The sequence below is a fragment of the Sabulicella flocculans genome (genome assembly GCF_045449635.1).
In the GTDB taxonomy this organism is placed as follows: Bacteria; Pseudomonadota; Alphaproteobacteria; order Acetobacterales; family Acetobacteraceae; genus Roseococcus.
This window is the reverse complement of the sequence record NZ_JBJJBR010000001.1, coordinates 1-51,196: the sequence shown is the minus strand read 5'-3', so window position 1 is coordinate 51,196 and position 51,196 is coordinate 1. Positions and strand designations below refer to the sequence as shown.

The following is a 51,196-nucleotide window of genomic DNA, read 5'->3' as shown; positions in this document are numbered from 1 at the left end:
CCTGGGCCCGGCCTGGGACGCCCTGGCCGGGCGGGTGGAGCGCGCGCCGCTGCTGCCGCACCCGCAGATGCTGGCGCTGTATGCCCGGGTGGACATCAACCTGGCGCCGCTGGAGCACGGGCTGCGCTTCTGCGAGGCCAAGAGCGAGCTGAAGGTGTTCGAGGCCGCGCTGTTCGGCGTGCCCTCCATCGCCAGCCCCACCGCCCCCTACGCCGCCGCCATCACCCATGGCGAGGACGGCATGCTGGCCGCCGATGCCCCGGCCTGGGCGGCGGCGCTGGACGCGCTGGCCGCCGACGCCGCGCTGCGCGCCCGGCTGGGCGCCGCCGCCCGCGCCCGCGCCCTGCGCCAGTTCGGCGAGGACGCGGCCGCCGCCGCCTGGCTGGCGGCGCGCGAACTGTGGGAGGCCACCCCCGCCGCGCCGCTGTCCCTCCTGCTGGCCCTGCCGGCGGCGGAGGAACCGGCGGCCGAGGCGCTGGCCCTGGGCGAGGAGCTGGCGCTGCTGGGCCACCGCGTCGCCCTGCTGGCGCCGCCGCCGGAGGGGTTGCGCGCCGCCCTGCCGGTGGCCCCGCGGCCGGAGGCGATGGACGCGGCCATCCTGCTGGGCACCGACGCCGCCAGCCTGGAAGCGCTGGACCCGCTGGCCCGCCTGACCGGCGCCACCCTGGCCCAGCTGGCGCAGGAGGACGAGGCCGCCCGCCACCCGCTGGGCGCCGCGCGGCTGCGGGCGGAGGCGGCGCAGGTCCGCCCGCTGCCCCGGCTGGCGCGCGGCGCCGCCCTGGCCGCGCGGCTGGGTGCCCCCCGCTTCGACCCGGCGCCCGACCGCGCCCGCTTCCGCCCGCGCGGCGAGACGCACCGCGCCCGCACCCTGGTGGCCTTCCGCACCGGCCCGGACGACCCGCTGCGCTGCCACGCGCTCGGCCTCGCCGCGCTGGCGCAGTTGCAGGCGCGGATGCCGGGGCTGGAGATCGCCGTCGCCGGCCTGGAGGACGAGCAGGAGGAGGGCGACCGCGCCCCCCTGCCCCCCGGCCTGCGCGAGGCGCGCGGCTGGCAGGACCCGGTGGCGCGCGCCCGCCTGTACAGCGCCGCCCGCGTCGGGCTGTGCTTCGCCCCCGGCGGCGACGATGCGGCGCTGCTGGAGATGGCCTGCTGCGGCCTGCCGGTGGTGCAGGCGCGCGGCGGACTGGCCGGCGAGGGGCTTTCCCTGCTGGCCGAGCCGGCGCCCGAGGCGCTGGCCGCCGCGCTGGCCCGGCTGCTGGAGGACGACGCCGCCTGGGCGGCCGCGGCGGCGGCCCAGGCGGCGGCGCTGGACGCCCTGCCCGGCCCGGCCGGGCAGGCGCGCCAGGTGGAGCGCTGGCTGCGGGGCCTCAGCCCTCCATCATGATGCCGGTCAGCGTCGCCATCTCGCGCCAGCGGGCGATCTCCTCCCGCTGGAAGGCGGCGAAGCGGGCGGGGGGCAGCGGGGCGGGGTTCAGCCCGGACTGCGCGAGGCGCGGCGCCATGCCCTCGCCCTCCAGCGCGCCCAGGAAGGCGGCGGACAGGCGCTCCACCCGCGCCGGGTCGGTGCCGGCGGGGGCGAACAGGCCGAACCAGGCGTCCACCGCCATGAAGGGCATGCCGGCCTCGGCCGCCGTGGGCAGGTTCGGGAAATCCGCCAGCCGCGCCGGGGCGCCGATGGACAGCGCCCGCAGCCGCCCCTCGCGCACCAGCGCCACCACGCCGGGCCAGGTGGAGACGTAGAAGTCCACCACGCCGGCCACCGTGTCCTGCGTGGCCGGCCCGCCGCCGCGATACGGCACGTGGGTGGCATCCATGCCGGTGCGCCGCGCGAAGGTCTCGGCGATGACGTGCGAGGCGCTGCCGGCCTGGGAGGAGGCGTAGGTGACGCGCCGCCCGCCCTGCCCCATCGCCGCCAGCCCCGCCATGTCGCGCGCCGGGGAGTTCGCCGGCACCACGGTGGCGTGGTGCACCGTGGCCAGCCGCGCCACCGGGGCGAAGCTGTCGGCCACGTGATAGGGCAGGTTGCGCGCCATCCACTGGTTGGAGGCGTGGGTCTGGTTGTGCCCCAGCACCACCGTGTTGCCGTCGGGGGCGGAGCGCGCGGCGTTCTCGGTGCCGATGATGCCGCCGGCGCCGCCGCGGTTGTCCACCACCACCGCCTGGCCCAGCGCCGCGCCCGCGCGCTCCGTCAGCAGGCGGGCGAGGATGTCGGTGGAGCCGCCGGGCGGCGCGGGCACCACCAGGCGCAGCGGCGCGCCCTGGGCGCGGGCCACGGCCGGGGCGGCGAGCAGGGCGGCGAGGGCGGCGCGGCGATGCATGGTGGTTTCCTCCTGTGGGGTTGGGGCCTGATTAGCGGCCCTGCGCGGATCGTGCCAACATGGCGGCGCGGCAGCGTGGGGAAGGCGGCATGGGAATCGGACGGGACGGCGCGCAGGACCAGGTGGACGAGTGGCTGGCCCGCATCGCGCCCGGCCAGTCCGTGGTGGACATCGGCGGCATCGGCGAGTTCTCCACCAACGAGCGCTGCAGCTGGGCCCGGCGCAACGGCGCCACGCGGGTCGCCATGGCCGACCTGGAGCCCTTCGCGCACCCGCTGTGGCAGCACTGGCGCACGGAAACGGCCCGCCTGGGCGTGACGGGCGTGGAGGAGTTCGAGCAGGTCAACCTGGACGACCCCGCGCTGCCGGAGCTGATCGGCCAGTGGGACGTCGTGCATTCCACGGGCATCCTGTACCACGTGCCCAACCCGGTCCACACGCTGCTGAACCTGCGGCGCACGGTGAAGCGCTGGCTGATCGTCAACACGGTCGTGCTGCCGCCGGTGATCGAGAACCGCGCCGGCCGGCTGCGCCTGCCCGACTGCGCCGTGGCGCTGTTCGCCGCCCTGCGCGGCCAGGAGCGCGCGGTGATCGGCGAGCACTACCGCGCCCGCTTCGGCATGGACATCGAGGCCCTGGCCCCCACCCGGCAGGAGGGTGCGGTGATGCCCTACATGCGCGAGGGCGCCCCCTCCTATTATCCCTACTGGTGGATCTTCACCGCCCACGCCTTCGAGGCGCTGCTGGAAACCCTGGAGATGAAGGTGCGCGAGCGCTGGACCTGGGAGGAGCACGCGCACTTCGTGCTGCTGGAGAAGGCCTGAGGGCCGTCCTCAGCCCTCCAGCGCCTCGCCCAGCTCCAGCCACTCGGATTCCAGCACCTCGACCTCGCGGGTGATGGCGGCGCGCCGGGCGGTGGCGCGGGCGATCAGGTCGGGCTTCTGGCGCTCGTACAGGCGCGGGTCGGACAGCGCGCCGTCGATCACCTTCGCCTCCTCCGACAGCCGGGCCATCTGCGCCTCCACCGCCTTCAGGCGCTGGCGCAGCGGGGCCTGGGCGGCGCGGGACTCCGCGCGCTGGCGGCGCTCGTCCGGCCGGGGGGCGGCCTCGGCGGCGGGGCGGGCGGAGGCGCGGGCGCGCTCGGCCAGGTGCTGGCGGTAGTCGTCCAGGTCGCCCTCGAAGGGCTGCACCGTGCCGTCGGCCACCAGCCACAGCCGGTCCGCCACCAGCCCGACCAGATGCGGGTCGTGGCTGATGAGGACCACGGCGCCCGGATAGTCCGCCAGGGCCTTCACCAGCGCGTCGCGCGCGTCGATGTCCAGGTGGTTGGTCGGCTCGTCGAGGATGAGCAGGTGCGGCGCCTCGCGCGTGGTCAGCGCCAGCAGCAGCCGCGCCTTCTCGCCGCCCGACAGGCCGCGCACGGCGGTGTCCGCGCGGTCGGCGTCCAGGCCGAAGCGCGCCAGCTGGGCGCGGCACTGCGTCTCGGTGGCCCGCGGCAGCGCGGCCTGCATGTGGGTCAGCGGCGTGCCGGCGGGGTCCAGGTCGTCCTCCTGGTGCTGGGCGAAGTAGCCTACGCGCAGGCGGCGGTCGCGGTGCAGCTCGCCCGCCAGCGGGGCCAGCCGGCCGGCCAGCAGCTTGGCCAGGGTGGACTTGCCGTTGCCGTTGGCGCCCAGCAGGGCGATGCGGTCCTCCTGGTCCAGCCGCAGCTCGAGCCCGCGCAGCACCACGCGCTCGCCATAGCCGGCGCTGCCGCGGCGCAGGGTCAGCATGGGCGGCGGCAGGGCCTCGGGCTCGGGGAAGGCGAAGCGGGTGGGCGCGTCCTCCACCAGGGATTCCACCGGCGGCAGGCGCTCCAGCGCCTTCAGGCGGCTCTGCGCCTGCCGGGCCTTGGTGGCCTGGGCGCGGAAGCGGTCCACGAAGGCCTGCATGTGGGCGCGCTGGGCGGCGATGCGGGCGTTCTGCGCCGCCTGCTGGGCCTGGCGCTCGGCGCGCACCCGCACGAAGGCCTCGAAGTTGCCGGGGTAGAGGGTGATGCGCCGCCCGTCGAGGTGGGCGATGGAATCCACGCAGCGGTCCAGCATGCCGCGGTCGTGGCTGACCACCAGGATGGCGCCGGCGAAGCGCTGCATCCAGCCTTCCAGCCACATCGCCGCCTCGAGGTCGAGGTGGTTGGTCGGCTCGTCCAGCAGCAGCAGCTCCGGCTCCAGGAACAGCGCGCGCGCCAGCGAGACGCGCATGCGCCAGCCGCCGGAGAACTCGCGCGAGGGCCGCGCCTGGGCGGCGGCGTCGAAGCCCAGGCCGGAAAGGACCGTGGCGGCGCGGGCGGGGGCGCTGTCGGCGCGGATGTCGCGCAGGCGGTCGTGGATGGCGGCGATGCGCGCGGGGTCGGGGGCGGCCTCCAGCTCGGCCAGCAGGGCAGCGCGCTCCTCGTCCGCCGCCAGCACGATGTCCAGCAGGGACAGGTCGCCCGCCGGGGCCTCCTGCGCCACGTGGCCCAGCCGGGCGCGGGCGGCCAGGCGGATCTCGCCGCCATCCAGCCCCTGCTGGCCCAGGATGGCGCGCAGCAGGGTGGACTTGCCGGCGCCGTTGCGCCCGACGAGCCCGACCTTGCGCCCGTCATCCACCTGCAGGGAGGCGCCCTCCAGCAGGGGGCGCCCCATCATGCGCAGGGTGACGTCGCGGATGGCAAGCACGGTCATGGCCGGGCGCTTCTACAGGCCCGGCCGCGCGCGGTCAGCCCTCGGGCGGCGCTTCCGGCGGCGGGTCGGGCGCCCATTCGTCGGTGATCAGCGCCTGCTGCTCGCTCACCTCGCGCAGCTCCTCCGGGCTGGGCGGGCGGGGGATGTAGCCCTCCTTGGGCTTGGGGTCGGGCGTCATGGGCGGAAAACGGGCGCGCGGCGGCCAGGGTTGCGCGCCGCGGCCGGGCAAGGCAGATGGCGGCGCAGCATCCCAACCGAGGAACCCCCCATGGCCATCGAACGCACCTTCAGCATCATCAAGCCCGACGCCACCCGCCGCAACCTGACCGGCGCCGTCAACGCCGTGTTCGAGAAAAACGGCCTGCGCGTGGTGGCGCAGAAGCGCATCCGGATGACGCAGCAGCAGGCCGAGACCTTCTACGGCGTCCATAAGGAGCGCCCCTTCTTCAAGGACCTGGTGTCCTTCATGACCTCCGGCCCCGTGGTCGTGCAGGTGCTGGAGGGCGAGGACGCCGTGGCGCGCAACCGCGAGCTGATGGGCGCCACCAACCCGGCCAACGCCGCCGAGGGCACCATCCGCAAGCTGTTCGCCGAGAGCATCGAGGCCAACAGCGTCCACGGCTCCGACAGCGCGGAGAACGCGGCCATCGAGATCGCCTACTTCTTCGCCGGCTCCGAGATCGTCGGCTGAGGCGACGTCACGGCCCCGCGCGCAGCAGCGCGGGGCCGTGGCGCTTCAGCCAGGCGGTCGCCGCCGCGCGGTGCGGCGTGCGGGATTCGCACAGCGCCCAGAAGCGCTCGGAGTGGTTCATCTCCCGCAGGTGGGCCACCTCGTGCGCCACCACGTAGTCCAGCACCCAGGGGGGCGCCATCACCAGGCGCCAGGTGAAGCTCAGCGTGCGGTCCGGCGCGCAGGAGCCCCAGCGGGTGCGCGTGTCCTTCAGCCGGATGGCCTTGGGCCGCACCTCCAGCGCCGCGGCGTGGTGCAGCGCACGCTCCGACAGGCGGCGCAGCGCCTCGGCGCGCAGCAGGCGCTCCACCCGGCGGGGCACCGCCTCGGCCATGCCGCCGACGCGGATCTCGCCCTCCGCGACCTCCGCGCCGCGGCGGGCCGGGTCGTGGCGCACCACGTGCGGCGCGCCGCCCACCGGCACGGCGGCGCCGGGGGCGAAGGCCAGTGCGGGGGCCAGCGCCTCGATCTGCCGCAGCACCCAGGCGGCGTGCTGCTCCAGCAGCTCCACCCCGCGGGCGCGGGCGGCGCGGCGCGGCAGCGTCACCACCGCGGCCCCGGCCACCGGGTCCACCCGCAGGGAAACGCGGCGGGCGCGGGCGGTGCGCCGCCACACCACCGGCACCTCGCGCGCCGGCAGGAGCGGGTCGCGCCGCAGGGGAATCAGCTCCGTCTCGTCCATCCGCGGCACAGATGGCGCGGGGCGGCGGCCCAGGCAATGATCCTCATGCGCGGCGGTGATTGGCGCCCGGGGCGGCGCGGCGCCATGTGGGGGGCATGGAACCCATCGCCCCCGGCACCCGCATCGGCCACGTCCACCTCAAGGTGGCGGACCTCGACCGCGCCCTCGGCTTCTGGCGCGACATCCTCGGCTTCCAGGAGATGCAGCGCTATCCCGGCGCGGTGTTCCTGTCGGCCGGGGGCTACCACCACCACGTCGCGCTCAACACCTGGGAAAGCGAGGGCGGCGGCCCGCCCCCGCCGCACCACACCGGGCTGTTCCACGCCGCCATCCTGTACCCGGACCGCGCCGCCCTGGCCGACGCCCTGCGCCGGCTGATGCGCGCCGGCTGGCCGCTGGACGGCGCCAGCGACCACGGCGTCAGCGAGGCGCTGTACCTGCGCGACCCCGACGGCAACGGGGTGGAGCTGTACCGCGACCGCCCGCGCGAGGAATGGCCGCGCGACGCCGCCGGCAAGCTGGCCATGCACACCCGCCGGCTGGACCTGCAGGGCCTGCTGTCAGACTGAGCCATCCGGCCAGCAGGGCGGCGAGCGAAGGGGGATGGGGCGCGGGTGCGGCGTCGCCATCCACCCCTGGAGCAGCAGGTCCGGCCAGGGCGTCAGGTAGTGGCTCCAGTCCGTCACGTCGCGGAACACCGACTGCCGCGCGGCCTCGGGCACGGTGCAGCGCTCGCTGGCCTCCCACGGCTCCTTGGCCACCAGCAGCGAGGCCTCCATCAGCGAGCCCAGCGCCGCCACCACGGCCACGGCGCGCAGCGCGGCGCGCCAGGGGCCGGGGGGCGCCCGCCACAGCGCGGCGATGCCCGCCACCGCCAGCACCGCCAGCGCCGCCTGGGAGCCGCGCGAGGCCGCCTCGTTCCCCGCGCCGAACACGTAGAGCGGCAGCAGGCACAGCAGCACCGCCGCGGCCAGCAGCAGGCGCCCGCGCAGCAGCGCCCAGGCCGGCACCGCCCAGGGCAGCACCTCCACCAGCAGGAACAGCGGCCAGCGCCACCAGCCATCGGCGCGCTCCAGGAACAGCCAGCCATGCGGCACGGCGTTGGAGCCGGCGACGAGGTAGAGGCAGGTGGGCAGGGCGAAGGCCACTGCCAGCCAGTTGACCGGCGACAGCAGCGCCGCCCGGGCGTTGCCCGCCGCCAGCACGGCGAAGCCGCCCAGCACCGCCGCCCCCGCCGCCGCCACCGGCGACCACGCGGCCGCCGCCGCCAGCCCCAGCCCCAGGGCGCGCGCGAAGCCCGGCGTGGCGCCGTGGCGCAGCACCAGCAGCCCGCACAGCCAGGCCGGGATGGCGTGGTTGGGCGCCCACAGCAGCGCGGTGACGTGGCCGGGATACTGGAAGGCGCGGTTCCACCACTCGCCGCCGCGGCCCCAGGCGGCCAGCGCCCCCGCCCCGGCGTTCCAGTCCAGCCAAAGGTTGGGCAGCAGGTCCAGCCCGCCGAACAGGGCGAAGCCCGCCATCAGCACGGCGGACGGCACCCCCAGGGACCGGCCCAGCCCGGCCAGCAGCCCCAGCACCAAGGCCAGCGAGGCGCCGGTCCAGACCCACAGCGCCACCTGCGCGCCTTCCAGGCTGCCGGCCAGGGCGGCGGGCAGGAAGTAGCCCAGCGGCGCCCGCAGCAGGAACAGCGCCTCCTCGTCATAGGCGATGGGCCAGGAGAAGCGCGCGAGGTCGTTCAGCACCGCGTCGCGCACCTGCCAGTCCGCGGTGGCGTAGAGCCAGTGCGCCGCCCCGGTGAAGCCGGCCCAGCCCAGCCCGGCCAGCAGGCACAGCCAGGTGGTGCGCCGCGCCAGCGGCCAGCCCGCCCGCCAGCCGGGCGAGAGCGCCAGCGCCAGCAGCCCCGCCCCCCCGGACAGCGCCGCCGCCCAGGGCTGCGCCCAGCCCAGCAGGAACACCAGCCCGGGCAGCAGCAGCAGCGCGGTGCAGGCCAGGGCCAGCCAGTCGGGCGGGGTGTTGCCGGCCAGGGCGTCCAGGCGGGGCCGGGACGTCCCCGACAGGTCGAAAGGGCTCATCCCGCCGGCCGGGGGTGGCCGCCGATGCGCTCCAGCCCGCCCATCCAGGGCCGCAGCACCTCCGGCACCGCGACGGAGCCGTCGGGCTGCTGGTGCGTCTCCATCACCGCGATCAGCGCGCGGCCGACCGCGACGCCGGAGCCGTTGAGGGTGTGCAGGAACAGGTTCTCCTTGCCGCGGCGGAAGCGCGCCTTCATGCGCCGGGCCTGGAAGGCGCGGGTGTTGGAGCAGGAGGAGATCTCCCGCCACGCCCCCTGCCCCGGCAGCCAGACCTCCAGGTCATAGGTGCGGGCGGCGCCGAAGCCGGTGTCGCCGGCGCACAGCAGCACCCGGCGCCAGCACAGCCCCAGATCGGTCAGCACGCGCTCGGCGCAGCGCGTCATGCGCGCGTGCTCGGCCTCCGACTGCTCGGGGGTGCAGAGGCTGACCATCTCCACCTTGAGGAACTGGTGCTGGCGCAGCATGCCGCGGGTGTCGCGCCCCGCCGCCCCGGCCTCCGAGCGGAAGCAGGGCGTCAGCGCCGCGTAACGGATGGGCTCGGCGGGCTCGGGGATGATCTGGCCGGCCAGCAGGTTGGTCAGCGGCACCTCGGCGGTGGGAATCAGGTAGTGCTCGCCGGTGGTGCGGAACAGGTCCTCCTCGAACTTGGGCAGCTGGTTGGTGCCGAACAGGGCGTCGCGCTTCACCAGCACGGGGGGGCTGACCTCCTGGTAGCCGTGCTCCGCCACGTGCAGGTCCAGCATCCACTGGCCCAGGGCGCGCTCCAGCCGGGCCAGCGCGCCCTTGAGCACGACGAAGCGCGAGCCGGACAGGCGGGCGGCGGCCTCGAAATCCATCAGGCCCAGCGCCTCGCCCAGCTCCCAGTGCTCCTTGGCGCCGGGGATGTCGCGCGGGGCGCCGTGGGTGTGCTCCACGCGGTTGTCGGCTTCGTCGCGCCCGTCCGGCACCTCGGGGTCGAGGATGTTGGGCAGGGAGGCGAGGGCGGCGTCCAGCGCCGCTTCCCCGGCGTCGGCGTTGGCGGCGGCGAGCGCCGCGACCTCGGCCTTCAGGCGCGCGGCCTCCGCGGCGTCGCCCCGCTTCATGGCGGCGCCGATCTCGCGCGACAGGGCGTTTCGGCGGGCCTGGGCGCCCTCGGCGGCGGTGATGGCGGCGCGGCGCTCCTCGTCCAGCGCCAGCAGGGCGGGGGATTGCGGCGGCAGGCCGCGGCGGGCCATGGCGGCGTCGAAGGCGGCCGGGTCGGCGCGCAGGGCGCGGAGGTCATGCATGGGCGGGGCTTCTAAGCCACCGCCCGCCCGCCCGCTACTCCGCGGGGGGCTTGGGCGCCATCCAGCGCGCCGCCAGGATGCTGATCTCGTAGAGGAGGATCAGCGGCACGGCGAGGCCGACCTGGGAGATGATGTCGGGCGGGGTGATGATGGCCGCCACCACGAACATGCCCACGATGGCGTAGCGCCGCCCCTTGCGCAGCGAATCCACGTTCAGGATGCCCACCTTGACCAGCAGCGTCAGCAGCACCGGCATCTGGAAGGCGATGCCGAAGGCCAGGATCATGTGCATCACCAGCGACAGGTACTCGCTGACCTTGGCTTCCAGCTGGATGGGCACGGTGCCCGCCCCGGCCGGCGTCTCGAACGAGATGAAGAAGTGCCAGGCCAGCGGGAAGATGAAGTAGTAGGCCAGCGCCGCCCCGGCCACGAACAGGAAGGGCGAGGCGACGAGGAAGGGCATGATGGCCCGCTTCTCGCTGCGGTACAGGCCGGGGGCGATGAACAGCCAGAGTTGCGTGGCCCACATGGGAAAGGAGAAGAACACCGCCCCGAAGAAGGCCACCTTCAGGTAGGTGAAGAAGGCCTCGTACAGCGCGGTGAAGATCATCCGCCGGTCGCCGCCGCCGTGCTCGAACAGCGCGTTGGCCAGCGGCGCGGCCAGGAAGCCGTAGATGGAGCGCGAGAAGTAGTAGCAGACCGCGAAGGCCAGGGCGAAGGCGCCGATGGACCACAGGAGGCGCGTGCGCAGCTCCATCAGGTGCTCGATCAACGGCATCGGCTTGTCGTTGATCGGGTCGTCGTCCTGCGCGGCGTTGCTCGACACGTCCGGGCCTCAGCTCTTGCTCTGGGCCGCCAGCGCGGGCGGCACCTGGGGTTCGGGGGCCACCTGGGCCACGCCCCCCGGCGGCGCCGGCGTGGCCGGCGGCACGAAGGAGGGGGCCTCGGGCGCCGGGGCGGCGGGCGGCTCCGGCGGCGGGACGTAGGGGGCCATTGTCTGCGGCGGGATCATCGCCGGGGCGTCGGGCGTGTCCTTGGCGGTGGGCGGCGGGGTCCAGGCCGGGGTGGCGGGCGCGGAGGAGAAGGGGTCGGATTCGAAGGTCTTGGACAGGGTGCCGTCCCCGTCCACGTGCTTGGTGATCTCGCCCTTCAGGTCGAAGGAGCGGATCTCGTTGATCGTGCCCTTCACCTCGGCGATCTGGTTGCGCACGTCCTCCAGCTTGGCCTCGCGCACCAGCTCGTCGGCCTGCTGCTGGAAGGAGGCGAACTGCTTCTTCGCCTTCTTGATGAAGTCCGCCACCCCGCGCACCGCCCCGGGCAGGTCCTTGGGCCCGATGACGACGACGGCGACGACGGCGATCAGCGCGATTTCTGACCAGGCAAGGTCGAACATTCCATTCCCGTTCCTGGGGGGCCTGCGGTTCTACCAGCGCGGGGCGGGCGCGCCAATGCGGGCTGATCTAGGGTGGCGGGGCCGGGTTTGCACCGGGGGGGAAGGCGAAGGCGCGGGTGGGGTCCAGCGCCACCGCCACCTTCTCGCCGCGCGCCAGCGCCGCGCCGGGCGGCAGGCGGGCGTGCAGGTGCAGCAGCCCCCCCTCCCCGTCCGCCACCGCGAGGTGGACCAGGGTGGTCGCGCCCAGCATGCGCGAGGCCTCGACCTCCGCCACCACCCCGTCGCCCGCCTCCGGCAGCACGCGCAGCCCCTCGGGGCGCAGCAGCACCTCGCAGGGGGCGCCGTCGGGCAGGCCATGGCCGGGCGCGGGGCCGATGGCGGTCCAGGCCAGCCCGTCGCGCACCCGGCCGGGCAGGCGGTTCACCTCGCCCAGGAAGGTGGCCACGAAGGGGTCGGCCGGGCTGAGGTAGAGCTCCTCCGGCGTGCCGAGCTGCACCACGCGGCCCTGGCGCATCAGGGCGATGCGGTCGGCCATGAACATCGCCTCCTCCGCGTCGTGGGTGACGATCAGCGCCGGGATGCCCGCCTGCTGGAGGACGTGCAGCGTGTCGTCGCGCACCTTCTCCCGCAGGCGCGCGTCCAGCGAGGCGAAGGCCTCGTCCAGCAGCAGCACGGCCGGGCGCGGCGCCAGCGCCCGGGCCAGGGCCACGCGCTGCTGCTGCCCGCCCGAGAGCTGGTGCGGCCAGGATTCCGCGTGCGCCTCCAGCCCCACCCGGGCCAGCGCCTCGGCCACCCGCCAGCCGCGGTCGCCGCGCGGCACGCGGTTCAGGCCGAAGGCCACGTTCTCGCCCACCGTCAGGTGGGGGAACAGGGCGTAGTCCTGGAACACGAAGCCGACGTTGCGCCCCTCGGGCGGCACGGCGCGGCCGGGCTCGGCCAGGCGGCGGCCGTCCAGCTCGATGGCGCCGTGCTGCAGGGTTTCCAGCCCGGCCACCAGGCGCAGCAGGGTGGTCTTGCCGTCGCCCGAGGGGCCCAGCAGGCACAGGATCTCCCCCGGCGCGACCTCCAGCGAGACGCCGCGCAGCACCTCCTTCGCACCGTAGGCGTGCCGGATGGCGGACAGGCGCAGGCTCATGGGGCCTCGGGCGGCGGGACCAGCTCCAGCACCGCCAGGTCCTGGCTCACCAGGTCCTCCTTGCGGGGCAGCTCGGCCATGGACTTCAGGCCGAACTGGTCCAGGAAGCGCGGGGTGGTGCCCCACAGGGTCGGCCGGCCCGGCGTCTCCTTGCGGCCGCGCGGGCCGACCAGCCCGGCCTCCAGCAGCGAATCCATCGTCGCCTGCGACAGCGCGGCACCGCGGATCTCCTCGATCTCGGCGCGGGTGACCGGCTGGTGGTAGGCGATGATGGCCAGCGCCTCCATCGCCGCGCGCGGCAGGCGGCGCGGCACCTCCACCACGCGGGTGATGGCCGGCGCCAGGTCCAGCGCGGTGCGGAAGGCGAAGCCGCCGGCCACCTCCACCAGTTCCACCGCCGCACCCGCGGTGCGGGCGGCCAGCGCGGTCATCACCGCCGGCGCCTCCACCCCCGCCGGCAGCGCCAGCTGGATGCGCGCGAGCGGGATGGGCTTGTCGGAGGCGAAGACCAGCGCCTCGGCGATGCGCAGGGCATGGAGGAAGTCATGGCTCTCGTCAGGCATGGGCCAACCTCAACCGGATGGGCGCGAAGGGGGCGTCCTGCTCGATCTCCAGCCCGCCGCCGCGCGCCGCCTCCAGCGCCGCCACCAGGGTGGAGGCCAGCGCTGCCTTGCGGTCCAGCGGCGCGTCCAGCCCCTCGGGCAGGAAGGCGGCCAGGGTGCTCCAGGCGGGCCCGGCCTCGCCGATCAGGGATTGCAGGCGGGCCAGCGCCTCCGCCACGCTCCACAGCTTGCGGGGCTTTGGGGTGAAGGGGCGGTGCGCCGCGCCCCGGCGCCGGGCCGCGGCATAGGCGCGCAGCAGGCCGTTGAGGTCGAGCGAGAGGCCCGAGCGGTCCTCCACCCGCAGCGATTCGGGCACGCCGCGGGAGAAGGTTTCCCGGCCCAGCTGGGCGCGGGCGGCCAGCCAGCGCGCGGCCTCGCGCATGCGGGACAGCTCCTCCAGCCGGTCGGTGAGGCGCTGGGCGGCCAGCAGGGGGTCCTCCTCCTCCGGGCCGCGCTCCTCCTCCGGCAGCAGCAGGCGGGACTTCAGCCAGGCCAGCCAGGCGGCCATCACCAGCCATTCGGCCTGGAGCTCCAGCCGCACCCGCCGCGCGCCTTCCACCACCTGCAGGAACTGGTCCACCAGCGCCAGGACGTTGATGGCGCGCAGGTCCAGCTTCTGGCCGCGCGCGAGGTCCAGCAGGGCGTCCAGCGGCCCCTCGTAGGATTCCAGGCGCAGCAGCAGGGATTCGCTCACGGTGCCGCGTGCCCCGCCGCGCGCAGCACCAGGGTGAAGGCCGGGCGCACCACCGCGTCCAGGAACCAGTCCATCGGCTGGAAGGCGGGCAGCAGCAGCGGTAGCCCGAACAGCACGCCCAGCACCAGGAACAGGCCCGCGCGCTCCAGCCGGGCCACCGCCAGGGCCAACGGCATCGGCAGGATGCCGACCAGGATGCGCCCGCCATCCAGCGGCGGCACGGGGATCAGGTTGAACAGGCCCAGCACCAGGTTGGCCAGGATGGACAGGCCCAGGAAGCGCAGCAGCCACTCGCTGCCCACCCAGCCCGCCGCGTGGGCCAGCAGCGCCGCCAGCAGGGCGAGCGCGAAGTTGGTCGCCGGCCCGGCCATGGCCACCCACATCATGCCCGTCTTGGGGTCGCGCAGGTTGCGGATGTCCACCGGCACCGGCTTGGCCCAGCCGAACATCGCGTCCACCCGCCCGGTGGCCAGCAGCTGCGAGACCAGCAGCAGCCCCGGCACCAGCACCGTCCCCACCGGGTCCACGTGGCGCAGCGGGTTGAGCGACAGCCGGCCCAGCAGCGCCGCCGTGGGGTCGCCCAGCGCGCGGGCGGCGTAGCCGTGCGCGGCCTCGTGCAGGGTGATGGCGATGACGCTGGCCAGCACGGCGGCCGCCAGCTCGGGCAGGAAGTCCCACATCGCCTAGCGATGCGCCGCCGCGCGCGAGGCGTCCAGCCGCCGCCGGGCAGCCGCCGTCACCGGGGCGCTGCCGGCCAGCACGGCAGCGGATTCCGCCAGCACGCCGGAGCAGTGCAGCACCAGGTCGCACCCCGCCGCCAGCGCCTGCCCGGCCAGGGCATGCAGCCCGCCGCGCAGCGCCTTCATTCCCAGGTCGTCCGAAACCAGCAGCCCGCCGAAGCCGATGGCGCCGCGGATGTGCCGCCCGATGACGGCGGGCGACAGGGTGGCCGGCAGCTCCGAATCCAGCGCCGGGTAGAGGATGTGCGCCGTCATCGCCCACAGGTCATCGGCGGCCAGGGCGGCGAAGGGGGCGGCGTCGGCGGAGACGTCGCCCTCCACCACCGGCAGGTCGTGGTGGCTGTCGGTGGTGGCGCGGCCGTGGCCGGGCACGTGCTTGACCACCGGCTGGGCGCCCGCCGCCCGCAGCCCGGCGACGAAGGCGGCGCCCAGCCGCGCCACCTCCGCCGGCTCGGCCGAGAAGGCGCGGTCGCCGATGACGTCGTGCGCGCCGGCCACCCGCAGGTCCAGCAGGGGGGCGCAGACCACGTCCAGCCCCGCCTCCACGCAGGCGGCGCCCAGGGCGCGGGCCGATTCGCGCGCTTCCTCCGCCGGGCGGCCCTCGAAGGCGGCGGGCGGGGGGAAGGCGGGCCAGTGCGGCGGCCGCAGCCGGGCCACGCGCCCGCCTTCCTGGTCCACCAGGATGGGGGCCTCCGCGCCCAGGATGCCGCGGATGCCGGCGGCCAGCGCCCGCAGCTGCGCCGGGTCCTCCACGTTGCGGGCGAACAGGATGACGCCCGCCGGGCGCTCCGCGCGCAGCAGCGCCGCCTCCTCCGCCGTCAGGGCGGGGCCGGACAGGCCGATGACGGCCGCCTTCACGCCGGTGGCCCGCCCGGGCGCGGGGCGCGGCGCCTCACCCCGGGTTCACCACGTTGCAGGCCACCTCGCGCGCGCGCAGCCCCTCGCAGAAGGCGCGGGCGGCAGCGGCGTCGGCGAAGCCGCCGGTGCGCAGGCGCCACAGCGGGGCCTGCCCGTCGGGCCGGTCGAAGCGGGTGATGGCGGGGCTGCGCCCGCCCAGCTCCGGCGCGCGGCGGGACAGGCGCTCCCACTCCTGCCGTGCCGCTTCCTCCGAGCGCAGGGCGCCGAACTGCACCTGCACCCGGCCCTGCGGCGCGGCGGCGGGGCGGGCGGCCTGCTGCGCCGGGGCCGGGATCACCGTCGGGGCCGGGGCCGGGGTGGCGGCCGGGGCCGGCGGCGTGGCGGCGCGCGGCGCCGGGGTGGGCGCGGGCTGCGACTGGGCGCGCAGGATCTCCGGGCGCGGCGCCTCGGGCGCGCCGCCCAGCCGGGCATTGGCGGCATTGTCCTGCTGGCGGGCGGAGCCGCGCTCGAAGATCAGCTCGCCCTGGTTGGGCACCACGGCGCCGCCGGGGCTGTCGGGGCGCACCTTGAAGGGGCGGCCATCGGCCTCGATGAGCGGCACCCCCGTGGGGCCCCAGCGCCCCACCAGCCAGATGATGACGGCCGCCAGCGCAACCGAGGCCAGCAGCCCCCCACCGATGACCAGCAGCTTCGGCGGGATGGACCCCAGCCACGGCTTGGAACGCTCCGGCGGGCGCACCCGCCAGGAGGCAATGACCGCGTCGCTCATGCTTTCCCCCGCAACTCCCCTGCTACTTCAGTTCCTCCACCGGCGTGACCCCCATCACGCCGAGGCCGGACCGGATGACCGTGGCCAGCGCCGCCACCAGGGCCAGCCGGGCGCGCGTGCCCGCCGGGTCGGCCTCCTGGATGAAGCGCAGGGCCGCATCTTCCCTGCCCTTGTTCCACAATAGGTGAAAATCGCCCGCCAAGTCACTCAGGAAGAAGGCGACGCGATGCGGCTCGCGCGCCGCCGCCGCCCCCTCCACCACCCGCGGCCAGGCGGCGATGCGCCGGATCAGCGCCAGTTCCGCCGGGTCGCGCAGGGGCGAGAGGTCGGCCTCCGCCAGCCCCGCCGGCTCGCCCGCCGCGCGCAGCACCGAGCGCGCGCGGGCGTGGGCGTACTGGACGTAGAACACGGGGTTGTCGCGGCTCTGCTGCACCACGAGGTCGAGGTCGAACTCCATCTGCGCGTCGGACTTGCGCGTCAGCATGGTGAAGCGCACCGCGTCCCGGCCCACCTCCTCGATCAGGTCGGCCAGGGTGACGTAGGTGCCGGCGCGCTTGGACATGCGCACCGGCTGGCCGTCCTTCACCACGTGGACGATCTGCGCCAGCACCACTTCCAGCGGCACGCGGCGGTGGCTCAGCGCGGCGACGGCGGCCTGCATGCGGCGCACGTAGCCGCCGTGGTCGGCGCCCCAGACGTGCAGCAGGCTGTCGAAGCCGCGCTCCAGCTTGTGCAGGTGGTTGGCGATGTCGTTGGCGAAGTAGGTGCCGCTGCCGTCGCTCTTGCGCAGGGGCCGGTCCACCTCGTCGCCGAACTCTGTGGCGCGGAACAGGGTCTGCTCGCGCGGCTCCCAGTCCTCCGGCGCCTTGCCCTTGGGGGGCTCCAGCACGCCGCGGTAGATCAGGCCCTGCCCGTCCAGCGCGCGCTCCGCCTCCTCCAGCTTGCCCGCGGCAATCAGCCCGGCCTCGGAGACGAAGACGTCGTGGCGCACGCCGAGGGCGGCGAGGTCGTTGCGGATCTCGGCCATCATGGCGTCCACCGCGAAGCGGCGGATCAGCGCGAGGTTCTCCGGCGTGGGGTCCAGCAGGGCGGGGCCGTGCTCGCGCGCCAGCGCCTCGCCGACGGGGATCAGGTAATGGCCGCCATATTGCAGGGCGGTGCCGAAGCGCGCCTCCACCGCCGCCTTGCGCGCGGCCTCGTCGGCGCCCTGCGGCCAGAGGCCGGGGGCCGGCAGCGCCTCCAGGTAGCGCCAGAAGGCGGCCCAGGCCAGCGCCTGCACCTGCGCCCCGGCGTCGTTGACGTAGTATTCGCGCGTGACGTCGTGCCCGGCCTTGGCCAGCAGCGCGGCCAGGGCGTCGCCCACCACGGCGCCGCGGCAATGGCCCACATGCATGGGCCCGGTCGGGTTGGCGCTCACGTATTCCAGGTTCACCCGGCCCGGCTTGGGGGCGCCGTCGCCGAAGGCCTCGCCGGCGCGCAGCACGGCGGGCACCACGGCGCGCAGGAAGGGCTCGGCCAGACGGATGTTGACGAAGCCGGGGCCGGCCGGGCTGGCCTCCTGCACCTCGGGCAGCGCGGCCAGCGCCTCGGCCAGCTGGGCGGCCAGCTTCGGCGGCGGCAGCCTGGCCGCCTTGCCCACCACCAGGGCGGCGTTGGTGGCCATGTCGCCGTGCGCGGCCTCGCGCGGGGGTTCCACCACCACGCGGGCGAAGGCGTCGGCGGGCAGGTCCGGCAGCAGGCGCTGCAGCGCGGCCACGGTCAGGCCGCGCAGGTGGGCGAAGATGTCGTCGGTCATGGCCGCGGGGGTTTGGAGCGCGCGGCGCGGGCTGTCCAGCCCGTGACGGCCCCCACGCGGGCGCGCGGACCGCCGGCCGGTGCGAACCCTAGCAGCCGCGCCGAGGGAAAGCAGCGGGGCCAGCCTGGGCGCCGCCCCCAATGGCTACCGGGCGGCCCGACCGGCGCCGGGCGCAGGGTGCCGCCCCAGGCAACCATCCTGACGATGGTGGCCCCGGCTTCGTTCGATCACTGGGAAAGACTGGCGTCCCCTACGGGATTCGAACCCGTGTTGCCGCCGTGAGAGGGCGGTGTCCTAGGCCTCTAGACGAAGGGGACGTGGCCTGTGGGCGGCTCTCTAACGCCCGCCGTCCTTCCGCGCAACCCCGGTGGCGGCGGAATGTCGCCCGGTGCGGCACGCGTCGGAGCAGTAGCGCACATTCTCCCAGTCCCGCGCCCATTTCTTCCGCCAGGCGAAGGGCCGGCCGCAGGCCTGGCAGGTCTTCTCCGGCAGGTGGGGCTTGCGGTGGGCCATCAGCGCGTCGGCACCGCCCCGCCCGGCCGCAGCTCACCCACCGGGCGGCCGGTGCGCGCATCCACCAGCACCACCCACTCGCCGGCCGGGCCGCGCACATGCACCGCGAAGCGCTCGCCCGCGCCCGAGACGGACACGATCTGCGCCCCCGCCGGCAGGTCCAGCGCCACCCGCGGCGCCATCTCGCCGCCGCGCCCGCCGCCGGCCCGCTGGACGAGCAGCACCACAAGGGTCACGGTGCCCGCGACGATCAGCACCCCCATCCCCACCACCAGGACCTTGAGCGCGCGCATCGTGGCCTCCGCCGAAACCCATTCCGTCACCGCCGGCGAATCGGACCGGGGCGAACGCCTCGACCGCTTCCTGGCCACCCGGTTGAACGGCCTGTCGCGCTCGCGCGTCAAGGCGCTGGTCGAGGCCGGACAGGCCAGCCGCGACGGCGCCGAGACGCGCGACCCCTCGGAGGCGGTGCGCCCCGGCGCCACCTACGCGCTGGCGGTGCCCCCGCCCCGCCCCGCCGCGCCGGCCGCGCAGGACATCCCGCTGGACATCCTGTTCGAGGACCGCGACCTCCTCGTGCTCGACAAGCCGGCCGGGCTGGTGGTCCACCCCGCCCCCGGCCACGCCGACGGTACGCTGGTGAACGCCCTGCTGGCCCATGCGGGCGAGGAGCTGGAAGGCATCGGCGGCGAGGCGCGCCCGGGCATCGTCCACCGCCTCGACAAGGACACCTCGGGCATCATGGTGGTGGCCAAGACCCAGGCGGCGCACGAGGCGCTGTCGGCCGCCTTCCTCCATCGCGACCTGGACCGGGAATACCGCGCCCTGGTCTGGGGCCTGCCCCGCCCGGCCGAGGGCGAGGTGGAGGCCGCCATCGGCCGCCACCCCACCGACCGCAAGCGCATGGCCGTGGTGGAACGCGGCGGGGCGCGCCAGGGCAAGCACGCCATCACCCGCTACGCCACGCTGGAGCCGCTGCACGGCGCCGCCGCCCTGGTGCGCTGCAAGCTGCTGACCGGGCGCACCCACCAGATCCGCGTCCACCTGGCCCATCTGGGCCATCCCCTGATCGGCGACCCGGTCTACCTTCGCCGCCTGCCCGCCGCCGCCCGCGCCCTGCCCGAGGCGGCACGGGACGCCGCCCTGGCCTTTCCGCGCCAGGCGCTGCACGCCGCCTCGCTGCGATTTAACCACCCGACGACGAAAACTCTGCTAGAGTTCTCCTCCGAGCCGCCAGCCGATTTCCAGGCCCTGCTCGCTGTCCTGCGCGGGTAATCCGACCAGATTGGTCGGTTTTGGTGGACAAGCCGCGCGACTTCAGTTATGAATCCACGGAAAGTCGTTGCGCATCCGGGTGCCGATCCGAACCCTGGCCGCTGCCACTGCCCCCTTGCGAGACCGGGGTGGATGCAGCCAGGGCGGGCCCGGAGCGTTCCGGCAGCAAAGGGGCCGCAGGCGCCGCCGTCTCGGGGCGTCCCGGCCAGGAAGGAAGGCTCTTTCACGCATGGCGTCCCTGAGCATCCCCATTGCCCCTGAGGGCAACCTCTCCCGCTACCTGCAGGAGATCCGCAAGTTCCCCATGCTCGCCCCCGAGGAGGAGCTGAACCTCGCCAAGCGCTGGCGGGACAACGGGGACGAGCAGGCGGCCCACAAGCTCGTCACCTCCCACCTGCGGCTGGTCGCCAAGATCGCCATGGGCTACCGCGGCTACGGCCTGCCGGTGGGCGAGCTGATCAGCGAGGGCAACGTCGGCATGATGCAGGCGGTGAAGCGGTTCGACCCGGACCGCGGCTTCCGCCTGGCCACCTACGCCATGTGGTGGATCCGCGCCGCCATCCAGGAATACATCCTGCACTCCTGGTCGCTGGTGAAGATGGGCACCACCGCCTCGCAGAAGAAGCTGTTCTTCAACCTGCGCCGGCTGAAGGGCCAGATGGCGGCGCTGGAGGATGGCGACCTGCAGCCCGAGGTGGTGGCCAAGATCGCCAAGACCCTGCAGGTGCCCGAGCAGGACGTGGTGAGCATGAACCGCCGCCTCTCCGCCCCCGACAACAGCCTGAACGCCCCGGTGCGGGCGGACAGCGAGGGCGAGTGGCAGGACTGGCTGGTGGACGAGGGCGAGAGCCAGGAAACCACGCTGGCCGAGAGCGAGGACATGTCCAACCGCAAGGACATGCTCAACGGCGCGCTCAAGACCCTGAACGAGCGCGAGCGCCACATCCTGATCGAGCGGCGCCTGAAGGACGAGCCGACGACGCTGGAGGAGCTGAGCCAGCAGTACAACATCAGCCGCGAGCGCGTGCGCCAGATCGAGGTGCGCGCCTTCGAGAAGCTGCAGAAGTCCATGAAGCAGCAGATCGCCGAGCGGCGCCTGGGCGCCCCGGCCTGACCGCCGCGGAAGACCGGCCGGGCTCAGCCCCGGCCGGGACCGGGCCTCAGCCCCAGAACAGGTAGATGCCGACCAGCACGGCGACGGTCGCGCCGATGGCCCAGGGAATGCTGGCCACGAAGGCGCCGTACATCGCCTTGCGCTCGCCCATGATGTCCTGCGCCGTGACGGGGATGAGCTCGATCTCGGTGGTCTGCTGGGCCATGGCGCGTTCCTTCAATCGCTTCCGGCGTGTGTAGGAAGCCCGGTGATTTCGGGCAAGGGGTTGCACAGCGCCGCCTCCCCCGCGCCGGCGGCCGCCACGGCGCAGCGCCCGTCCTCCAGCCAGGCATGGCCCGCCGCCACCCAGGCCAGGGCCGCGGGGTACAGGCGGTGTTCCTGCGCCAGCACCCGCGCCGCCAGGGTGTCCGCGTCGTCGCCCTCCAGCACCGGCACCGCCGCCTGGGCGATGATCGGCCCCTCATCCACCCCGGGGGTGACGAAGTGCACGGTGCAGCCATGCAGCCGCACCCCGGCGGCCAGGGCGCGGGCGTGGGTGTCCAGCCCCGGGAAGCTGGGCAGCAGCGAGGGGTGGATGTTGACCATCCGTCCCTCCCAGGCGCGGGTGAAGCCCGCCGACAGCACGCGCATGAAGCCGGCCAGCGCCACCAGCCGCACCCCCGCGCCCTCCAGCGCCGCCTGCAGATCCGCCTCGAAGGCGTCGCGGGGGCGGCCCTTGCTGGGCACCACGACGGTGGGCACCCCGGCGGCACGCGCCAGTTCCAGCCCCCCGGCATCGGCGCGGTTGGCCACCACCAGCGCCACGTCGGCCGGGTAGTCCGGCAGGCGCGCCGCCGCCAGCAGGGCCGCCATGTTGGAGCCGCGGCCGGAGATCAGCACGCCGACGCGCGGCTTCATCCCCAGATGCTCCCGGCCATCTCCACCCCGGGCTCGCCTTCCTCCAGCCGGCCGATGCGCCAGGCCTCCTGCCCGGCGGATTGCAGGGCGATGATCGCGGCGGGCACGTCCTCCTCGCGCACCGCCAGCACCATGCCGATGCCGCAGTTGAACACGCGCAGCATCTCCGCCTCCTCCACGCCGCCCGCCTGGGCCAGCCAGCGGAACACCGGCGGCACCGGCCAGGAGCCGCCCTGCACCACCGCGCGCATCCCCTTCGGCAGCACGCGCGGCAGGTTGCCGGGCAGCCCGCCACCGGTGATGTGGGCGGCGGCCTGCACCAGCCCCGCCCGGTGCAGCGCCAGCACCGGCTTCACGTAGAGCCGCGTGGGCGCCAGCAGCGCCTCGGCGAGCGTCTGCCCTTCCGCGAAGGGCGCCGGGGCGTCCAGCGCCGCCCCCGCATGGGCCAGCACGCGCCGCACCAGGGAGAAGCCGTTGGAATGCACGCCGGAGGAGGCGATGCCCACCAGCGCGTCGCCCGCCTGCACCTGCTTCGGCAGCAGGGCGCCGCGCTCCGCCGCGCCGACGGCGAAGCCGGCCAGGTCGTAGTCGCCGCCCCCGTACATGCCGGGCATCTCGGCGGTCTCGCCGCCCACCAGGGCGCAGCCGGATTCGGCGCAGCCGCGGGCGATGCCGGCCACCACGCGGGCGGCCTGCTCCACCTCCAGCTTGCCGGTGGCGAAGTAGTCCAGGAAGAACAGCGGCTCGGCGCCCTGCACCACCAGGTCGTTCACGCACATCGCCACCAGGTCCACGCCGACCGTGTCATGCGCGCCGGCCTCGATGGCCAGGCGCAGCTTGGTGCCCACGCCATCCGTGCTGCTGACCAGCACGGGGTCGGTGAAGCCGGCCGCCTTGAGGTCGAACAGCGCGCCGAAGCCACCCAAGCCCCCCATGGTGCCCGGCCGGTCCGTCGCCTTCGCGTGCGGCTTGATGCGCTCCACCAGGGCGTCGCCGGCCTCGATGTCCACGCCGGCCTCGGCGTAGGTCAGGCCATTCTTGCCGGAACTGGTCAGGGAAGCCTCCGATGCGGTATGGCGTTGGGGGAGGGGAGATGATGGGGAACCCGACGATGACGATTCTCACCCGCCGCGTTGCCCTGCTCGCCTGCCTTCTCCTCGCCGCCTTGTGCCCCCCTGCATGGGGACAGGACAACCCCCTTGTCCAGCGTGGCATCCCCGCCGAGGCGACGGCGGACAACGCCGTGCAGGCGCGCGAGCGCGCCTTCGCCGCCGCCCGCCGCGCCGCCTGGCAGCGCCTGGCCGCGGCCACCGGCTCCACGCAGAACCCCTCCGATTCGCAGCTCGAATCCATGGTCAGCGCCATCATCGTCGAGAGCGAGCGCACCACGCCCACGCGCTATGTCGGGCGGCTGACGGTGCAGTTCGCCTCCGGCACGGCGGGGCTGACGCGCGCGCCGGGCATCGCCGCCCTGCCCGGCCAGGTGCCGCCGCCGTCCCGCGCCGCCGACCCCGCGACGGGTTCGGCGCCCGCCGCCGCGGTCGCCTCCATCGCGGCCACCACCAGCTTCGCCGGCGGCCTAGCGGAATGGCTGGAGCTGCGGCGCCGCCTGCTGGCCAACCCCGCCGTGGCCGGAATGCAGCTGGAGGCCATCTCCATGGACGCCGCGCGCCTGCGCCTGTCGCTCCGCTCCCAGCCCGGCGAGGCGCAGTCCGCCTTGATGGACTCGGGCATCTGGGTGGACGGCGCCGGCCCGGCCTGGCGCGTCGGCCTTGCCGGCGGGCGCTGACCCCCCGCCCGGGCGGCGGCTCGCGCTGCTGCCCAACCTCATCACGCTGGGCCGGCTGGTGCTGGTGCCGGCGACGGTCTGGCTGATGCTGCAGCAGCGGCTGGACCTCGCCTTCCTGTGCTTCCTGCTGGCCGGGCTGTCGGACGCGCTGGACGGCTGGCTGGCGCGGGTGCTGGACGCGCGCTCCCCGCTCGGCGCCATGCTGGACCCGCTGGCCGACAAGGCGCTGCTGGTCTGCGTCTTCGTCACCCTGGCGCTGATGGGGCTGGTGGCGGGCTGGCTTGCGCTGCTGGTGGTGCTGCGCGAGGTGCTGATCCTGGGCGGCATCGGCCTGCTGTGGGCGCGCGGCCAGCGGCCGGAGATCGCGCCGCTGCGCGTCTCCAAGCTCAACACCTTCGCGCAGATCGCCCTGGCGGCGCTGGCGCTGTTCGTGCACGGCTGGGTGCCGGCCCTGGCCTGGGCGCTGGCCCCGGCGCAGGTCCTGGTAGCGGTCACCACCGTGCTCTCGCTGCTGGCCTATGCCCGCGCCGCCGCCAGGGCCACCCGCCGGTGACGGACCCCGCCCCGGGCCGCGGCCGGCCGCAGCCGCGCCACGCCACGCCGCGGCAGCGCGCCCTGCTGCTGGGCGGCGTGGTGGGCGCGCTGCTGCTGTCGCTGTGGCTGTTCAGCGCCATCCTCACCCCCTTCGTGCTGGCGCTGGTGCTGGCCTACTTCCTCGACCCCGTGGCCACGCGCATGGCGCGCATCGGCATCCCGCGCGGGCTGGCGGCCGGGCTGCTGGTGCTGCTGATCCTCGCCGCCGGGCTGCTGGGCGTGCTGCTGCTCTACCCGCTGGTGCTGTCGCAGATCGGCGTGCTGCTGGCCCGCCTGCCCGGCTACATCGCCACCATCGGCGGCAAGCTGCGCGAGTTCCTGCTGACCCTGGAGGAGCAGGCCGGACCGGAGGTGGTGGACGCCCGCCTGCGGGAGCTGATCATCGGCCAGGCCGGGGCGATGGTCTCCTGGCTCGGCACCGCGGCGACGCGGCTGATCGGCGGCGGCTTCGCGCTGTTCAACGTGTTCACCCTGGCCATCGTGACGCCGGTGGTGACCTTCTACCTGCTGCGCGACTGGCCCAGGCTGCTGGCGCGGCTGGAATCCTGGCTGCCCCGCCGCTCCGCCGCCACGCTGCGCCAGCTGGGGCGCGACATGGACCGCGTGATGTCGGCCTGGCTGCGCGGCCAGCTGCTGTGCTGCGTCATCCTCGGCGTGTTCTACGCCGCCGGGCTTTCCGCCATCGGGCTGGAACTGGGGCTGATCGTGGGGCTGATGGCGGGCATCCTGTCCTTCATTCCCTATGTCGGCTCCTTCACCGGCTTCGCCATCGCGGTGCTGCTGGCCATCGGGCAATGGGGCACCGGGGCCGGCATCCTGCTGGTCTGCCTGGTGTTCGTGGTGGGGCAGACGGTGGAGGGGTACGTGATCTACCCCCGCCTGCTGGGCGACCGGGTGGAGCTGCACGCGGTGTGGGTCATCTTCGCGCTGTTCGCCGGGGGCGTCATCTTCGGCTTCCTGGGCGTGCTGCTGGCGGTGCCCATCGCCGCGGCGGTGGGGGTGCTGGCGCGGTTCTTCCTGCGCCGCTACCTGGAAAGCCCCCTCTACCTCGACCCGCCGCGCTGACGCCGCGCGCCCCGCCGATGTCGCAGCTCGCCCTTCCGCTGTTCCGCCCGCCGGCCTTCCGGGCGGAGGAGTTCATCCCCGACGCCTCCAACGCCGCCGCGCTGCGCTGGCTGGAGGAGCCGTCGCGCTGGCCCAATAGCCGGCTGGTGCTGGCCGGCCCGCCCGGCACCGGCAAGACCCACCTGCTGCACGCCGCCGCCCAGCGCCGCGGCTGGGCGCTGGAGGACGCCCGCGCCCTGCGCGGCGTGCCCCGCGCGCCCGCCCGCGGCATCGCGCTGGACGAGGCCGACCTGCCGGGCGAGGAAGCCGCCCTGTTCCACCTGCTGAACGCCTGCCTGGAGGCCGGCGTGCCGGTGCTGATGGCCGCCCCCCACCCGCCGGCGCGGTGGCGCGTGGCGCTGCCCGACCTGCGCTCGCGCCTCGCCGCCGCGGGCCTGGCCGTGCTGGAGGAGCCGTCGGAGGCGCTGCTGGGCGCGCTGTGGGCCAAGCAGCTCAGCGAGCGGCAGCTCCAGCTCGACCCCGCCCTGCTGGCCCAGCTGCGCCGCCGCCTGCCGCGCGACGCCGCCACCGTGGCCGAGGCCGCGGCCCGGCTGGACCGCGCCTCGCTGGCGGCGGGGCGGCTGACGCGCGCCGTCGCCCAGGCCGCCCTGGCGCCGCTGCTGGCCGATGACGCTTCGATGACGGAGGCCGAGGCCCCGCTGCCGGAGGCGCCGCGGCTGCTGTAGGCTCCTGCCCATGTCCCAGGCCGAGCTCGTCCCCTTCCCCGCCGCGATGGCGCCGGACCGCTTCTTCAACCGGGAGCTTTCCTGGCTGGACTTCAACACCCGCGTGCTGGAGGAAGCGGCCAACCCGCAGCACCCGCTGCTGGAGCGGCTGCGCTTCGTCGCCATCTCCGGCTCCAACCTCGACGAGTTCTACTCCGTGCGCGTCGCCGGTCTGGTCGGGCAGGAGCGCGAGGGCGTCACCACCCTCTCGCCCGACGGGCTGACGCCCACCCAGCAGCTCGCCGCCATCCAGGCGCGCGGCGGCACGCTCATCGGCCGGCAGCAGCAGGCCTGGACGACCCTGCGCGCCCTGCTGCGCGAGGCCGGGCTGGCGGCGCTGGAGGCCGACGAGCTGGACGAGCCGGACATCGCCTGGCTGGAGACGCATTTCCAAGAGCGCATCTTCCCCGTGCTCACCCCGCTGGCGGTGGACCCGGCGCACCCCTTCCCCTTCGTGCAGAACCTGGCGATCTGCATGGTGCTGAAGCTGGTGCGCGAGGAGGATGGCGGCACCATGCGCGCGCTGATCCCGCTGCCGCCGCAGGTGGACCGCTTCGTGCGCCTGCCTCCATCCCCCACTGGGCGCGAGGGCGAGCCCACCATCCGCTTCGCCGTGCTGGAGGACGTGGTGGCGCTGAACCTCCATCACCTGTTCCCCGGCTTCATCGTTGCCGAGCGCGGCCTGTTCCGCCTGATCCGCGACACCGACGTGGAGTTCGAGGAGGAGGCGGAGGACCTGGTGCGCTCCTACGAATCCGCGCTGAAGCGCCGGCGCAAGGGCCGCGCCATCCGCCTGGCGGTGGAGGCGCGCATGCCCGCCGACATGGTGGAGTTCGTGGCCGAGGAGCTGGAAACCGACCGCCGCGCCATCTTCACCGTCGACGGGCTGCTGGGCGTGACCGACCTCAAGCAGCTCATCGTGGAGGACCGGCCCGACCTGCTGTTCACCCCCTACACGCCCCGCTTCCCCGAGCGCATCCTGGATTTCGGCGGCGACTGCTTCGCCGCCATCCGCGCCAAGGACATCGTCGTCCACCACCCCTATGAATCCTTCGACGTGGTGGTGCAGTTCCTGCGCCAGGCGGCGCGCGACCCCGCCGTCATCGCCATCAAGCAGACCCTGTACCGCACCAGCCGCGACAGCCCGATCGCCCGCGCGCTGATCGAGGCCGCCGAGGCCGGCAAGAGCGTGACCGCGATGGTGGAGCTGAAGGCCCGCTTCGACGAGGAGCGCAACATCGCCCTGGCGCGCGAGCTGGAGGCGGCGGGGGTGCAGGTGGTCTACGGCTTCGTGGAGCTGAAGACCCATGCCAAGGTCAGCCTGGTGGTGCGCAAGGAGGGCGCGGGCATCCGCGCCTACGCGCATTTCGGCACCGGCAACTACCACCCCATCACCGCGCGCATCTACACCGACCTCAGCTTCTTCACCGCCGACCCGGCGCTGACGCGCGACGCCGCCAAGCTGTTCAACTACATGACCGGCTATGCCCGGCCGGAAGCGATGGAGAAGCTGGCCTTCGCCCCGCTGACCATCCGCCCCACCCTGATGGCCCTGATCGAGCAGGAGGCCGCCTTCGCCCGCCAGGGCAAGCCGGCGGCGATCTGGCTGAAGATGAACTCCCTGGTGGACAACGACCTGATCGACGCGCTCTACCGCGCCTCCCAGGCCGGCGTGCGGGTGGAGTGCATCGTGCGCGGCATCTGCTGCCTGCGCCCGGGCGTGCCGGGTCTGTCGGAGAACATCCGCGTGAAGTCCATCGTCGGCCGCTTCCTGGAGCACTCGCGCATCGCCGTGTTCGGCAACGGGCACCGCCTGCCCTCGCGCCGGGCGCGGGTGTGGATCTCCTCCGCCGACTGGATGGCGCGCAACATGGACTGGCGGGTGGAGACCATGGTGCCGGTGGAGAATCCCACGGTGCACGCCCAGGTGCTGGACCAGATCATGGTGGTGAACCTGCAGGACGCGGCCCAGAGCTGGGAGCTGGACAGCGAGGGCCACTGGGCCCGGCGCGAGCCCGACCCCAACCAGTTCAGCGCCCATGCCTACTTCATGACCAACCCCTCGCTGTCGGGGCGCGGCTCCGCGCTCAACCGGGCGCCGCGCCCGGCGGCGCGCCGCCGGCAGAACCGCATCACCCAGGACTGACGCCCTTGTCCCGCCAACGCTTCGGGGTCGTGGACCTCGGCTCCAACTCCGTGCGCCTCGTGGTCTACGAGGGGCTGGAGCGCAACCCGCACGTCATCTTCAACGAGAAGGCGGTGCTCGGCCTCGGGCGCGGCCTGCACGCCACCGGCCGGCTGAACCCGATGGCGGCGGCCCAGGCGCTGACGGTGCTGCGCCGCTACCACGCCCTGGCCGCCGGCATGGGCGCCACGCCGCTGGAGCTGGTGGCCACCGCCGCCGCGCGCGACGCCGCCAACGGCCCGGATTTCCTCGCCAGCGTGGCCGACGCCATGCCCGGCGTCGCCATCCGCCTGCTGTCGGGCGAGGAGGAGGGCCGGCTCTCGGCCGAGGGGCTGCTGCTGGGCGTGCCGCAGGCCGACGGCGTGCTGGGCGACCTGGGCGGCGGCTCGCTGGAGCTGGTGCGGCTGGAGAAGGGCCGCATCGCCGAGGCGGCGTCGCTGCCCATCGGCACCATCCGCCTGTGCGACCGCGCCGAGGGCGACCTGGCGCGGGCGCGCAGCATCGTGGAGGCGGAGCTGAAGTCGGTGCCCTGGCTGGGCGCGCAGCCGCTGAAGGACCTGTTCCTGGTCGGCGGCACCTTCCGCGCCCTGGCGCGCATGCACATGGCCCAGACCGCCTACCCGCTGCACATCGTCCACCACTACGCCATCCGCCGCGAGGAGGCGCGCGACCTGGCCGGCGTGGTGATGACCACCCCGCGCCGCAGCCTGGAGAAGCTGCCCGAGGCGCCGAGCAAGCGCGCGGGGGACCTGCCCTTCGCCGCCGTGGCGCTGCGCCGCCTGCTGCGCGCCTCCGGCGCCGCGCGCGTGGTGTTCAGCGGCAACGGCCTGCGCGAGGGCTGGTACGCCAACCGCCTGCCGCCCGCCGTGCGCGCGCAGGACCCGCTGCTGGCCGCCGCCGCGGAGCTGGGCCACCGCCTGGGCCGCGACGCCGCCCTGCCCCCTGCCCTGCTGGCCTGGACCGCCCCGCTGGCCGAGCCGGGCGAGGACGCCACCCTGCGCGAGGCCGCCTGCTGGGTGGCCGACACCGGCAGCCGCGACCACCCGGATTACCGCGCCGAGCAATCCCTGCTGCGCCTGCTGCGGCTGCACGGGGTGGGGCTGGACCACCATGCCCGCGCCTTCCTGGGGCTGACGGTGGCGCTGCGCTACGACGCCGAAGGCGCGCTGCCCGGCATGGCGGTGGCGCGCGGCCTGCTCTCGGCCGCCACCATCCGCCGCTGCGAGGTGCTGGGCGCCGCCTTCCGCCTAGCCTTCACCCTGTGCGGCGGCGTGCCCGCGCTGCTGGCGGAAACCGCACTGGAGCGCCGCGGGCGCCATCTGGTGCTGCGCCTGCACGAGGGGGCAGGCGTGTTCTCCGGCGACGCGGTGCAGCGCCGCCTGGAGGCGCTGGCGGCGCCGTTAGGGCTGGAAGGCGCGCTCGAGCCCTACTGAACCTGGATTCGCAGCTGCTGGACCAGCCCGGCCCAGCGCTCGCGCTCCTCGCGCGCCGTGCGGGTCAGCACCTCCGCCCCGCCCGGCCGTGCCTCGGCGCCCAGGGCGAACAGGCGCTGGCGGAACTCGGCGTCCTGCGCCGCCGCGAGGGTGGCGGCGTCCAGCCGGGCCTTCACCTCGGCCGGCAGGCGGGCCGGGCCGAACAGGCCGAACCAGGTGTTGGTCAGCAGCCCGGGCAGCCCGGCCTCCGCCGTGGTGGGCACGCCGGGCACCAGCTCCGTGCGCTCGGCCCAGGTGACGGCCACGGCGCGCACCGCGCCGGATTGCAGGTGCGGCGCGGCGGTGGAAGGGCTGTCGAGCAGCACGTGCACCTCGCCCCGGCGCATCTCGGCATAGACCTGCCCGGTGCCGCGATAGGGCACGTGCTCCATGCCCAGGTCGGCCAGCACGTCCAGCAGGGCGCCGTTCAGGTGCGGCGCGGTGCCGACGCCGGAGGAGCCGTAGTTCACCTGCCCGCGCCGCTGCCGCGCCCAGGCGATGAACTCGCCCAGCGTGGTGGCGGGGATGGTGGAGGAGATCAGCACGATGGAGGGCGTGCCGCAGATCAGCGCCAGCGGGGTGAAGTCGCGCTCGGGGTCGTAGGGCAGGCCGCGCGGGTTCACCGCCGGCTGCACCGAATGGGTGGAGGAGGTGGTGAACAGCAGGGTCAGCCCGTCCGGGGCGGCGCGCGTCACCGCTTCGGCCGCCGGGATGCCGCCGCCGCCGGGGCGGTTCTCGATCACCACCGGCTCGCCCAGCTTGGCCGCCAGCACCGGGGCGTAGAGGCGCGAGATGGAATCGGTCGCCCCGCCCGCCGGGAAGGGCACCACGAGGCGGACCGGGTTGCGGGCGGGCTGCGCCCCCAGCGGCCGGGAGGCGGCTGGCGCGGCGAGGGCGGAGGCGAGGAGGGCGCGACGGAGCATCATGCGGCGCAACATGGCCCGGCGGCGCGCGGCGTCAAACCCCCGCGCGGCGGCGCGTCACGCCGGCGCGAGGAAGGCCAGCGCGGCGGACAGCGTGCCGATGGCCAGCGCCGTGGTCACCAGCACCGCGGCGCCGCTTTCCTCCGCCCCGGTGGCGTAGCGGCGGGCCATCAGGAAGGCGTTGGCGCCGGTGGGCAGGGCGGCCGTCACCACCGCCACCGCGGTGTCCAGCGGCGGCAAGGCCAGCGCGCGGCAGAACCCCCAGACCAGCAGCGGCAGGGCCAGCAGCTTCAGCGCCGCCACCAGCCCGGTGCGCGCCGCCCCGGTGGCGCGGAACGCCGCCAGCGAGCCGCCGAGGCAGAACAGGCTGACCGGCGGCGCCGCCGCCCCCAGCAATTCCAGCGTGCGCCGCAGCGGCCCCGGCACCGGCAGCGCGAGGGAGGACCACACCAGCGCCAGCAGCACAGCCATGACGATGGGGTTGCGCAGCACCCCGCCCAGCGTGGCGCGCAGCAGGCTCCAGGGCCGCGCGCCGGGGTGGGCGGCCACCTCCGCCACCACCGTGGCCGTGCCGAGGATCACCATGGAATGCAGCGCCAGGATGGCCACCAGGATCGCCAGCCCCGCCTGCCCGAAGGCGGCCGCCACCAGGGGGATGCCCATCATCACCGTGTTGCCGAAGGTGGCGTCCAGCGCCAGCGTGCCGGCCCGGGCCAGCCCCAGCCGCGGGCGGGCCAGCAGCAGCGTGGGCAGGTACAGCGCCGCCGCGCCCAGGAAGAAGGCCAGCGCCGCCCCGCCGCCGCCGGCATGCCCCGCGGTGCCCCCGGCGAACAGCAGCGCCGGCGCCGCCAGGTTGAAGGCGAAGGCGTTCAGGCCGCGGAAGCCCGCCGGGTCCACCAGCCCCCGCGCCGCCGCCAGGTAGCCCGCGCCGATCACCAGGAAGACCGGCGCGGCGATGGCCAGCACGGTCCCCAGCGCGGTCATCCCAGCAGGCTGCGCACCAGCGCGGCCAGCCCCGGCTGGCGCGTGCGGTGGGTGCGCGCGGCGTGCAGCACCGCCCGCGCCTCGGCCACGCAGGCGGCGAAGTCGGCGTTCACCAGCACGTGGTCGAACTCGTCCCAGTGCCGCATCTCCTCGCGGGAGGCCTCCATGCGGCGGCGGATCTCCTCCTCCGCCTCGGTGGCGCGGCCGCGCAGGCGGCGCTCCAGCTCGGCCATGGAGGGCGGCAGCAGGAAGATGCCCACCACGTCCTGCGGCATCTTCTCCTTCAGCTGGCGGTGGCCCTGCCACTCGATGTCGAACAGCACGTCCCGCCCGGCGGCCAGCGCCGCTTCCACCGGGGCGCGCGGCGTGCCGTAGGCGCGGTCCAGGAAGCGGGCGTGCTCAAGCAATTCTCCCCGCTCGGCCATGGCCGCGAACTCCTCCGGGCTGCGGAAGAAGTAGTGCACGCCTTCCTGCTCGCCGGGGCGCGGCGGGCGGGTGGTGGCGCTGATGCTCAGCGTCAGCTCCGGCTCGCTTTCCAGCAGCGCGCGGGAGACGCTGGTCTTGCCGCCGCCGGGCGCGGCGGCCAGCACCAGGCAGACGCCGCGGCGCGCCTCACTCGACATTGGCCGCCTGCTCCTTCAGCCGCTCCACCGCCGCCTTCAGCTCCAGCCCCAGCCGCGTCAGCTCCGCGCTCGCGCTCTTGGAGCAGAGGGTGTTCGCCTCGCGTACGAATTCCTGGCACAGGAAGTCCAGCTTGCGCCCCACCTCGCGGCCCTGCGCCAGCAGGGCGCGGGCGGCGGCGACGTGGCTGTCCAGCCGGTCCAGCTCCTCCCGCACGTCGCTGCGCGCGGCCAGCAGCGCGACCTCCTGCGCCAGGCGTTCCTCGGGGATGCGGCTGTCGCCGCCCAGCAGCCGGGCCAGCGATTCGCGCAGCCGCGCCGCCTGGGCCTGGGGCTGCGCGGCGGCCTCGGCGCGGGCGGCGGCGGCCAGGGCGGCGACCTCGTCCAGCAGCCCCTCCAGCACCGCGTGCAGCCGCCCCCCCTCCTCGCGCCGGCTGGCGGCCAGGGCAGCGGCGGCGCGGCGGAAGCCACCCAGCAGGGCGAGGCGGCGGGCCTCCTCCTCGGCCGGGTCGGGCTCGGCGGCCTCGGCGCGCATCACCCCGGGCAGGGCCAGCAGCGCCTCGGCGCGCGGCGGCGGGCTGCCCAGGCGCAGCGCCAGCTCCCGCGCCATCGCCACCGCGCGCTCCAGCGCCTCGGGGTCCGGGCGCAGCACGGGGCGGGTTTCGCGCGCCAGCGCCAGGGCGGCGTGGATGTTGCCGCGCCGCAGCGCCTTGCCCGCCTCCTCGCGCGCGGCGGCCTCCAGCGCCTCCATCCCCGCCGGCGTGCGGAAGCGCAGCGACAGGTCCCGCCCGTTCACCGAGCGCAGCTCCCAGGCCCAGGGGGTGCCGTCGGGCAGGGTGCCGGCTTCGCGCGCGAAGCCCGTCATGCTGGAAAGCGCCATGGGCGCTGTTTCCCGCGCCCGCTCCAGGGAGTCCAGCATGGCCACGCTCATCACCGGCGCCTCATCCGGCCTCGGCGCCGCCCTGGCGCGGGCCTGCGCCGCGCCCGGAGCCGTGCTGCACCTGGGCGGGCGCGATGCGCCGCGCCTGGCTGCGGTGGCCGCCGACTGCCGCGCCCGCGGCGCCCGCGTGACGGAATCGGTGCAGGACGTGACGGATCCCGCCGCCATGGCCGCCTGGGTGCAGGGCTGCGGCGACATCCGCCTGGCCATCTGCAACGCCGGCATCAGCGCCGGCACCGGCACCGCCACCGAGCCGCCGGAACAGGCCCGCGCCGTCTTCGCCACCAACGTGACCGGGGTGCTGAACACCGCCCTGCCCGCCATCGCCGCCATGGCGGAGCAGGCGCCGGGACCGGACGGGCTGCGCGGGCGGGTGGCGGTGGTGGCCTCGCTGGCCGCCTTCGTGGCGCTGCCGGGCGCGCCGGCCTATGGCGCATCCAAGGCGGCGGTGCAGCGCTGGGCCGAGGCGACCGACGCCACCGAGCGCCGCCGCGGCATCCGGCTGCACGCCATCTGCCCCGGCTACGTCCGCACGCCGATGACGGCGCGCAACCCCTTCCCCATGCCCCTGCTGATGGAGCCCGACGACGCGGCGCGCCGCATCCTGCGCGGCATCGGCCAGGGCAGGCTGCGGGTGGCCTTTCCCTGGCCGCTCTACCTCGGGGCGCGCCTGGCCGGGGCGCTGCCGCCGGCCTGGCGCAACCACCTGTTCAGCCGGCTGCCGGCCAAGCCGGCGGGCTGACCGGCCGCCCGTCAGGCCGCGGGGGTCAGCGCCAGGAACAGCGACTGCCCCTCGCGCTGCACCCGCAGCGCCACCGGGCCGCCGGCGCCGCGCAGCGCCTGCACCGCCGCCTCCGGCGAGGCGACGGGCCGGCCCGCCACCTCCAGGATGACGTCGCCCGGCCGCAGCCCGGCCTCCGCGGCGGGCGAGCCGGGGCGCAGCTGCGCCACCACCGCGCCCTCGCCCTTGGGCGACGGCGCCAGGGCCAGCCCCAGCGGGGCGCGCTGGGCGGTGCCCTCGCGCGCCTCGGCGCGGGCATTGACCACACGGGCGTCGGGCATCTCGCCCAGGCGCACCACCACCTCCTGCTCGGCGCCGTTGCGGCGCACGGTCAGGCGGGCGTCCTGCCCGGCCGGGACCTCGGCCACCTGGCGGGCCAGGGCACGCGGGTCGCGCACGCGCTGCCCGCCCACCGCCAGCACCACGTCGCCCGCGCGCAGCCCGCCGCGCGCGGCCGGCGTGCCGGCGCCGACTTCCGCCACCAGGGCGCCCTGCGCGTCGGGCAGGCCCAGCGCGGTGGCCAGCGCCGCGCTCATCGGCTGCGTGGTGACGCCCAGGAAGCCGCGGTCCACCCGGCCCTGCGCCTTCAGCTGCGCCGCGACCTGCTGCACGATGCGCGAGGGGATGGCGAAGCCGATGCCCACCGACCCGCCGGTGGGCGAGTAGATGGCGGTGTTCACCCCCACCACGCTGCCATCCTGCGCGAAGAGCGGCCCGCCCGAGTTGCCGCTGTTGATCGGCGCGTCCACCTGCAGGAAGTCGTCATAGGGGCCCTGGCCGATTTCCCGGCCGCGGGCCGACAGGATGCCGGCGGTCACGGTGGCGTTCAGCCCGAAGGGGCTGCCCACCGCCACCACCCAGTCGCCCACCCGCACCGCGTCGCTGTCGCCGAAGCGCAGGAAGGGCAGCGGCGCGCCGGCCTCCACCTTCAGCAGCGCCAGGTCGGTGCGCGGGTCGGTGCCGAGCAGGCGCGCCGGCAGCTCCCGCCCGTCGGCCAGGGTCACGCGCACCTGCTGGGCGTTGGCCACCACGTGGGCGTTGGTGACCACGTGGCCCTCGGCGTCCATCACGAAGCCGCTGCCCAGGCCGCGCACGGCGCGGGCCGGGCCCATCGGCCCCTCGGCCTGGGCGCGCCCCGTGACCTGGATGGACACCACGGCGGGCTGCACCTGCTGCACCAGGTCGGCGAAGCCGGCCTGGGGCGCCAGGGCGCGGGTGATGGCGGCGGGCGCCTGGGGCTGGGCGTGCAGCCCGCCCTGCCAGAAGGTGGCGAGGCCGCCCAGCGCGGTGCCGGCCAGCAGGGCGGCGGCGAGGCGGGTGGGGGAACGGGTCATCGGAAGCTCCGTGCGGTTGGTTCGCCCCATCCTGCCCGCCCGCGATGGAGGCGCGCGGGAGGCTTCATGTCGAAGCCGTCAGACTTGACGCGGCGGCCCGGCGGGCGAAGTGTGCCGCGCCATGCAGCGCCGCACCCTCCTCGCCCTGCCCCTGCTCGCCAGCCCGGCGCTGGCCCAGGGCTTCACCCGCCCCATCCGCGTCGTCGTCCCCTTCGCCGCCGGCGGCGCGGCGGACAGCGCCACCCGCGCCCTGACGCCCGGCCTGGCGCAGCGCCTGGGCCAGCCGGTGGTGGTGGAGAACCGCACCGGCGCCGGCGGCAGCCTGGGCGGCGGCGAGGTGGCACGCAGCGCACCCGACGGCCACACCCTGCTGATGGATGCCTCCTCGCACCTCGTGAATCCCACGCTGCTGCGCGGCCTGGCCTTCGACTACGCCACCGCCTTCGCCCCCATCTCGCTGGCCGTCACCTTCCCGCAGGTGCTGGCGGTGAAGGCCGACCTGCCGGCGCGCAGCGTGGCGGAGTTCATCGCCCTGGCGCGGCGGCAGGTGCTGAACGTCGGCACCCAGGGCAACGCCACCGCCGGCCACCTGGGGCTGGTGCAGTTCTCCCGCGCCGCCGGCATCGAGGTGACCCACGTGCCCTACCGCGGCGGCGCCGATGCGGCGCGCGACCTGGCGGCCGGCGCGCTGGACGCCTGCTTCATCACCATGCTCTCCGCCGGCCCCATCGTGGACAGCGGCCGCGCGCGGTTCCTGGCCGTCTCCAACGCCGCCCGCGTGCCGCTGCGCCCGGAGGTGCCGACCTTCGCAGAGGCCGGCACGCCGGGCATCGAGCTGTCCGAATGGGCGGCCCTTTTCGCCCCCGCCGCCACCCCCGCGCCATTGCTGGCGCAGATCCACGCCGCGCTCGCCGCCACCCTGGCCGAGCCGGAGGTGCAGGGCCGCCTGGCCCAGCTGGCAGCCGTGCCGGTGGGCAGCGACCCGGCCGCCTTCGCGCGCTTCGTGGCCGAGGGCCGCGCCGCCATGGCTGCGCTGGTGCGCGAGGCGAACATCCGCATTGACTAGGCGCGGCCTGCTGCTGGCCGCCCCGCTGCTGCTGGCGGCGGCACCGCTGCCGGAGGAATTCGCCGCCCTGCCCGGCCAGCCGGTGCTGACCCTGGCGGTTCATCCCGCGGTGGCGGCCCTGCTGCGCCCGGCCTCCGGCGGCCGCCAGCGCCTGCTGAGCGCGGCGCTGCGTGGCGCCGGCCCCGGCGTGGCCTGGGAGGAAGGCTGGCTGTCCGGCCATGCCCATGGCGAGGGCCACGTCTTCCTGGCCTTCCAGCCGCGCACGGAGCGCCTGGCGCTGAGCCTGTGGGACGGCAACCGCCCCTCGCTGTTCATCCCGCCGCGCGCCGCCGCCTGGCCGGAGGCGCTGCGCGCCCCAGTGGAGCGCTTCAACCCGGAGGTGGCGGCGCTGATGCGCTGGGCATGAAAAAGGGCGGCCCCGTCACCGGGAGCCGCCCTGCTTCGCCGGACCCGCGAGGGGTCAGGCCGCTTCCTGCTCCTCGGCCACCTCGGGCTTCGGGCCGCTGTCCTGGCCCTTGGCGGCCACGTCGCGGTCCATCAGCTCGATCACGGCCATGGCGGCCATGTCGCCGTAGCGGTGGCCAGCCTTCAGCACGCGGGTGTAGCCGCCGGCGCGCGCGGCGTAGCGCGGGGCCAGCGTGTCGAACAGCTTGGACACGACCTTCTCGTCGCGCACCTGCGCCATCACCTGCCGGCGGGCGTGCAGGCCGCCGCGCTTGCCCAGGGTGATGATGCGCTCGACATACGGGCGCAGCTCCTTCGCCTTGGGCAGGGTGGTGGTGATCTGCTCGTGCTTCAGCAGGCTGGTCGCCATGTTGCGCAGCATGCTGACCCGGTGGGCGGAGGTGACGCCCAGCTTCCGGCGGGCCATTCCGTGACGCATAGTTCTCTACTCCGATGGGGCCCGCTGGCCCGAGGTGGTCAGAACGGCTCTTCGGCCTTCTTGGCGAGGTCCTCGATGTTCTCGGGCGGCCAGCCGGAGACGGGCATCCCCAGGCTGAGGCCCATGGAGGCGAGGACCTCCTTGATCTCGTTCAGCGACTTGCGGCCGAAGTTCGGCGTGCGGAGCATCTCCTGCTCGGTCTTCTGCACCAGGTCGCCGATGTAGACGATGTTGTCGTTCTTCAGGCAGTTCGCCGAACGGACCGACAGCTCCAGCTCGTCCACCTTGCGCAGCAGGTTGCGGTTGAACGGCAGGTCGTCCTGCACCTCCACCGCCCCGCGCATCTCGCGCGGCTCCTCGAAGGTGATGAAGATGCCCAGGTGGTGCGTCAGGATGCGCGCGGCCAGCGCTACCGCGTCCTCCGGCGCCACGGTGCCGTCCGTCTCGACCTGCATCACCAGCTTGTCGAAGTCGGTGCGCTGGCCCACGCGGGTCGGCTCCACGCGGTAGGCCACCTTGCGCACCGGCGAGAAGATGGCGTCGATCGGGATCAGGCCGATCGGGCTGTCTTCCTTGCGGTTCTCGCTCGCGGGCACGTAGCCGCGGCCACCCTCGACCGTCAGCTCCATGGAGAGCTTGGCGCCCTCGTCCAGCGTGCAGATCAGCAGGTCCGGGTTGGCGATCTCGATGTCGCCGGTCACCTGGATGTCGGCCGCCTTCACCTCGCCGGGGCCGGTCGCCGTCAGCATCAGGCGCTTGGCGCCCTCGCCCTCGTAGCGGATGGCCAGCTGCTTGAGGTTCAGGATGATGTCGGTGACATCCTCCCGCGCGCCGGTCAGCGTGCTGAATTCATGCAGCACGCCGTCGATCTTCACGCCGGTGACGGCGGCACCCTGGAGGGAGGAGAGCAGCACCCGGCGCAGGGCGTTGCCCAGCGTCATGCCGAAGCCGCGCTCCAGCGGCTCCACCACCAGCTCCGCCGCCCGGCCATCCGCGCTGACGGAGTCGACGCGCGGCTTCTCCGGCTTGATCAGGCTTTCCCAGTTGCGTTCGAGCACTCTCGGTGTCCCCCTGGGAAGTTCAGACGCGCCGGCGCTTGCGCGGGCGGCAGCCATTGTGCGGGATGGGCGTCACGTCGCGGATTGCGGTCACGTGGAAGCCCACCGACTGCAGGGCGCGCAGCGCCGACTCGCGGCCCGAGCCAGGGCCCGAGACCTCGACCTCGAGCGTCTCCATCCCGTGGTCGCGCGCCTTCATGCCCGCGTCCTCCGCCGCCACCTGGGCGGCGTAGGGCGTGGACTTGCGCGAGCCCTTGAAGCCCTTGGTGCCCGAGGAGGACCAGGCGATGGCGTTGCCCTGGGCGTCGGTGATGGTGATGATGGTGTTGTTGAAGGTGGACAGGACGTGCGCCACGCCCGAGGAGATGTTCTTCCGCTCCTTCTTCTTGGGGCGGGAGGAGGCGGGGGAGCGGGCCATCTTACTTGGTCACCTTCTTCTTGCCGGCCACCGGCACGGCCTTGCCCTTGCGGGTGCGGGCGTTCGTGTGCGTGCGCTGGCCGCGCACCGGCAGGCCGCGGCGGTGCCGAAGGCCGCGGTAGCAGGCCATGTCCATCAGCCGCTTGATGTTCATTGCCGTCTCGCGGCGCAGGTCGCCCTCGACGCGGTAGTCGCGGTCGATCAGCTCACGCAGCTTCATGATCTCGTCGTCGGTGAGCTGGTTCACGCGGCGCTCGGCCGGGATGCCCACCTTGTCGCAGATCTGCTTCGCGTTCATCGGCCCGATGCCGTAGATGTAGCGCAGCGAGATTTCGACCCGCTTGTTGGGGGGGATGTTCACGCCAGCGATGCGCGCCACGTCTCAGCTCCTCAGGGCCCTGCGGCCCGAAACCCGGGGCCGGAACAGCCGGCCCATCCTCTATGATCCAAAGCCGAACGCGGCCGAAGGCAGCCGCACCCGGCACGCCCCGCCCGCGAGAGGGCGGGACTTACGCCCCGAATCCCCCACCCGTCAAGCGGGCTGAGCCAGAATCCGGTTCAATTCCTCCGTCACCTCCGACATGTCCGCCATGCCGTCCACCGCCCGCAGCTTCCCCTGCGCGGCGTAGTAAGGCAGCAGCGGCGCCGTCTGGGCATGATAGGCCGCCAGCCGCGCGCCCACCGTCTCCGCCTTGTCATCGGCGCGGCGGCTGAACTCGGCGCTGCCGCACACGTCGCAGACGCCCACCTGGCGCGGCGCCTTGAACTCGTCGTGGTAGCCCTCGCCGCAGCGCGCGCAGGTGAAGCGGCCGGAGATGCGCCGCACCAGCGCGGCGTCGTCCACCCGCAGCTCGATCACGTGGTCGAGCCGCAGGCCCTTGTCCTTCAGCATGCCGTCCAGCGCCTCGGCCTGGGGCACGGTGCGCGGGAAGCCATCCAGGATGAAGCCGCGCGCCGCATCGGGCTGGGCCACCCGCGCCGCCAGCATGGCGATGATGATCTGGTCCGGCACCAGGGCGCCGCTTTCCATGATGGCCTTGGCCTGCCGGCCGACCTCGGTGCCGGCCTTGACCTCGGCGCGCAGCATGTCCCCGGTCGAGACCTGCACCAGGCCGAAGCGCTCCTCCAGCCGCTTGGCCTGGGTGCCCTTCCCCGCTCCCGGCGGGCCCAGCAGGATCAGGTTCATCGCTTCGTCTCTCCTCGCATTGCGGCGCGTCAGCGGGGCCGCGGCCCGCGCCCGCCCAGCCGGGCCTTCTTGATGAGGCCCTCGTACTGGTGCGCGAAGAGATGGGACTGGATCTGCGCCACCGTGTCCATCGTCACCGTCACGATGATCAGCAGGGACGTGCCGCCGAAATAGAACGGCACGCCGTAGTTGCTGATCAGGATCTCCGGGATGATGCAGACCAAGCACAGATAGGCCGCGCCCACCACGGTGAGGCGCGTCAGCACCCGGTCGAAGTAGTCGGCGGTGTTCTGGCCAGGCCGGATGCCGGGCACGAAGCCGCCATACTTCTTCAGGTTGTCCGCCGTCTCGGCCGGGTTGAACACCACGGCCGTGTAGAAGAAGGCGAAGAACACGATCAGCGCCATGTAGAGCGCGATGTAGAGCGGCTGCCCATGCGCCAGCAGGTTGGCCATCGTGGTCAGCCAGGTGTCCGCCGTGCGGTCCGCCGAGAAGCCCGAGATGGTGGCCGGCAGCAGCAACAGGGATGAAGCGAAGATCGGCGGGATCACGCCCGCGGTGTTCAGCTTCAGCGGCAGGTGGGTCGCCTCGCCGCCGAACATGCGGTTGCCCACCTGGCGCTTGGGGTATTGCACCGGGATGCGGCGCTGCGCGCGCTCGAAGAACACCACCAGCGCGATGGTCAGCAGGGCGGCCAGCAGGAAGAAGATGATGAAGAAGGTGGACAGGGCGCCGGTCCGGCCCAGCTCCAGCGTGCTGACCAGGGCCGAAGGCAGGTTGGCGACGATGCCCGCGAAGATGATCAGGCTGATGCCGTTGCCCACGCCGCGCGCAGTGATCTGCTCGCCCAACCACATCAGGAACATGGTGCCGCCGACCAGCGTGATCACGCAGGAGACGCGGAAGAACGCCCCCGGGTCCGCCACGGCCGCGCCGGCGGCGCCGCGGATGCCCTCCAGCCCCACGGCGATGCCGTAGGCCTGCACGATGGCGATGACCAGCGTCAGGTAGCGCGTGTACTGGTTCAGCTTCTTGCGGCCTGACTCGCCCTCCTTCTTCAGAGCCTCCCACGACGGGATGGCCGCCGTCATCAGCTGCACGATGATGGAGGCGCTGATGTAGGGCATGATGTTGAGCGCCAGCACGGTCATCCGCCCCAGCGCGCCGCCGGTGAACATGTCGAACATGCCCAGGATGCCGCCGCCGTGCTGGCGCAGCATCTCGCCCATCACCGCCGCGTCCACGCCGGGCACCGGCACGTAGGTGCCGATGCGGTAGACGATCAGCGCGCCGAGGGTGAACCAGATGCGCTTCTTCAGCTCGGTGGCCTTCGCGAGCACCCCGAGATTCATCGAGCCGGCAAGCTGGTCGGTGGCCGAAGCCATAGGCATATCCCCAATTCACGCGAACGGCGCCAGCGGGGAGAATCCGCAGGCGCCGTCGCCTTTAACCTATCGGCGCGCGCCGTGCACGGCGCCCGCGCTCACTCGGAGGCCTGGGCCGCCTCGGCCGGCAGCGTCACGGTGCCGCCCGCAGCCTCGACCGCCGCCTTCGCGGCGGCGGAGGCGCGGGACACGGTGATGCGCACCGCCCGGGTGATCTCGCCGCGCGCCAGCAGGCTGACGCCGCCGACATACTTGGCGCCCGAACGCACCAGACCCGCGGCCACCAGCATCTCCTCGGTGATCTCGCCCTCGGCCGGGATGCGGCCCTCGGTGATCGCCGTGTCCAGCGCGCCGATGTTCAGCGGCGCGTAGGCCACGCGGAAGATGTTCTTGAAGCCGCGCTTGGGCAGGCGCCGGTAGATCGGGAGCTGGCCGCCCTCGAAGCCGTTCAGCGACACGCCGGTGCGGGCCTTCTGGCCCTTCACGCCGCGCCCGCCGGTCTTGCCCTTGCCGGAGCCGATGCCGCGGCCGATGCGCTTGAACTTCGGGCGGGCGCCCTCGTTGTCGCGCAGTTCGTTGAGCTTCATCTCAGTCCACCTTCACCAGGTGCGCGACCTTGCGGATCATCCCGCGCACGGCGGGGGTGTCCTCCAGTTCGCGCGACCGGCCGATCTTGTTCAGGCCCAGGCCCTTCAGCGTGTCCTGCTGGCCGGGCTTGCGCCCAAACCCGCTGGACACCTGGGTGACCTTCACGGTCTTCTTCGTCGCGTCAGACATTCGCAGCCTCCGCGGCCGGCTCGGCGCTGTCCTTGCGCGGCCCGACCAGGTCCGAGACCTTCTTGCCGCGGCGGTTGGCCACCGAGCGCGGGCTGGCCGCGCCGGACAGCGCCGCGAAGGTCGCCTTCACCATGTTGTGCGGGTTGGTCGAGCCGGTGCACTTCGCCACCACGTCGCCCATGCCCAGCGTCTCAAACACGGCACGCATCGGCCCGCCGGCGATGATGCCGGTGCCCGCCGGGGCCGCGCGCAGGATCACGCGGCCGGCGCCGAACTCGCCGACCACGTCGTGGTGCAGGGTCCGGCCCTCGCGCATCGGCACGCGGATCATGCCCTTCTTGGCACGCTCCGTCGCCTTGCGGATGGCCTCCGGCACCTCGCGCGCCTTGCCGGAACCCCAGCCGACGCGCCCCTTCTGGTCGCCCACCACCACCAGGGCGGCGAAGGAGAAGCGACGGCCGCCCTTCACCACCTTGGCCACGCGGTTGATGGTGACCAGCTTGTCCTGGAGCTCATCGCCCTGCTCGCGCTCGGGCTGGTTGCGGTTCTGGTCGCGGTCGCGGCCACGGCCGCGCCCCCGGTTCTCGTTGTTGTCGCCGCCGCTGCGCGGTTCACGTGCCATGCTCGTCGTCCCCCGCGTCAGAAGCTCAGACCGCCCTCACGGGCGGCATCGGCCAGCGCCTTCACGCGGCCATGGTACAGGAACGGCCCGCGGTCGAAGACCACGGCCGTGACGCCCGCGGCCAGCGCGCGCTCGGCCACCGCCTTGCCCACGGCCTCGGCCGCGGCCTTGTCGGCCCCGGTCTTCAGCGCGCCGCGCATGTCCTTCTCCAGCGACGACGCCGCGGCGACCGTGCGGCCGGCCGTGTCGTCGATCACCTGGGCATAGATGTGCCGGCCCGAGCGGAACACGCTCAGCCGCGGGCGACCGGCGCCCTTCTGCTTGATCTGGTAGCGCAGGCGCGCGCGGCGGCGGGCCTGCATGGCGAGCTTGTCGGCCATTACTTCTTCTTCCCCTCCTTCCGGAGGATGACTTCGTTGTCGTACTTGACGCCCTTGCCCTTATAGGGCTCGGGGCCGCGATACGCCCGGATCTCCGCCGCCACCTGGCCGACCTTCTGCTTGTCCAGCCCCTCCACCTTGATGGCGGTGGGCCGCTCGGTCGTGATCTTGATGCCGGCCGGGACCGGATACCGGATCTCGTGCGAGTAGCCGAGGTTCAGCACCAGCTCGCTGCCCTGCACCGCCGCCTTGTAGCCGGTGCCGGTGATCTCCATCGACTTGGAGAAGCCGGTGGACACGCCCTGCACCATGCCCTGCACGAGGGAGCGCGTGGTGCCCCACAGCGTGCGCGAGCGCCGGTCCTCGCCGCGGGGCGAGACCTTCACCTCGTTGCCGGTGATCTCGACGTCCACGGCGTCGGTCAGGTCGAGCGAGAGCTCGCCCAGCTTTCCCTTCGCGGTGAGGGTCCGGCCGGCCAGCGCGACGGTCACGCCGGCGGGGACGGAGACGGGATACTTGCCAACTCGGGACATGCGCTTCCCTCCTGGCTCAGAACACGCGGCAGAGGACTTCGCCGCCAACATTGGCAGCGCGGGCCTCCGCGTCGGACATCACGCCACGCGGCGTGGACAGGATCTGGATGCCGAGGCCGTTGTAGAACTTCGGCAGCTCCTTGATCTTCGAATACACGCGGCGGCCGGGCTTCGAGACGCGGCTGATCTCCTTGATGGCGGGTTCGCCCTCGGAGTACTTCAGCTCGATCTCGATCTGGCTCACGCCGGCGCGCAGCTCCTTCACCTGCCAGGCGCGGATGTAGCCCTCGCGCTTCAGCACCTCGAGCACGTCGGTCTTGAGGCGGGATGCCGGGGCCACGCACCGGGTCTGGCGCGCGCCATGGGCGTTGCGGATGCGGGAGAGCAGGTCACCCAGCGGATCGGACATGGACATGCCGGGGCCTCCTTACCAGCTGGCCTTGACCACGCCGGGGAGCTGGCCCTTGTTGGCCAGGTCCCGCAGCATGTTGCGGCTGAGCTTGAACTTGCGGTAGTTGCCGCGCGGGCGGCCGGTCAGCTCGCAGCGCAGCCGGATGCGCACCTTGGCGCCGTTGCGCGGCATCTGCGCGAGCTTCAGCGTCGCCTCGAAGCGGTCCTCGATCGGCGCCTCGCGGTCCATCACCACCGCCTTCAGGGCGGCGCGCTTGGCGCCGTGCTGCTGGCTCAGCTGGGTGCGGCGCTTGTTCTTCTCGACGGAAGAGGTCTTGGCCATCTGGGGTCAGGTCTCCTGGAACATGCGGGGCGTCCCCGCCCCGCCGTTTTCCGGTTGGTTCAGTTGACGAACGGGAGGTCGAAGCCCTTCAGCAGGGCCTTCGCTTCCTTGTCCGTCTTCGCGGTCGTGACGAACACGATGTCCATGCCCCGGACCTGGTCAACCTTGTCGTAGTTGATCTCCGGGAACACGATCTGCTCCTTCAACCCGAGCGAGTAGTTGCCGCGGCCATCGAAGCCGCGGTTGCCCGGGATGCCGCGGAAGTCGCGCACGCGCGGCAGCGCGATCGTGACCAGGCGGTCCAGGAACTCGTACATGCGGGCCTTGCGCAGCGTCACCTTGCAGCCGATGGCCTGGCCCTCGCGGATCTTGAAGCCCGCGATCGCCTTCTTGGCCTTGGTGCGCACCGGCTTCTGGCCGGCAATGAGCGTCATGTCGGCCACCGCGGCGTCCAGCTTCTTCTGGTCGCCCGCGGCCTCCCCCACGCCCATGTTGATGACGATCTTCTCCAGCTTCGGCACCTGCATCGGGTTGCCGTAGCCGAACTCCTCCTGGAGCTTGGCCCGGACCACCTCGGCATAGTGCTTCTGCAGCCGGACGGTCTCGCCCGGCGCGGCAGCGGCCTTGCCGGCGGCCGCCGGGATGGCGTCCACGCGGCGGCCGGTGTTCTCGCCCTCCGCCGGCTTCTTCGCCGGCGCCTTGCCCTTCGTTCCGCTCATCGGTCGAGCACCTCACCAGAAGCCTTGGCCACGCGCACCTTCTTCCCGTCCTCCAGGACGCGGAAGCCCACGCGGGTCGGCTTGTCCGTCTTCGGGTCGATCAGCGCCAGGTTGGACAGGTCGATGCCCGCCTCCTTGGAGATGATGCCGCCCGTCTCGCCCACCCGCGTCTGCTTGGTGTGCTTCTTCACCAGGTTCACGCCCTGCACGTAGGCGCGGTTCTCCGTCGGCAGCACGCGCAGCACCTCGCCGCGCTTGCCCTTGTCGCGGCCGGCCAGCACCTGCACCCGATCGCCCTTCTTGATCTTGGCGGCCATGGGTTACAGCACCTCCGGGGCCAGCGAAATGATCTTCATGAACTTGCGCGCGCGCAGCTCACGCACCACCGGGCCGAAGATGCGGGTGCCGATCGGCTCGCCCTGCTTGTTGATCAGCACCGCCGCGTTGCGATCGAAACGGATCGCCGAGCCGTCGGGGCGGCGCACCGGGTAGGCGGTGCGCACGATCACCGCGCGCTCCACCGAGCCCTTCTTCACCTTGCCGCGCGGGATCGCCTCCTTGACGGCGACGACGATCACGTCGCCCACCGAGGCGGTCTTGCGCTTGGAGCCGCCCAGCACCTTGATGCACTGGACACGACGCGCGCCGGAGTTGTCGGCGACGTCCAGGTTGGCCTCGACGCCGATCATGCCACGGCCCCTTCAGCGGCCAGCGGCGCGCCGTTGCGCGCCACGACCTGCCAGGTCTTGCGCTTGGAGATCGGCGGGCACTCCTCGATGCTCACCACGTCGCCTTCGCGGCAGGTGTTGGCCTCGTCGTGCGCGGCGTACCTCTTGGAGCGCCGGATGAACTTCTTGTAGAGCGGGTGCATCACGCGACGTTCGACCAAGACGGTGACCGTCTTGTCCATCTTGTCGCTGACCACGCGCCCCGTGAGGACTCGCTTCGGCATCGCCGGGGTCTCCTCTTCAGGACTTGGGGGTGGCGGCCGCGGCGCGGGTGCGCTCGGCCAGGATGGTCTTCACTCGGGCGATGTCGCGGCGCACGGCCTTGATCCGCCCGGTCCCCTCCAGCTGGCCAGTGGCGCGCTGGAAGCGGAGGTTGAACTGCTCCTTCCGCAGGTCGATGAGCATCCCGGACAGCTCGTCCGCGGACTTGCCGCGGATATCGGCGATCTTGGTCATGGGATCAAGCCTCCGCCGCGCCGAGGCGCGTCACGATCTTGGTCTTGATGGGCAGCTTCGCCGCGCCGAGGCCCAGGGCCTCCTTCGCGATGTCGGTGGCCACGCCGTCGATCTCGAACATGATGCGGCCCGGCTTCACGCGCGCCACCCAGTATTCGGGGGCGCCCTTGCCGGAGCCCATGCGGACCTCGGCAGGCTTGGTGGAGACGGGGACGTCCGGGAAGATGCGGATCCACACCCGGCCCTGGCGCTTCATCGCGCGGGTGATCGCGCGGCGGGCCGCCTCGATCTGCCGCGCGGTGACGCGCTCGGGCTCCAGGGCCTTCAGGCCGAAGCCGCCGAAGGTCAGGGAGAAGCCGCCCTTGGCGACGCCCTTGATGCGGCCCTTGTGGGCCTTCCGGAACTTGGTACGCTTGGGCTGCAGCATTGTCTCTCTGCCTTACCGCTGCGGGGCCTGCTCATGGGCCCGGCGATCCTGCGCCATCGGGTCATGAGCCATGATCTCGCCCTTGAAGATCCAGACCTTCACGCCGCAGGTGCCGTAGGTCGTCTTCGCCGTGGCGATGCCGTAGTCGATGTCCGCGCGCAGCGTGTGCAGCGGCACCCGCCCCTCGCGGTACCACTCCACGCGGGCGATCTCCGCGCCGCCCAGCCGGCCGCCGCAGTTGATGCGGATGCCGAGCGCTCCGAGGCGCATCGCCGACTGCACGGCGCGCTTCATCGCGCGGCGGAAGGCCACGCGGCGCTCCAGCTGCTGCGCGATGCTCTCGGCCACCAGGGTGGCGTCCAGCTCGGGCTTGCGGATCTCGAGGATGTTCAGCGACACCTCGGCCCCGGCCTTCGCCGACAGCTCCTTGCGCAGCACGTCGATGTCGGCGCCCTTCTTGCCGATCACGACGCCCGGGCGGGCGGCATGGATCGTCACGCGCGGCTTCTTCGCCGGGCGCTCGATCACCACCTTGGACACGCCGGCGGACTTCAGGCGGTCCTTCAGCGTGTCGCGCAGCCGCACGTCGTCGTGCAGCAGCTTGGCGTAGTCGCGGCCGGCGTACCAGCGGCTGTCCCAGGTGCGGTTGATGCCCAGGCGCAGGCCGATCGGATTGACTTTGTGACCCATCTTACGCGGCCTCCACCTTCTGCTCCGCCACCACGATCTTCAGGTGGGAGAACCACTTCTCGATGCGCGAGGACTTGCCGCGGCCACGGGCGTGGAAGCGCTTCATCACGACGGCACGGCCCACCTCGGCGCGGGAGACCACCAGGCGGTCCACGTCCAGCTGGTGGTTGTTCTCCGCGTTGGCGATCGCGCTTTCCAGCGTCTTCTTCACGGTCTGCGCGATGCGGCGCTTGCTGAAGGTCAGCGTGGCGATGGCCTGCTGCGCCGGGGCGCCGCGGATCATGCCCGCCACCAGGTTCAGCTTGCGCGGCGAGACCCGGATGTTCAGCGTGACGGCCTGCGCCTCGCTGTCGCTCAGCCCGCGCGGGTGCTTCGGCTTGCTCATCTCAGCCCCGCTTCGCCTTCTTGTCCGCCGAGTGCCCACCGAAGGTGCGCGTCGGCGAGAACTCGCCCAGCTTGTGGCCGACCATGTTCTCCGTCACCTGCACGGGCAGGAACTTCCGCCCGTTGTAGACGCCGAAGGTCAGGCCGACGAACTGCGGCATGATGGTGGAGCGGCGCGACCAGGTCTTGATGACCTCGTTGCGGGTCGAGGCGCGGGCGGCCTCGGCCTTGCCCAGGAGGTAGCCGTCCACGAACGGCCCTTTCCAGACGCTGCGCGGCATTGCTTAGCCCTTCGTGGCGTTGCGGCGGCGCACGATGCTGCGATCCGTCCGCTTGTTGTTGCGGGTCTTGGCACCCTTGGTCGGCTTGCCCCAGGGCGTGACCGGATGACGGCCGCCCGAGGTGCGGCCCTCGCCGCCGCCATGCGGGTGGTCCACCGGGTTCATGGTCACGCCGCGGTTGTGCGGCTTGCGGCCCAGCCAGCGGGAGCGCCCCGCCTTGCCGAGCTGCTGGTTGCTGTTGTCCGGGTTGGACACCGCGCCGATGGAGGCGATGCACTCGGCCCGCACCGTCCGCAGCTCGCCCGACATCAGCTTGATCTGCGCCAGGCCCGCATCCTTGCCCACCAGCTGGGCGAAGGTGCCCGCGGAGCGAGCGACCTTGCCGCCCGCACCCGGCTTCAGCTCGATGTTGTGGATCACGGTCCCGACCGGGATCGCACCCAGCGGCATGGCGTTGCCCGGCTTGATGTCGGCCTTGTCGCCCGCCACCACCACGTCGCCGACCTTCAGGCGCTGCGGCGCCAGGATGTAGGCCAGCTCGCCATCCTGGTACTTCACCAGGGCGATGAACGCCGTGCGGTTCGGATCGTATTCCAGCCGCTCCACGGTGGCCGGCACGCCCCACTTGGCGCGGCGCTTGAAGTCCACCACGCGGTAGGACTGCTTGTGCCCGCCGCCCCGGAACCGGACGGTGATGCGGCCGTGGTTGTTGCGGCCGCCGGAGGAGGTCTTGCCGACCGTCAGCCCCTTGACCGGCGCACCCTTCCACAGGGAGGAGCGTTCGATCAGCACCGTGCCGCGCAGGCTCGGCGTGACCGGGTTGAAGTTCTTCAGCGCCATGGCGTTACGAGAGCCCCGTCGTCAGGTCGATGCTCTGCCCAGGGGCGAGCTTGACCACGGCCTTCTTCCAATCCGAGCGCTGGCCGGGACGGCCCTTGAAGCGCTTGGTCTTGCCCTTCATCACCAGCGTGTTCACCGCCGTGACGGAGACGTTGAACAGGCCTTCCACGGCCTGCTTGATCTCCGGCTTGGTGGCGTCCAGCGTGACCCGGAACACGTACTGGCCCTGCTCGGTCAGCGTCGTCGCCTTCTCGGTCACCAGCGGCGCCAGCACCACCTGGTACATGCGCTCCTTGGCGATCGGCTTGGGCGCCGCCGGCTTGCTCACGGAAGCACTCATGCCAGGCGCTCCTTCAGGGCTTCCACGCCGGCGCGCGTCACCACGAGCACGTCATGGTTCAGGATGTCGTAGACGTTCGCACCCATCGTCGGCAGCGCGTCCATCCCGGGGATGTTGCGCAGCGCGCGGATGAACTGCGCGTCCACCGCCGCGTCGATGACCAGCGCCTTGGACCAGCCCAGCGCCTTCACCTGCTTCGCCATGGCGGAGGTCTTGGCCCCCTCCCCGGCGGTCGCGGCGTCCAGCACCACCAGCTTGCCGTCGGCCGCCTTCTGCGAAAGCGCGGAAATCAGGCCGAGGCGGCGCACCTTCTTGGGCAGCGAATAGCCGTGGTCGCGCACGACCGGCCCGTGCACCACGCCGCCCGTGCGGAACTGCGGCGCGCGCAGCGAGCCCTGGCGGGCGGAGCCTGTCCCCTTCTGCCGGTACGGCTTCTTGGTCGTGCCCGACACCTCGCCCATGCCCTTGGCCTTGTGCGTGCCGGCACGGCGCTTGGCGAGCTGCCAGTGCACCACGCGCGCCATGATGTCGGCGCGCGGGGTGACGGCGAAGAGCTCGTCCGGAAGCTCGACCTGGCCCGCCTGGGCGTTGTCGAGGGTGATGACGTTCACCTGCATCGTCGTGTCCTCAGGCCGTCGCCGCGGGGAAGGGCGCATCGGCCGGGCGCGCGCGCTTCACCGCGTCGCGCACCAGCACGAAGGCACCCGTGGCCCCCGGCACCGCGCCCTTGACGAGCAGCAGGCTGCGCTCGACGTCGTGCCCGGCGATCACCAGGTTCTGCGTCGTGACGCGCTCCACGCCCAGGTGGCCGGCCATCTTCTTGTTCTTGAAGGTCTTGCCCGGATCCTGGCGGTTGCCAGTGGAGCCGTGCGAGCGGTGCGAGATGGAGACGCCGTGCGTCGCCTCCAGGCCCGAGAAGTTCCAGCGCTTCATCGCGCCCTGGAAGCCCTTGCCCTTGGTCGTGCCCGTGATGTCCACGCGCTGGCCCTTGACGAAGTGCTCCACGCTCAGCGCGGTGCCAGGCTCCACGGCGGCGTCGGCCGTCACGCGGAACTCCGCCACCTTGGCCGGCGCCTCGACGCCCGCCTTGGCGAAGTGGCCGCGGTTGGGCTTGGAAACGTTCTTCGCCTTCGCCTTGCCGAAGCCGATCTGCAGGGCGGCGTAGCCGTCCTTCTCCTCGGTCCGCTGGGCGACGACGCGCACCGCATCCACGTGCAGCAGCGTCACCGGGGTGGACGAGCCATCCTCGTTGAACAGGCGGGACATGCCCACCTTGCGGGCGATCAGGCCCGTGCGGGTCTGGGTTGCCATGACCGGGCCCTCAGATCTTGATCTCGACGTCCACGCCCGAGGCGAGGTCGAGCTTCATCAGCGCGTCCACGGTCTGCGGGGTGGGGTCCACGATGTCCAGCAGGCGGCGATGCGTCCGGATCTCGAACTGCTCGCGCGACTTCTTGTCCACGTGCGGGGAGCGGTTGACGGTGAAGCGCTCGATCTGCGTGGGCAGCGGGATCGGCCCGCGGACCCGCGCGCCGGTCCGCTTCGCGGTCTGCACGATCTCCCGCGTGCTGCCATCCAGCACGCGGTGATCGAACGCCTTGAGGCGGATGCGGATGTTCTGGTTGTCCATGATCCGCTGCCTCAGCCCGCGATGGAGGCGACGACGCCCGCGCCCACGGTGCGGCCGCCCTCGCGGATGGCGAAGCGCAGGCCCTCGTCCATGGCGATCGGCGCGATCAGCTCGACCTCCATCGACACGTTGTCGCCGGGCATCACCATCTCCACGCCCTCGGGCAGCTTCACCACCCCCGTCACGTCCGTGGTGCGGAAGTAGAACTGCGGGCGGTAGTTGGTGAAGAACGGCGTGTGGCGCCCGCCCTCCTCCTTGGTGAGGATGTACGCCTCGGCCTTGAACTTGGAGTGCGGCTTGATCGAGCCGGGTGCTGCCAGCACCTGCCCGCGCTCCACGTCCTCGCGCTTGGTGCCGCGCAGCAGCGCGCCGATGTTGTCGCCCGCCTCGCCGCTGTCCAGCAGCTTGCGGAACATCTCCACGCCGGTCACCGTCGTCTTCACGGTGTCCTTCAGGCCGATGATCTCGACCTCCTCGCCCACCTTCACGATGCCGCGCTCCACGCGACCCGTCACCACCGTGCCGCGGCCAGAGATCGAGAACACGTCCTCGATCGGCATCAGGAACGGGCGGTCCTTCGGGCGCTCGGGCTGCGGGATGTAGCGGTCCACCTCGGCCATCAGCTGCAGGATCGCCTGCTCGCCGATCTCGGGCTGCT

The 51,196-nt window shown here is 73.6% G+C and carries 68 protein-coding genes and 1 tRNA gene (1 of these 69 cut by a window edge); 15 read left to right on the top strand and 54 right to left on the bottom strand.

Annotated features, from left to right (window positions below):
• Positions 1-1,384, top strand: partial view of a glycosyltransferase family protein gene (locus ACI6QG_RS00345; protein ID WP_407022570.1) — the 3' portion only. Its footprint begins 2,084 nt before the window's first position; 1,384 of the gene's 3,468 nt are visible here — the last part of the coding sequence; the start codon falls outside the window, past its left edge; its stop codon occupies positions 1,382-1,384.
• On the opposite strand, the gene ACI6QG_RS00340 is transcribed toward ACI6QG_RS00345, so the two are convergent.
• The gene (locus tag ACI6QG_RS00340) at positions 1,368-2,318 is read right to left on the bottom strand and encodes a Bug family tripartite tricarboxylate transporter substrate binding protein (RefSeq protein ID WP_407022569.1); all 951 of its coding nucleotides are present in this window, start codon (positions 2,316-2,318) and stop codon (positions 1,368-1,370) included. The genes ACI6QG_RS00345 and ACI6QG_RS00340 overlap by 17 nt on opposite strands.
• A gap of 89 nt (positions 2,319-2,407) precedes the next feature.
• Between ACI6QG_RS00340 and ACI6QG_RS00335 the strand changes: the two genes are divergently transcribed.
• Positions 2,408-3,142: a class I SAM-dependent methyltransferase gene (locus ACI6QG_RS00335; RefSeq protein ID WP_407022568.1), complete on the top strand. Its 735-nt coding sequence runs from the start codon at positions 2,408-2,410 to the stop codon at positions 3,140-3,142.
• A 9-nt stretch (positions 3,143-3,151) separates the two neighbouring features.
• Here the strand turns inward: ACI6QG_RS00335 and ACI6QG_RS00330 are convergent, their stop codons facing one another.
• Both ACI6QG_RS00330 and ACI6QG_RS00325 read right to left on the bottom strand, forming a co-directional pair.
• Positions 3,152-5,017 (bottom strand): ABC-F family ATP-binding cassette domain-containing protein, encoded by a 1,866-nt coding sequence (locus ACI6QG_RS00330; protein ID WP_407022567.1) that lies wholly within the window; start codon positions 5,015-5,017, stop codon positions 3,152-3,154.
• Positions 5,018-5,051: 34 nt separating this feature from the next.
• Positions 5,052-5,195 (bottom strand): hypothetical protein, encoded by a 144-nt coding sequence (locus ACI6QG_RS00325; RefSeq protein WP_407022566.1) that lies wholly within the window; start codon positions 5,193-5,195, stop codon positions 5,052-5,054.
• A gap of 90 nt (positions 5,196-5,285) precedes the next feature.
• On the opposite strand from ACI6QG_RS00325, the gene ndk reads away from it, so the two are divergent.
• Positions 5,286-5,708 (top strand): nucleoside-diphosphate kinase, encoded by a 423-nt coding sequence (gene ndk, locus ACI6QG_RS00320; RefSeq protein WP_407022565.1) that lies wholly within the window; start codon positions 5,286-5,288, stop codon positions 5,706-5,708.
• A gap of 7 nt (positions 5,709-5,715) precedes the next feature.
• On the opposite strand, the gene ACI6QG_RS00315 is transcribed toward ndk, so the two are convergent.
• Positions 5,716-6,429: a M48 family metallopeptidase gene (locus ACI6QG_RS00315; protein WP_407022564.1), complete on the bottom strand. Its 714-nt coding sequence runs from the start codon at positions 6,427-6,429 to the stop codon at positions 5,716-5,718.
• Positions 6,430-6,524: 95 nt separating this feature from the next.
• On the opposite strand from ACI6QG_RS00315, the gene ACI6QG_RS00310 reads away from it, so the two are divergent.
• Positions 6,525-6,998, top strand: coding sequence for a VOC family protein (locus ACI6QG_RS00310; RefSeq protein ID WP_407022563.1), 474 nt, complete (start codon positions 6,525-6,527; stop codon positions 6,996-6,998).
• On the opposite strand, the gene ACI6QG_RS00305 is transcribed toward ACI6QG_RS00310, so the two are convergent.
• The 14 genes from ACI6QG_RS00305 to ACI6QG_RS00240 form a co-directional block, all read right to left on the bottom strand.
• Complete coding sequence (locus ACI6QG_RS00305) at positions 6,990-8,501, bottom strand: hypothetical protein (protein WP_407022562.1); 1,512 nt, start codon at positions 8,499-8,501, stop codon at positions 6,990-6,992. The genes ACI6QG_RS00310 and ACI6QG_RS00305 overlap by 9 nt on opposite strands.
• Positions 8,498-9,766 carry a serine--tRNA ligase gene (gene serS / locus ACI6QG_RS00300; RefSeq protein ID WP_407022561.1) on the bottom strand — a complete coding sequence of 423 codons (1,269 nt, stop codon included), beginning with the start codon at positions 9,764-9,766 and terminating at the stop codon, positions 8,498-8,500. Before serS ends, ACI6QG_RS00305 begins: the two co-directional genes overlap by 4 nt.
• Positions 9,767-9,800: 34 nt before the next feature.
• Positions 9,801-10,592 (bottom strand): twin-arginine translocase subunit TatC, encoded by a 792-nt coding sequence (gene tatC / locus ACI6QG_RS00295; RefSeq protein ID WP_407022560.1) that lies wholly within the window; start codon positions 10,590-10,592, stop codon positions 9,801-9,803.
• Positions 10,593-10,601: 9 nt separating this feature from the next.
• Positions 10,602-11,159, bottom strand: a complete 558-nt coding sequence (gene tatB, locus ACI6QG_RS00290; RefSeq protein ID WP_407022559.1) for a Sec-independent protein translocase protein TatB — start codon at positions 11,157-11,159, stop codon at positions 10,602-10,604.
• A gap of 67 nt (positions 11,160-11,226) precedes the next feature.
• Entirely contained in the window at positions 11,227-12,294 is a 1,068-nt protein-coding gene (locus ACI6QG_RS00285; RefSeq protein WP_407022558.1) for an ABC transporter ATP-binding protein, read from the bottom strand.
• Positions 12,291-12,857 (bottom strand): SMC-Scp complex subunit ScpB, encoded by a 567-nt coding sequence (gene scpB / locus ACI6QG_RS00280; protein WP_407022557.1) that lies wholly within the window; start codon positions 12,855-12,857, stop codon positions 12,291-12,293. Before scpB ends, ACI6QG_RS00285 begins: the two co-directional genes overlap by 4 nt.
• Positions 12,850-13,590, bottom strand: coding sequence for a segregation and condensation protein A (locus tag ACI6QG_RS00275; RefSeq protein ID WP_407022556.1), 741 nt, complete (start codon positions 13,588-13,590; stop codon positions 12,850-12,852). The genes scpB and ACI6QG_RS00275 overlap by 8 nt, the downstream gene beginning before the upstream one ends.
• Entirely contained in the window at positions 13,587-14,270 is a 684-nt protein-coding gene (locus tag ACI6QG_RS00270) for a site-2 protease family protein (RefSeq protein ID WP_407022555.1), read from the bottom strand. The genes ACI6QG_RS00275 and ACI6QG_RS00270 overlap by 4 nt, the downstream gene beginning before the upstream one ends.
• A 3-nt stretch (positions 14,271-14,273) precedes the next feature.
• Complete coding sequence (nagZ, locus tag ACI6QG_RS00265; protein WP_407022554.1) at positions 14,274-15,188, bottom strand: beta-N-acetylhexosaminidase; 915 nt, start codon at positions 15,186-15,188, stop codon at positions 14,274-14,276.
• A gap of 34 nt (positions 15,189-15,222) precedes the next feature.
• A complete protein-coding gene (locus tag ACI6QG_RS00260) occupies positions 15,223-15,957 on the bottom strand; it encodes an SPOR domain-containing protein (protein WP_407022553.1) in 735 nt (244 codons plus the stop codon).
• Positions 15,958-15,979: 22 nt separating this feature from the next.
• Positions 15,980-17,752, bottom strand: coding sequence for an arginine--tRNA ligase (gene argS, locus ACI6QG_RS00255; protein WP_407022552.1), 1,773 nt, complete (start codon positions 17,750-17,752; stop codon positions 15,980-15,982).
• A 241-nt stretch (positions 17,753-17,993) separates the two neighbouring features.
• Positions 17,994-18,069 (bottom strand) — tRNA-Glu (locus ACI6QG_RS00250).
• Positions 18,070-18,088: 19 nt separating this feature from the next.
• Positions 18,089-18,265 carry a DUF2256 domain-containing protein gene (locus ACI6QG_RS00245; RefSeq protein ID WP_407022551.1) on the bottom strand — a complete coding sequence of 59 codons (177 nt, stop codon included), beginning with the start codon at positions 18,263-18,265 and terminating at the stop codon, positions 18,089-18,091.
• On the bottom strand, positions 18,265-18,558 hold the full coding sequence (locus ACI6QG_RS00240) for a DUF6476 family protein (RefSeq protein ID WP_407022550.1): 294 nt from the start codon (positions 18,556-18,558) through the stop codon (positions 18,265-18,267). The genes ACI6QG_RS00245 and ACI6QG_RS00240 overlap by 1 nt, the downstream gene beginning before the upstream one ends.
• Between ACI6QG_RS00240 and ACI6QG_RS00235 the strand changes: the two genes are divergently transcribed.
• A complete protein-coding gene (locus ACI6QG_RS00235; RefSeq protein WP_407022549.1) occupies positions 18,545-19,540 on the top strand; it encodes an RluA family pseudouridine synthase in 996 nt (331 codons plus the stop codon). The genes ACI6QG_RS00240 and ACI6QG_RS00235 overlap by 14 nt on opposite strands.
• A 229-nt stretch (positions 19,541-19,769) precedes the next feature.
• Positions 19,770-20,654 (top strand): RNA polymerase sigma factor RpoH, encoded by an 885-nt coding sequence (rpoH, locus tag ACI6QG_RS00230; protein ID WP_407022548.1) that lies wholly within the window; start codon positions 19,770-19,772, stop codon positions 20,652-20,654.
• A 46-nt stretch (positions 20,655-20,700) separates the two neighbouring features.
• Here the strand turns inward: rpoH and ACI6QG_RS00225 are convergent, their stop codons facing one another.
• From ACI6QG_RS00225 to purM, 3 genes are read right to left on the bottom strand one after another with little or no spacing between them, the layout of a single operon-like run.
• Positions 20,701-20,859 (bottom strand): preprotein translocase subunit SecE, encoded by a 159-nt coding sequence (locus tag ACI6QG_RS00225; RefSeq protein ID WP_407022547.1) that lies wholly within the window; start codon positions 20,857-20,859, stop codon positions 20,701-20,703.
• An 11-nt stretch (positions 20,860-20,870) separates the two neighbouring features.
• Complete coding sequence (purN, locus tag ACI6QG_RS00220) at positions 20,871-21,551, bottom strand: phosphoribosylglycinamide formyltransferase (protein ID WP_407022546.1); 681 nt, start codon at positions 21,549-21,551, stop codon at positions 20,871-20,873.
• Positions 21,548-22,606: a phosphoribosylformylglycinamidine cyclo-ligase gene (gene purM, locus ACI6QG_RS00215; RefSeq protein WP_407023032.1), complete on the bottom strand. Its 1,059-nt coding sequence runs from the start codon at positions 22,604-22,606 to the stop codon at positions 21,548-21,550. The genes purN and purM overlap by 4 nt, the downstream gene beginning before the upstream one ends.
• 56 nt (positions 22,607-22,662) lie before the next feature.
• On the opposite strand from purM, the gene ACI6QG_RS00210 reads away from it, so the two are divergent.
• From ACI6QG_RS00210 to ACI6QG_RS00185, 6 genes are read left to right on the top strand one after another with little or no spacing between them, the layout of a single operon-like run.
• A complete protein-coding gene (locus ACI6QG_RS00210) occupies positions 22,663-23,340 on the top strand; it encodes a hypothetical protein (protein ID WP_407022545.1) in 678 nt (225 codons plus the stop codon).
• Complete coding sequence (locus ACI6QG_RS00205; protein WP_407022544.1) at positions 23,324-23,893, top strand: CDP-alcohol phosphatidyltransferase family protein; 570 nt, start codon at positions 23,324-23,326, stop codon at positions 23,891-23,893. The genes ACI6QG_RS00210 and ACI6QG_RS00205 overlap by 17 nt, the downstream gene beginning before the upstream one ends.
• A complete protein-coding gene (locus ACI6QG_RS00200; RefSeq protein WP_407022543.1) occupies positions 23,890-24,999 on the top strand; it encodes an AI-2E family transporter in 1,110 nt (369 codons plus the stop codon). Before ACI6QG_RS00205 ends, ACI6QG_RS00200 begins: the two co-directional genes overlap by 4 nt.
• 17 nt (positions 25,000-25,016) lie before the next feature.
• Complete coding sequence (locus ACI6QG_RS00195; protein ID WP_407022542.1) at positions 25,017-25,724, top strand: P-loop NTPase family protein; 708 nt, start codon at positions 25,017-25,019, stop codon at positions 25,722-25,724.
• A 10-nt stretch (positions 25,725-25,734) separates the two neighbouring features.
• Positions 25,735-27,909, top strand: coding sequence for an RNA degradosome polyphosphate kinase (locus ACI6QG_RS00190; RefSeq protein ID WP_407022541.1), 2,175 nt, complete (start codon positions 25,735-25,737; stop codon positions 27,907-27,909).
• A gap of 5 nt (positions 27,910-27,914) precedes the next feature.
• The gene (locus ACI6QG_RS00185; RefSeq protein WP_407022540.1) at positions 27,915-29,381 is read left to right on the top strand and encodes a Ppx/GppA phosphatase family protein; all 1,467 of its coding nucleotides are present in this window, start codon (positions 27,915-27,917) and stop codon (positions 29,379-29,381) included.
• Here ACI6QG_RS00185 and ACI6QG_RS00180 read toward each other — a convergent pair.
• The 4 genes from ACI6QG_RS00180 to ACI6QG_RS00165 are packed head-to-tail and all read right to left on the bottom strand — an operon-like array spanning position 29,375 to position 32,878.
• Positions 29,375-30,346 (bottom strand): Bug family tripartite tricarboxylate transporter substrate binding protein, encoded by a 972-nt coding sequence (locus ACI6QG_RS00180; protein WP_407022539.1) that lies wholly within the window; start codon positions 30,344-30,346, stop codon positions 29,375-29,377. The genes ACI6QG_RS00185 and ACI6QG_RS00180 overlap by 7 nt on opposite strands.
• Positions 30,347-30,400: 54 nt before the next feature.
• Positions 30,401-31,327: an AEC family transporter gene (locus ACI6QG_RS00175; RefSeq protein WP_407022538.1), complete on the bottom strand. Its 927-nt coding sequence runs from the start codon at positions 31,325-31,327 to the stop codon at positions 30,401-30,403.
• On the bottom strand, positions 31,324-31,950 hold the full coding sequence (gene gmk, locus ACI6QG_RS00170) for a guanylate kinase (RefSeq protein WP_407022537.1): 627 nt from the start codon (positions 31,948-31,950) through the stop codon (positions 31,324-31,326). Before gmk ends, ACI6QG_RS00175 begins: the two co-directional genes overlap by 4 nt.
• Positions 31,940-32,878, bottom strand: coding sequence for a YicC/YloC family endoribonuclease (locus tag ACI6QG_RS00165; RefSeq protein WP_407022536.1), 939 nt, complete (start codon positions 32,876-32,878; stop codon positions 31,940-31,942). Before ACI6QG_RS00165 ends, gmk begins: the two co-directional genes overlap by 11 nt.
• On the opposite strand from ACI6QG_RS00165, the gene ACI6QG_RS00160 reads away from it, so the two are divergent.
• On the top strand, positions 32,865-33,629 hold the full coding sequence (locus ACI6QG_RS00160; protein ID WP_407022535.1) for an SDR family NAD(P)-dependent oxidoreductase: 765 nt from the start codon (positions 32,865-32,867) through the stop codon (positions 33,627-33,629). The two genes, ACI6QG_RS00165 and ACI6QG_RS00160, sit on opposite strands and share 14 nt — an antisense overlap.
• A gap of 11 nt (positions 33,630-33,640) precedes the next feature.
• On the opposite strand, the gene ACI6QG_RS00155 is transcribed toward ACI6QG_RS00160, so the two are convergent.
• Positions 33,641-35,002: a Do family serine endopeptidase gene (locus ACI6QG_RS00155; RefSeq protein ID WP_407022534.1), complete on the bottom strand. Its 1,362-nt coding sequence runs from the start codon at positions 35,000-35,002 to the stop codon at positions 33,641-33,643.
• Positions 35,003-35,123: 121 nt separating this feature from the next.
• Between ACI6QG_RS00155 and ACI6QG_RS00150 the strand changes: the two genes are divergently transcribed.
• Positions 35,124-36,068, top strand: a complete 945-nt coding sequence (locus ACI6QG_RS00150; protein ID WP_407022533.1) for a tripartite tricarboxylate transporter substrate-binding protein — start codon at positions 35,124-35,126, stop codon at positions 36,066-36,068.
• The gene (locus ACI6QG_RS00145) at positions 36,061-36,474 is read left to right on the top strand and encodes an Ivy family c-type lysozyme inhibitor (protein ID WP_407022532.1); all 414 of its coding nucleotides are present in this window, start codon (positions 36,061-36,063) and stop codon (positions 36,472-36,474) included. The genes ACI6QG_RS00150 and ACI6QG_RS00145 overlap by 8 nt, the downstream gene beginning before the upstream one ends.
• 54 nt (positions 36,475-36,528) lie before the next feature.
• On the opposite strand, the gene rplQ is transcribed toward ACI6QG_RS00145, so the two are convergent.
• The 28 genes from rplQ to ACI6QG_RS00005 form a co-directional block, all read right to left on the bottom strand.
• Positions 36,529-36,951, bottom strand: a complete 423-nt coding sequence (rplQ, locus tag ACI6QG_RS00140; RefSeq protein WP_407022531.1) for a 50S ribosomal protein L17 — start codon at positions 36,949-36,951, stop codon at positions 36,529-36,531.
• A gap of 38 nt (positions 36,952-36,989) precedes the next feature.
• Entirely contained in the window at positions 36,990-38,066 is a 1,077-nt protein-coding gene (locus ACI6QG_RS00135; protein WP_407022530.1) for a DNA-directed RNA polymerase subunit alpha, read from the bottom strand.
• Entirely contained in the window at positions 38,032-38,427 is a 396-nt protein-coding gene (gene rpsK, locus ACI6QG_RS00130; protein WP_407022529.1) for a 30S ribosomal protein S11, read from the bottom strand. The genes ACI6QG_RS00135 and rpsK overlap by 35 nt, the downstream gene beginning before the upstream one ends.
• Before the next feature lies 1 nt (position 38,428).
• Entirely contained in the window at positions 38,429-38,806 is a 378-nt protein-coding gene (gene rpsM, locus ACI6QG_RS00125; protein WP_407022528.1) for a 30S ribosomal protein S13, read from the bottom strand.
• A 153-nt stretch (positions 38,807-38,959) separates the two neighbouring features.
• Positions 38,960-39,613: an adenylate kinase gene (locus ACI6QG_RS00120; RefSeq protein WP_407022527.1), complete on the bottom strand. Its 654-nt coding sequence runs from the start codon at positions 39,611-39,613 to the stop codon at positions 38,960-38,962.
• 29 nt (positions 39,614-39,642) lie between these two features.
• Positions 39,643-40,998, bottom strand: a complete 1,356-nt coding sequence (gene secY, locus ACI6QG_RS00115) for a preprotein translocase subunit SecY (protein WP_407022526.1) — start codon at positions 40,996-40,998, stop codon at positions 39,643-39,645.
• Positions 40,999-41,096: 98 nt separating this feature from the next.
• Positions 41,097-41,585 (bottom strand): 50S ribosomal protein L15, encoded by a 489-nt coding sequence (gene rplO, locus ACI6QG_RS00110; protein WP_407022525.1) that lies wholly within the window; start codon positions 41,583-41,585, stop codon positions 41,097-41,099.
• Position 41,586: 1 nt separating this feature from the next.
• Positions 41,587-41,775 carry a 50S ribosomal protein L30 gene (rpmD, locus tag ACI6QG_RS00105; RefSeq protein WP_407022524.1) on the bottom strand — a complete coding sequence of 63 codons (189 nt, stop codon included), beginning with the start codon at positions 41,773-41,775 and terminating at the stop codon, positions 41,587-41,589.
• Positions 41,768-42,397 (bottom strand): 30S ribosomal protein S5, encoded by a 630-nt coding sequence (gene rpsE / locus ACI6QG_RS00100; protein ID WP_407022523.1) that lies wholly within the window; start codon positions 42,395-42,397, stop codon positions 41,768-41,770. Before rpsE ends, rpmD begins: the two co-directional genes overlap by 8 nt.
• A gap of 17 nt (positions 42,398-42,414) precedes the next feature.
• Positions 42,415-42,777, bottom strand: coding sequence for a 50S ribosomal protein L18 (gene rplR, locus ACI6QG_RS00095; protein ID WP_407022522.1), 363 nt, complete (start codon positions 42,775-42,777; stop codon positions 42,415-42,417).
• On the bottom strand, positions 42,777-43,310 hold the full coding sequence (gene rplF / locus ACI6QG_RS00090; protein WP_407022521.1) for a 50S ribosomal protein L6: 534 nt from the start codon (positions 43,308-43,310) through the stop codon (positions 42,777-42,779). The genes rplR and rplF overlap by 1 nt, the downstream gene beginning before the upstream one ends.
• Positions 43,311-43,326: 16 nt before the next feature.
• The gene (gene rpsH / locus ACI6QG_RS00085) at positions 43,327-43,725 is read right to left on the bottom strand and encodes a 30S ribosomal protein S8 (RefSeq protein WP_407022520.1); all 399 of its coding nucleotides are present in this window, start codon (positions 43,723-43,725) and stop codon (positions 43,327-43,329) included.
• Between the two features lie 12 nt (positions 43,726-43,737).
• Positions 43,738-44,043 carry a 30S ribosomal protein S14 gene (rpsN, locus tag ACI6QG_RS00080; RefSeq protein ID WP_407022519.1) on the bottom strand — a complete coding sequence of 102 codons (306 nt, stop codon included), beginning with the start codon at positions 44,041-44,043 and terminating at the stop codon, positions 43,738-43,740.
• 59 nt (positions 44,044-44,102) lie between these two features.
• On the bottom strand, positions 44,103-44,762 hold the full coding sequence (gene rplE / locus ACI6QG_RS00075) for a 50S ribosomal protein L5 (RefSeq protein ID WP_407022518.1): 660 nt from the start codon (positions 44,760-44,762) through the stop codon (positions 44,103-44,105).
• Positions 44,759-45,079 carry a 50S ribosomal protein L24 gene (gene rplX / locus ACI6QG_RS00070; RefSeq protein ID WP_407022517.1) on the bottom strand — a complete coding sequence of 107 codons (321 nt, stop codon included), beginning with the start codon at positions 45,077-45,079 and terminating at the stop codon, positions 44,759-44,761. Before rplX ends, rplE begins: the two co-directional genes overlap by 4 nt.
• 3 nt (positions 45,080-45,082) lie before the next feature.
• On the bottom strand, positions 45,083-45,451 hold the full coding sequence (gene rplN / locus ACI6QG_RS00065; RefSeq protein ID WP_407022516.1) for a 50S ribosomal protein L14: 369 nt from the start codon (positions 45,449-45,451) through the stop codon (positions 45,083-45,085).
• Positions 45,448-45,714: a 30S ribosomal protein S17 gene (gene rpsQ, locus ACI6QG_RS00060; RefSeq protein WP_407022515.1), complete on the bottom strand. Its 267-nt coding sequence runs from the start codon at positions 45,712-45,714 to the stop codon at positions 45,448-45,450. The genes rplN and rpsQ overlap by 4 nt, the downstream gene beginning before the upstream one ends.
• Before the next feature lie 16 nt (positions 45,715-45,730).
• Positions 45,731-45,946: a 50S ribosomal protein L29 gene (gene rpmC, locus ACI6QG_RS00055; protein ID WP_407022514.1), complete on the bottom strand. Its 216-nt coding sequence runs from the start codon at positions 45,944-45,946 to the stop codon at positions 45,731-45,733.
• A gap of 4 nt (positions 45,947-45,950) precedes the next feature.
• On the bottom strand, positions 45,951-46,373 hold the full coding sequence (gene rplP, locus ACI6QG_RS00050) for a 50S ribosomal protein L16 (protein WP_407022513.1): 423 nt from the start codon (positions 46,371-46,373) through the stop codon (positions 45,951-45,953).
• A gap of 12 nt (positions 46,374-46,385) precedes the next feature.
• Complete coding sequence (rpsC, locus tag ACI6QG_RS00045) at positions 46,386-47,063, bottom strand: 30S ribosomal protein S3 (RefSeq protein ID WP_407022512.1); 678 nt, start codon at positions 47,061-47,063, stop codon at positions 46,386-46,388.
• A 1-nt stretch (position 47,064) separates the two neighbouring features.
• On the bottom strand, positions 47,065-47,448 hold the full coding sequence (rplV, locus tag ACI6QG_RS00040; RefSeq protein WP_407022511.1) for a 50S ribosomal protein L22: 384 nt from the start codon (positions 47,446-47,448) through the stop codon (positions 47,065-47,067).
• Between the two features lies 1 nt (position 47,449).
• Positions 47,450-47,728, bottom strand: coding sequence for a 30S ribosomal protein S19 (rpsS, locus tag ACI6QG_RS00035; RefSeq protein WP_407022510.1), 279 nt, complete (start codon positions 47,726-47,728; stop codon positions 47,450-47,452).
• A gap of 3 nt (positions 47,729-47,731) precedes the next feature.
• The gene (rplB, locus tag ACI6QG_RS00030; RefSeq protein WP_407022509.1) at positions 47,732-48,568 is read right to left on the bottom strand and encodes a 50S ribosomal protein L2; all 837 of its coding nucleotides are present in this window, start codon (positions 48,566-48,568) and stop codon (positions 47,732-47,734) included.
• Between the two features lie 4 nt (positions 48,569-48,572).
• Positions 48,573-48,869, bottom strand: coding sequence for a 50S ribosomal protein L23 (locus tag ACI6QG_RS00025; protein WP_407023031.1), 297 nt, complete (start codon positions 48,867-48,869; stop codon positions 48,573-48,575).
• Between the two features lie 35 nt (positions 48,870-48,904).
• Positions 48,905-49,525 carry a 50S ribosomal protein L4 gene (rplD, locus tag ACI6QG_RS00020; protein ID WP_407022508.1) on the bottom strand — a complete coding sequence of 207 codons (621 nt, stop codon included), beginning with the start codon at positions 49,523-49,525 and terminating at the stop codon, positions 48,905-48,907.
• 10 nt (positions 49,526-49,535) lie between these two features.
• The gene (rplC, locus tag ACI6QG_RS00015) at positions 49,536-50,219 is read right to left on the bottom strand and encodes a 50S ribosomal protein L3 (protein ID WP_407022507.1); all 684 of its coding nucleotides are present in this window, start codon (positions 50,217-50,219) and stop codon (positions 49,536-49,538) included.
• 10 nt (positions 50,220-50,229) lie between these two features.
• Positions 50,230-50,538 (bottom strand): 30S ribosomal protein S10, encoded by a 309-nt coding sequence (rpsJ, locus tag ACI6QG_RS00010; RefSeq protein ID WP_407022506.1) that lies wholly within the window; start codon positions 50,536-50,538, stop codon positions 50,230-50,232.
• Positions 50,539-50,549: 11 nt separating this feature from the next.
• A partial coding sequence (locus ACI6QG_RS00005) for an EF-Tu C-terminal domain-related protein (RefSeq protein WP_407022505.1) occupies positions 50,550-51,196 on the bottom strand: 647 nt, incomplete at its 5' end.

Bases quoted from the DNA above. Each gene is read 5' to 3' on its own strand.
- ACI6QG_RS00340 (WP_407022569.1), bottom strand. From the start codon at position 2,318: ATGCATCGCCGCGCCGCCCTCGCCGCCCTGCTCGCCGCCCCGGCCGTG.
- ACI6QG_RS00335 (WP_407022568.1), top strand. From the start codon at position 2,408: ATGGGAATCGGACGGGACGGCGCGCAGGACCAGGTGGACGAGTGGCTG.
- ACI6QG_RS00330 (WP_407022567.1), bottom strand. From the start codon at position 5,017: ATGACCGTGCTTGCCATCCGCGACGTCACCCTGCGCATGATGGGGCGC.
- ACI6QG_RS00325 (WP_407022566.1), bottom strand. From the start codon at position 5,195: ATGACGCCCGACCCCAAGCCCAAGGAGGGCTACATCCCCCGCCCGCCC.
- ndk (WP_407022565.1), top strand. From the start codon at position 5,286: ATGGCCATCGAACGCACCTTCAGCATCATCAAGCCCGACGCCACCCGC.
- ACI6QG_RS00315 (WP_407022564.1), bottom strand. From the start codon at position 6,429: ATGGACGAGACGGAGCTGATTCCCCTGCGGCGCGACCCGCTCCTGCCG.
- ACI6QG_RS00310 (WP_407022563.1), top strand. From the start codon at position 6,525: ATGGAACCCATCGCCCCCGGCACCCGCATCGGCCACGTCCACCTCAAG.
- ACI6QG_RS00305 (WP_407022562.1), bottom strand. From the start codon at position 8,501: ATGAGCCCTTTCGACCTGTCGGGGACGTCCCGGCCCCGCCTGGACGCC.
- serS (WP_407022561.1), bottom strand. From the start codon at position 9,766: ATGCATGACCTCCGCGCCCTGCGCGCCGACCCGGCCGCCTTCGACGCC.
- tatB (WP_407022559.1), bottom strand. From the start codon at position 11,159: ATGTTCGACCTTGCCTGGTCAGAAATCGCGCTGATCGCCGTCGTCGCC.
- ACI6QG_RS00285 (WP_407022558.1), bottom strand. From the start codon at position 12,294: ATGAGCCTGCGCCTGTCCGCCATCCGGCACGCCTACGGTGCGAAGGAG.
- scpB (WP_407022557.1), bottom strand. From the start codon at position 12,857: ATGCCTGACGAGAGCCATGACTTCCTCCATGCCCTGCGCATCGCCGAG.
- ACI6QG_RS00270 (WP_407022555.1), bottom strand. From the start codon at position 14,270: ATGTGGGACTTCCTGCCCGAGCTGGCGGCCGCCGTGCTGGCCAGCGTC.
- ACI6QG_RS00260 (WP_407022553.1), bottom strand. From the start codon at position 15,957: ATGAGCGACGCGGTCATTGCCTCCTGGCGGGTGCGCCCGCCGGAGCGT.
- argS (WP_407022552.1), bottom strand. From the start codon at position 17,752: ATGACCGACGACATCTTCGCCCACCTGCGCGGCCTGACCGTGGCCGCG.
- ACI6QG_RS00245 (WP_407022551.1), bottom strand. From the start codon at position 18,265: ATGGCCCACCGCAAGCCCCACCTGCCGGAGAAGACCTGCCAGGCCTGC.
- ACI6QG_RS00240 (WP_407022550.1), bottom strand. From the start codon at position 18,558: ATGCGCGCGCTCAAGGTCCTGGTGGTGGGGATGGGGGTGCTGATCGTC.
- rpoH (WP_407022548.1), top strand. From the start codon at position 19,770: ATGGCGTCCCTGAGCATCCCCATTGCCCCTGAGGGCAACCTCTCCCGC.
- ACI6QG_RS00225 (WP_407022547.1), bottom strand. From the start codon at position 20,859: ATGGCCCAGCAGACCACCGAGATCGAGCTCATCCCCGTCACGGCGCAG.
- purN (WP_407022546.1), bottom strand. From the start codon at position 21,551: ATGAAGCCGCGCGTCGGCGTGCTGATCTCCGGCCGCGGCTCCAACATG.
- ACI6QG_RS00210 (WP_407022545.1), top strand. From the start codon at position 22,663: ATGACGATTCTCACCCGCCGCGTTGCCCTGCTCGCCTGCCTTCTCCTC.
- ACI6QG_RS00195 (WP_407022542.1), top strand. From the start codon at position 25,017: ATGTCGCAGCTCGCCCTTCCGCTGTTCCGCCCGCCGGCCTTCCGGGCG.
- ACI6QG_RS00190 (WP_407022541.1), top strand. From the start codon at position 25,735: ATGTCCCAGGCCGAGCTCGTCCCCTTCCCCGCCGCGATGGCGCCGGAC.
- ACI6QG_RS00180 (WP_407022539.1), bottom strand. From the start codon at position 30,346: ATGATGCTCCGTCGCGCCCTCCTCGCCTCCGCCCTCGCCGCGCCAGCC.
- ACI6QG_RS00175 (WP_407022538.1), bottom strand. From the start codon at position 31,327: ATGACCGCGCTGGGGACCGTGCTGGCCATCGCCGCGCCGGTCTTCCTG.
- gmk (WP_407022537.1), bottom strand. From the start codon at position 31,950: ATGTCGAGTGAGGCGCGCCGCGGCGTCTGCCTGGTGCTGGCCGCCGCG.
- ACI6QG_RS00160 (WP_407022535.1), top strand. From the start codon at position 32,865: ATGGCCACGCTCATCACCGGCGCCTCATCCGGCCTCGGCGCCGCCCTG.
- ACI6QG_RS00165 (WP_407022536.1), bottom strand. From the start codon at position 32,878: ATGAGCGTGGCCATGCTGGACTCCCTGGAGCGGGCGCGGGAAACAGCG.
- ACI6QG_RS00155 (WP_407022534.1), bottom strand. From the start codon at position 35,002: ATGACCCGTTCCCCCACCCGCCTCGCCGCCGCCCTGCTGGCCGGCACC.
- ACI6QG_RS00150 (WP_407022533.1), top strand. From the start codon at position 35,124: ATGCAGCGCCGCACCCTCCTCGCCCTGCCCCTGCTCGCCAGCCCGGCG.
- rplQ (WP_407022531.1), bottom strand. From the start codon at position 36,951: ATGCGTCACGGAATGGCCCGCCGGAAGCTGGGCGTCACCTCCGCCCAC.
- ACI6QG_RS00135 (WP_407022530.1), bottom strand. From the start codon at position 38,066: ATGGCTGCCGCCCGCGCAAGCGCCGGCGCGTCTGAACTTCCCAGGGGG.
- rpsK (WP_407022529.1), bottom strand. From the start codon at position 38,427: ATGGCCCGCTCCCCCGCCTCCTCCCGCCCCAAGAAGAAGGAGCGGAAG.
- ACI6QG_RS00120 (WP_407022527.1), bottom strand. From the start codon at position 39,613: ATGAACCTGATCCTGCTGGGCCCGCCGGGAGCGGGGAAGGGCACCCAG.
- secY (WP_407022526.1), bottom strand. From the start codon at position 40,998: ATGGCTTCGGCCACCGACCAGCTTGCCGGCTCGATGAATCTCGGGGTG.
- rplO (WP_407022525.1), bottom strand. From the start codon at position 41,585: ATGAAGCTCAACGAACTGCGCGACAACGAGGGCGCCCGCCCGAAGTTC.
- rpmD (WP_407022524.1), bottom strand. From the start codon at position 41,775: ATGTCTGACGCGACGAAGAAGACCGTGAAGGTCACCCAGGTGTCCAGC.
- rpsE (WP_407022523.1), bottom strand. From the start codon at position 42,397: ATGGCACGTGAACCGCGCAGCGGCGGCGACAACAACGAGAACCGGGGG.
- rplR (WP_407022522.1), bottom strand. From the start codon at position 42,777: ATGGCCGACAAGCTCGCCATGCAGGCCCGCCGCCGCGCGCGCCTGCGC.
- rplF (WP_407022521.1), bottom strand. From the start codon at position 43,310: ATGTCCCGAGTTGGCAAGTATCCCGTCTCCGTCCCCGCCGGCGTGACC.
- rpsH (WP_407022520.1), bottom strand. From the start codon at position 43,725: ATGTCCATGTCCGATCCGCTGGGTGACCTGCTCTCCCGCATCCGCAAC.
- rpsN (WP_407022519.1), bottom strand. From the start codon at position 44,043: ATGGCCAAGACCTCTTCCGTCGAGAAGAACAAGCGCCGCACCCAGCTG.
- rplE (WP_407022518.1), bottom strand. From the start codon at position 44,762: ATGAGCGGAACGAAGGGCAAGGCGCCGGCGAAGAAGCCGGCGGAGGGC.
- rplX (WP_407022517.1), bottom strand. From the start codon at position 45,079: ATGGCCGCCAAGATCAAGAAGGGCGATCGGGTGCAGGTGCTGGCCGGC.
- rplN (WP_407022516.1), bottom strand. From the start codon at position 45,451: ATGATCGGCGTCGAGGCCAACCTGGACGTCGCCGACAACTCCGGCGCG.
- rpsQ (WP_407022515.1), bottom strand. From the start codon at position 45,714: ATGCCGAAGCGAGTCCTCACGGGGCGCGTGGTCAGCGACAAGATGGAC.
- rpmC (WP_407022514.1), bottom strand. From the start codon at position 45,946: ATGACCAAGATCGCCGATATCCGCGGCAAGTCCGCGGACGAGCTGTCC.
- rplP (WP_407022513.1), bottom strand. From the start codon at position 46,373: ATGCTGCAGCCCAAGCGTACCAAGTTCCGGAAGGCCCACAAGGGCCGC.
- rpsC (WP_407022512.1), bottom strand. From the start codon at position 47,063: ATGGGTCACAAAGTCAATCCGATCGGCCTGCGCCTGGGCATCAACCGC.
- rplV (WP_407022511.1), bottom strand. From the start codon at position 47,448: ATGAGCAAGCCGAAGCACCCGCGCGGGCTGAGCGACAGCGAGGCGCAG.
- rpsS (WP_407022510.1), bottom strand. From the start codon at position 47,728: ATGCCGCGCAGCGTCTGGAAAGGGCCGTTCGTGGACGGCTACCTCCTG.
- rplB (WP_407022509.1), bottom strand. From the start codon at position 48,568: ATGGCGCTGAAGAACTTCAACCCGGTCACGCCGAGCCTGCGCGGCACG.
- rplD (WP_407022508.1), bottom strand. From the start codon at position 49,525: ATGCAGGTGAACGTCATCACCCTCGACAACGCCCAGGCGGGCCAGGTC.
- rplC (WP_407022507.1), bottom strand. From the start codon at position 50,219: ATGGCAACCCAGACCCGCACGGGCCTGATCGCCCGCAAGGTGGGCATG.
- rpsJ (WP_407022506.1), bottom strand. From the start codon at position 50,538: ATGGACAACCAGAACATCCGCATCCGCCTCAAGGCGTTCGATCACCGC.